The following is a 57671-nucleotide window of genomic DNA, read 5'->3' as shown; positions in this document are numbered from 1 at the left end:
TTGGAATTCAAAATTCAGGAAAACGGAAAAATTTCTAACATAAAATTTAGAAACAAAGTCAGAAGAAAAATTAGAAAGGAAATTACACGCATTCTAAAAACTTCTGAAAATTGGGAACCGTCTACGTTTGATAATTTACCTATAGATGAAAAAATTCTAATTAAATTTGAAATCTATTAAACTCAATCATTATGGACTTACAGCACCCATATTTAGCACAACTCTTGATACTTGTATTCTTACTGATTACGTTTGTCATTTCAGTAATTGAAAAATTCAGTGATTGGCAAGGAACCATTTCCTATATCTCTGAAACTTTTAAGAACTCCTTTATTAAAAATTTTATAAAACCATTGATTGCTTTTTTGGTTTTTCTTGAAGTCTTAACTGCATATTTTGTGATTATTGGAATCTATCAGCTTTATGTAAATCAAGAAAAAGAAACCGCCTTATTAGGCACAACATTTTCGTGTATTACTATTTTATATATGTTGGTGGGTCAAAGAATTGCAAAAGATTACCCTGGTGCTACTTCCTTAACCGTCTATTTTATTTTAAGTGTGTTTGGCGTTTATCTATTGAACTAAAACCAACATAAACAAAAACTATACAGCACAAACAAAACTATAAACAACATTGATCAAAAAAGAACACCATAAAAAGGGCATATATCCCACAAAAATGAATGACAACCCATTTGTCTATTAAAAGAAATCAAAACCCTTAAAAACGCTCTAAATGCATTTTAAGAGGTGTTTTAATCGACAAGTAGCTTTCAGGTTCAATTTAGACCCTTTTAAAACATTCTTTCGAATAAAAAGTGTTTGATAAAATATAAAAACACTCGTATAACTTCTAAAAATTGCATTTTTTGAAAAAGATTATGCAAAATAGATTTTTAAGATTATCGTTTCCCAAATGGCGCAAACAATAAATCAATGGGAGTATCTATATCATAGAGATAGGTGAAACTTTTCGATTCTTTTTTACAAAACGGTTCTAGAAGCGCAACCATTTCTTTAAAACCTTGGCTTGTTAAAATACAAAAGAAAGTTTCTTTGTCTTTGGTTAAAACCCCTTCATCCGATTTAAACAAACCAAAAATCAAATTACAATCATGTCTCGTTATAAAATCTACTTGCGACAAGTCTAACTTTTCTCTTTTCTCAACAATTGTTTCTTGTAGTAAATCACGCAACAAAATAGCCTCTGCCATATCGAAATTAAAAAGACGCACAATATGTTCGTCTAAGCCGTTTACATTTTCAACAAAATCTAATTCCATACTACTACAATCTTTAAAATCTAAAAATTAACCATCAAAAATCGACTTCAAATAAACCTAATTTAAGCCCTTTTCTCAAAAAAAACAACATACCACATCAAACCGCAATTAAAAACCGTTAAAACCGTCTTTAAGCCAGTTTTTTGTGTTTTTAATCACATAGATTAATGACGAGTACTCATTTGTTCTTTTCGCTTTCCGATTTGATTTCAAACCAATATAAAAAGCCTTCAAAAAATTAGTTGTTTTAGTTTTATTCTTTTCACTTAATAAAGAAACATAAAAAGAATCAAATTTCATTGGCAATGTTTTTACTACTTCCATTCCTTGAAAAAAGAACAACCTTCTAATTGCGGTTTGAGAAAAGTGCCATAAATGTCTTGGCACATCATATGCCGCCCAAAACTCTTTATAAAAACCGGCATCAAAACTTTTAAAATTTGGTACCGCTACAATTAGAACACCCTCTGGTTTTAATAATTTTTTCAGATTGAAAATCGTCTCATCTAAATTTGGAACATGTTCCAAAACGTGCCACATCGTAATTACATCAAAACCTAAAAAAACTTTTTCTTCTTTTTTCAGTTCATCGACAGATTCGAAAAACTGTCCTGCTTGTTTATGCGATTTTTCCGAGGCAATTTTTCTTGCTGAAGCATTCGGTTCCACCCCTACTACACTCCAATCATTTTCAGAACAAATTTTTAAAAAATCACCCGTACCTGCTCCAATATCCAAAATTCGTTTTCCTTCTGTATGAAAAGAGTTGATTAGTTTGAGCTTTTTCTTTAAAGTATAATTCCTTACTAATTGATATACGATATCAACAACAGATTTCTTTCCATCTGTGTGTGAAATATAAGCTTCACTTTCGTAATATTTCGCTAAATCTTTTGTTGCCGGTTTCGGATTTGTCATTAACAAATCTAAATTATCATCTAACAACAAATCGAATTTTTCACCAGTTACCAAATGGTCTTTACAACTCACATAAGTTTCAAAACTACTTCGTTTCGGAGGAATATTTACAGCTCTAGCAGACATTTATAATTTTATGTTTTTAATAAAAATGGTTTTACAAATCTAATAATTCAGACAATTCGTTCATATGATAAAAAAGATTAGCTCCTGCATCTTTCAACAAAGATTCACTTCTAGGATTGGCAAAACCAAACACATCAAACCCACCAGCAATAGCAGCTTTTACACCAACATCACTGTCTTCTATCACCACACATTCCTCAGGTGTAAACCCTAAAGTTTCGGCAGCATATAAAAACAACGCAGGATCTGGTTTAAATTTATTGATATCATATGCACTAAACATATTTGTACCAAATGCAGAATCTAAACCTACTGTTTGTAAATTCAATTTCATTTTATTCAACGGTCCGTTTGAGGCAACACAAAAAGGAACATTTAATTTTTCAATCAATTCTTTGATGCCTTCTATTGGCTGTAATTCGTTTTTAAATTTTTCGAAACTTACCGCCCTGTATTGTTTTTCAAAATCATTGGGAAACGGTTTTGTACAACGCGCTTCAATATATCTGAAACAATATTCTAACGACTTTCCTAGAAAATGAACCATAGCAAATTCAAAATCTAAAGCAGCTCCCAACTCATTTCCCATCGACACCAAAGTACCAATTGAGATGTGTTCGGTATCTACCAACACCCCATCGCAATCGAATATTACACATTTATATTTCATAGAATTTATTATGTTTTTATCGGTACTATTTTCTTAAAAACAAAAAAGTTCCACGTGGAACTTTTATTATTTTACCTACCCATATACACGAGTAGCACAGAAACATCACTAGGGGATACTCCGCTTATTCGACTCGCTTGAGAGATCGTAACTGGTTTAATTTTTGCCAACTTTTGACGTGCTTCTGTAGACAACGATTTCACCTTTTCATAATCAAAATTATCGGGGATGGAAACATTTTCTAAACGTGATAACTTATCCGCATTTCGTTTCTCCTTATCTATATAACCCGCATATTTCACATGTATTTCTGTCTGCTCAATAATTTCATCATCAATATTATTAGCATCAATAAACTCTTGAACTTTAGGAAATTTTCTAACGTCGTCAAAATCTAACTGAGGACGTGCAGCCAATTTAAACATCTTCATTGATTGATTCACTGGTGCAGAATTCTTTGCTTCTAAAATAGGGTTCACATCAACATGACTTACACTAGTATCACGTAAAAACGCAACAAACAAATCCGTTTTTTCTTGCTTTTCTTTCACACGATCCAAACGGTCTTTACCAACCATACCCAACTCAAAAGCCTTCGGTGTCAAACGCAAATCAGCATTATCTTGACGCAACAACGTTCGATATTCAGCTCGAGATGTAAACATTCTATATGGCTCCTCTGTTCCTTTTGTAATCAAATCATCAATCAAAACACCTATATAAGCTTCATGACGTTTCAATATAAACGGTTCTTTGGATTGAACTTTTAAAGCAGCATTGATACCAGCCATCAACCCTTGTGATGCAGCCTCCTCGTAACCTGTGGTTCCATTAATCTGACCAGCGAAATATAAATTTTCAACCAACTTAGTTTCTAAGGTATGTTTCAACTGTGTCGGAGGAAAATAATCATACTCTATCGCATATCCAAAACGTAAAAACTTCACGTTCTCGAAACCAGCCACTTTACGCAACGCTTTGTCCTGAACATCTTCTGGCAAAGAAGTAGAAAAACCATTCACATAAATTTCAGTAGTATCCCACCCTTCAGGTTCTACAAAAATTTGATGTTTATCCTTCGTAGCAAATCGATCTATTTTATCTTCAATCGACGGACAATATCTAGGACCGGTACTTTTTATACGGCCATTGAACATTGGGGAACGATCAAAACCTTCTCGTAATAAATCATGCACCTCTTGAGAAGTGTATGACATATAACAAGAACGCTGTTCTGTTAATTTATTTGTAGTTCGTGAATAAGAAAATTTCTCAGGTTTCGCATCACCAGGTTGTTCTATCATTTTAGAAAAATCCAAAGACTTCGCATCCACTCTAGGTGGAGTTCCTGTCTTCATACGACCAGCTTCAAAACCCTCTTTTACCAAATCTTCTGTAATACCCGTAGAAGCACTTTCACCAGCTCTACCTCCGCCAAAGGTTTTTTCGCCAATATGAATCAAACCATTTAAAAAAGTACCAGCTGTAATCACAACTGTTTTTGCCTTTATTTCAAAACCCAAACCAGTTCGAACACCTATAATTTTTTTATCTTCGATCACCAAACCAGCAATCATATCTTGATAAAAATCTAAATTCTCTGTTTGTTCCAACATTGAACGCCATTTCTCAGCAAAACGCATACGATCACTTTGCGCACGTGGACTCCACATTGCCGGACCTTTAGATTTATTCAACATTTTAAATTGAATCGCAGTTTCATCAGTAACAATACCTGAATAACCACCCAACGCATCTATCTCACGAACAATTTGTCCTTTAGCAATACCTCCCATTGCTGGATTACAACTCATTTGAGCAATATTCTGCAAACTCATTGTCACCAACAAAGTTTTTGCTCCCATATTTGCAGCAGCAGCAGCAGCTTCAGAACCAGCATGCCCACCCCCTACAACAATCACATCGTATGTTTCAGTAAAAAGACTCATAATATAGCTGTTCCACGTGGAACAAATTTTTTATATAGTTGATAATCAGTTATTTAAACAATAAAATACATTTATCTTCTTGCAAACGCATTTCTTTCTTTTGTTCAGCAGATTTATCTTTATACCCTATATAATGTAATACACCATGCACCATAACACGTTTCAACTCTTCCTTAAAGTCCAAACCTAATTCTGCAGCATTCTCTTTCACACGTTCAATAGATATAAAAATATCACCACCCACCAATTTACCCATTGTATAATCAAAACTAATGATATCCGTTAATGTATCATGTTCTAAAAATTCAACATTCAATTTCAGCAAATAGGCATCGTCACAAAAAATATAATTCAATTCCCCTAATGTAAAATTGTATGAAGCAACAACTTCTTCAATCCAATTCTCGAAAACCTCCTCATTAGAAAGTTTGAAATCAAGTTCGTAATTAAATTCTATCATTGTGAAAATTTTTGCAAAGATACCATTTAGTTTTTAGTTCTCAGTTTTTCAAATTAGCACAACCCAACAACCAAAAAACAAACATAACAAGCAGGCAAACTAAAAAGCAGAACAATACTTCTTTTTCGTACTTTTGCACTTTAAATTTTTAGAAAATGAACAACGTAAGAGTACGATTCGCACCGAGTCCAACAGGTCCACTTCACATAGGTGGAGTAAGAACCGCTTTATACAATTATCTATTTGCAAAAAAACACAACGGAATTTTTGTCTTAAGAATCGAAGACACCGATCAAACTCGCTATGTAGCAAATGCAGAAAAGTATATCGTAGATGCAATGGAATGGTGCGGAATACCCTTTGATGAAGCACCAGGTAAAAACGAAAAATTCGGTCCTTACCGACAGTCTGAACGTAAAGATATATACAAACAATATGCAGAACAACTGATTGAAAGTGGACATGCCTATTATGCTTTTGATACAGCAGAAGAATTAGATATCGAACGAAAAAAGGCAGAGGCAAATAAAGAACCCTTTATTTACAATCATACTACTAGACACAACTTAAATAATTCGCTTTCGCTTTCTGAAGAAGAAGTACAACAAAAACTAGCTTCTGGTGAAAAGTATGTAATCCGTTTCAAAATGTACGATACTGATTTCGAAAACGAGATTTTAACCACAACAGATTTGATAAGAAATGATGTGTCTTTCAAACTATTTCTTTTAGACGATAAAGTATTGTTTAAAAATGACGGAATGCCGACCTATCATTTAGCTAATATTGTCGATGACCACTTGATGGAAATTTCTCATGTAATCCGAGGAGAAGAATGGCTACCTTCACTCCCATTGCATATTGCATTATACAATGCACTTGGATGGAATGCTCCTGAATTTGCTCATTTACCATTGATATTAAAACCTGTTGGTAAAGGAAAATTAAGCAAACGTGATGGAGACAAATTAGGATTCCCTGTCTTTCCACTAGAATACACGAACGAAAAAGACGGTGAAGTTTCAAGAGGGTACCGAGAAGATGGTTATTTGCCCGATGCGTTTGTAAACATGTTAGCCATGTTAGGTTGGAACCCAGGTACTGAACAAGAAATCTTTTCTTTAGAAGAATTAGCTAAAGAGTTTTCTTTAGATAGAGTGAGTAAATCGGGAGCCAAATTTAGTCCAGAAAAAACAAATTGGTTCAATCAACAATATTTACAGCAGAAAGCAACGACGGAAGTTGCTGCATTATTTCAACCTATATTAAATGCAAAAGGAATTTCTGCAGAAGATACGTATATTGAAACTGTAATTGAATTGGTTAAAGAACGTGCAGTTTTTGTAAAAGATTTATGGGATCTAAGTGATTATTTCTTTGCGAACCCTACAGAATACGATCCAAAAGCTTCAAAAAAACAATGGAAGCCGGAAACCGGCAGTCTTATGACTGAAGTAATCGATGTATTAACCTCTATAGAAGATTTCTCTTCTGAAAATGTGGAAACCATTTTAAAACAATGGATTACTTCTAAAGAAATTGGTTTTGGTAAAGTAATGCAACCCTTACGACTTAGTTTGGTCGGTGCATTAAAAGGACCACATCTTTTTGACATTGCAGCCATGATTGGAAAAGAAGCATCTATCAAGCGAATAGAAAATGCTATTAAAATATTGGGATAAACACTGTCTCGAAGATTGTACCCTTTGACAAGCTCAAGGTACCAATAATCAGAATTAAACAATAAAAAAACCTCCAATAGTATTGGAGGTTTTTTTGTTTATTTAATCGTGTAAACTTTTATTATTCTGTTCAATTTCATCGACTTTTTCGACATCTACGACGAAATATTTAGTGTCTCCCCACCAGGCAAACGTAGCAAATCTTTCTTTGAATTTTAAACGAACATTACTACCCTGATAATCTTGCAAAAGCTTGATCACGCGTTCTTCATTATCTTCAATTGAAAATCGAAATACTTGACCGTCTGATACACCTTGGCTCAATTGGCCTTCCCAGGTTTTAAATACCAATCCTTTATAACTCACTTTTACCAATTGACCTGAACGATATCCTTCGCTGTATGTCATATAATAAACTGCTGTGAAATATAATACGATCGCTAAAACTACAATTCCTATAAATCCAAAAAGAAACTTTTTCATGATACTATCTATTTTCTTCCAAATTTAGGAATATTTAATTAGGCATAGAAATTATTTTTATCTCAAAATCCATACCTTTAAACAAATCTAAAAAATTCACTATGTTTCAAATAACCAACCTTATCCTTATTATTCCAGCAATTGCTATAATTGCCATGGGATTTTTTATCGTAAACCAACAAACTACAGCAATTGTTGAACGCTTTGGACGCTTTTTAAGTATACGACAGTCTGGACTTCAATTTAAAATTCCGTTAGTAGACAAAATTGCCGGTCGTGTTAGTCTAAAAATTCAACAATTAGATGTTATCGTCGAAACAAAAACCAAAGACGATGTTTTTGTACAATTGAAGATTTCGGTTCAATTTCAAATTTTACGTGAAAAAGTATACGATGCTTTTTACAAACTTCAAAATCCACATGATCAAATTACTGCCTATATTTTTGATACAGTAAGAGCGGAAGTACCAAAAATGAAACTTGATGATGTATTTGAAAAAAAGGATGACATAGCTCTTGCTATTCAAAGAGAATTGAAACAAGCCATGCTGAATTATGGATATGATATTGTAAAAGCATTGGTTACAGATATCGATCCTGATGCGCAGGTAAAAGAAGCTATGAACAGAATTAACGCAGCAGAACGCGAAAAACTAGCAGCGCAATTTGAAGGAGATGCGCAACGTATATTAATTGTAGAACGCGCAAAAGCCGAAGCAGAGAGCAAACGATTACAGGGTATGGGGATCGCAGATCAACGAAGAGAAATTGCCCGAGGTTTAGAAGAATCTGTTGATGTATTGAATAAAGCGGGTATCAACTCTCAAGAAGCTTCTGCATTAATTGTGATTACACAACATTATGACACCTTACAATCTATAGGATCTGATACCAATAGTAATTTGATATTATTACCAAACAACCCTAATGCGGCAAGTTCAATGCTAAATGATATGGTAACGAGTCTCGTTGCAGCCAACAAAATAAACGAGAGTTCGAATACACCTAAAGACGAATCTAAATAATTAAAAAAGCATTTCGCGAAAAAGTCCTTTTCTTAAAAGAATGGGACTTTTTTATGTATATATAAATTTTATTATTTGTTCGGTTCTAATAATTTTAATCGATCAACAACAACGCCTTTTAAGACTATTTCAGAGGTTTTTGGAATGTTCAAAGGATAACTTGTATCTTTAAAAATTACAGCAACTGAAGGCCCTGTAATTGGACTTTCATTAGAAAATTCTCCATTTGAACCAAGTGCATGATTAACGTCTAATTCGTTGCGAACAAAATTTGGTGGATAGTATAAATATTGCAATTTTTCTGGAACATATTTAAAATTCTTAAAAGACATTGAGGCTGTATCGTCTTTAGAAAAAAGACTAATGTTTTTGAAGGTCGAACTCGCATCGAAAGAACCTTTTTCTCTTCGCTTCGAATCACTCGCTACAAAACCTTCTTTTAAAAATAATGTCCAAGTACTACCTTCAGCCATCGCGACATCAACCATCACTCTACCATTCACCACAGAATGAGGTTGCAACAAAACCGCAGCTTTTCCATTTCTACTCACAACGTTTTTAATAATAATATTATAAACACCAATATCTAAATGCCTACCTGTATGCGCTTCAATTCTACACGTCATCCCTCCTTCGCAAACTAAATTTTTCAACAAAATATTTCTACCTGTATTCGTTTGTGCCAAACCATAGCCAATAGAAGCTCCTGTCATACTAACATTTGCAATGGTGACATTTTCTGGAATATAAGCTGAAGTTTCATCAATCTGAACTGGATTCATGGCTATTGCTGTTCCTTTTGTGTATTCGTCATAAATCGAAAAATTCTCTATCAACACATTTTTGATGTTTCCCATGGCAATAGCTCTTCTAAAACCGTTCGCATTATTTCTTTCTAAATATAATTTTGGTCTTTCTGAAGGGTTTCCTAAACCTTTTAGTTGTACATTCTCAATGGTAGTATCAAACCGATCTACACCAAGATTGAATAAAAACCCTTTTCCTGGTCTATTTGTATCCATATGTATTACAACACCTTCATCGAAAGTGATGTGAATATTGCTCTTTAATAGGACATTTTTAATTTTATAATTACCAGCAGGAATAAATACCTTTCCACCACCAATTTCTGACAACCCATCAATCAATGATTGTAAATTCTCTGTATCAGAAATAAGATTGTTTTTTACAAAGGTTTTGATCTTTTCAGGGGACAAATTTTCTAATTCAGTACCATTATATCCAGCACCCTCTTGGAAATACGGTTGAGCCGGATACAAACTAATATCTGAAACATCACCTTCTGGAATAATCGTTTCTTGTACCTCAATCTCATCCTCTTTTTCTATTCTTTCAGAATCTACTATCTCTGCCTCTGAAGCTGAACAAGAAACAAAACAACAACACAATATTGCTACTAGTATATTTTTCATAATCAATAATTTAAAGCAATCAAAAATAGCTTTTTACCAAATTAACTTATGAGTAATATTATCCTGTAAATCCCACAATTTTACCCAATAAAAAACCTCTGCCAAAAAATGACAGAGGTTTCTATTTAAAACAATTTTATAATTACTTGAAATGCTCTTCAGCAGAAGCTTTTTTCGCTTTTTTAGATTTCACCTTGTTAAATGTATATGTAACTCCTAACTCAACTATAGGCCCATTTCTATGATATTCTGTTTCTTGATAGAATATTTGTTGGTTTTGATTGTTAAATGCATTGGTATCTAAACCTTGTAAATTCGAACTCAACAAATCTAAACCTCTTAAACTAAAATTCCATCCTTCCCATTTTTCTGGAGCGTAATTGAAAGCAATATTCATTGCTTGAAAATAATCGTTAGAACCTTGAGAAGTAACTGTTGCAGAAGTATAATTATAATCTAAAGTAGAACTTAATTCTTTTGTAATGTCTACATTCATATTTCCTTTTAAGCTATAGTTCGTACTTTCTTGATCAACTGCATAACCAAATACATCTCCCTTAATTTTGAAGTTGTACAATGAACCACCTACCAATAATTTTGCCCAAGAGTTTACAAATAAATTAGCCGTTAGCTCCCCTCCTATTGCTGTTGAATTTCCGGCATTTGTGTACGAACGAATCAAGACATCTTCTTGTAATATTGCATGCATGTCTGGATTTTCAATTTGTGTAGTTGTAGTATTTACTCTAAAAACAGCATTTTCTGTACCTCTATAAAAACCTGTTAGGTTGATGTTTTGTTTGCCTATATTGGTTTCGTACGACAGTTCTACATTATTTAAATATTCTGACTCTAAAGTCGGGTCACCAATTACATACACCTCGAAATGACGACGGTATAAGAAAGGAGCCATTTTAGTTAATGAAGGTCTGTTGATTCGTCTACTTGCAGCCAATATATATTTTGTATGATCACTCTTTTGATAGCTAATATGCGCTGATGGAAAGAAATCTAATTTATTTTGTTCATAATTATTCTCTTCAGACAAACCGAAATCTCCCAAATACGAAGTATTCGAAATAAATGTATTTTGTTGTCCATATTCAGTTCTCAAACCAAAATTATAACTGATTTTATCACCAGAACCTGCATAATCAATGTACGCTGCTGTAACTGTTCTATCAAAATCTATAGAGTTGTTTAAATCATCGGTAACCAAATCGTTTTGAAAATAAAAATCACCTTTGATACCAACATATTGTACCTGTGCTCCTACCCCTAACGTTCTACCCGATTCTAATACTTTTTCGTAATCTACAGAACCTCGGTAACCTTGTAAAGGAGTATCATCAGACATCCCATAGGCGCTTTGGTTTTTAGCATTTGCATACTCATTTTCAATATCAGCATCAATAGCTTCTTTTGTATCATAGAAATAATTCGTGTTCGATAGCTCTCTACTCAACCCAGAGCTTTCATAAGTACCTGATAATTTTAAGTTAGAACCTTCTTCAAAATCTACGGTATAATCTACACTCGCAGTATTGTAATTCCCATATCTGTTGTCAATATTCGGATTGTAGATATATTCTTCATCTCTAGCTACTCCCCCAATCGTATTTCCAGATGCATCTGCATCAAAAGTATTGTAGATATAATAAGCCGCTCTACCATTATTTCTATTTCCATAAAAATATGAAAATGACAATTCTTTGGTAGCACTCAAATGAAAATCTACCCCAACATTGGCAGAATAATATTTATACCACTCAGGGCGTTCACCTTGTGCATTCATATGGAAATACGTGTATGGATCGGTTTGATCATCAACTAATACTCTAGCTCTACCAATACGCATTCCATTTACATTTTTTTCATTGTAATTAAACGAACCATGCAGAGAGTATTTTTCTGTATTGTACATTAAATTGATACCTCCAACAAAACGATCGTCTCTCATACTATGACCGCTATATTTATCGGTATCATTTGCCCAAGGAGCGCCACCGATTGTACCTGTAGCAGTTGCAGCAAAACCTTGGATACCACTAGATTTTGTTTTGATGTTGATAATTCCACCTTTTCCTTGTGCATCGTAACGAGCTGTTGGCACTGTGATGATATCAATTTTATCAATGTCGTTGCTTGAAATTTGATTTAATAAAGTAGTCGCATCAATATTGGTAGGTTTACCGTTAAGGTATACCATAAAATCTGAGGTTCCGCGAACGGAAACATTTCCATCAGGTTGTACAGTTACAGAAGGTAATTTACCTAATACATCAGCTGCATTACCACCCTGTGCAGTTTCAAAATCTTTTGCAGCATATGTTTTTCTATCAATTTTTGATACCTGAGTTTTGTTAACACCTGTAACTTCTACTTCACTCAAAGCTTCTGTATTTACTTGTAAAAATATTTTTCCAAGATTCACAAAATCATTGTCTTTCTTTATTTCAATATTTTCTATAACAGTATCCTCAAAACCAATATAAGATACCACAATTGTATAAGTACCTGGTGACAGTTTTTCAAAATCAAATTTACCTTTATCATCAGTACTTGTACCATCTGTTTTTGCATCAGATTGGATCACAACAGTTGCAAAAGGCACATTTTCGTTTGATTCTTTATCTATTATTTTTCCTTTAATTCTTCCATCTTGCGCCAACATTGTTACACTTCCAAAAACAAACAATCCTAGAATTGTTAAGGTAATCTGTATTAAATTTTTCATGATTTTCTTTTGATAATAAACTGCCATAATAATTATTTATTAAAGCTTTATTTTTTTGTAAAATTATAGTTTTTATTGGTTTTAAACTTAAAATACATTAATTCAAATATATCAATAATTAGCTCGTTTGTATCATTTAAAAGTATATAGAAACACGCATAAATAAGACTATAATAATTAAACTATTCTATTCTAAAATTTAAATAATAGCGATGTACATCACCATTATTTTTAGTAATAAAACAAAATTATATAAATTATAAATGCTAAAATGGTCTTTTTGAAATTATTGTGGTACACTTTGTTGATTCATTCTAAAAATTTTCGGTGTCACCCCTACGCTACGTTTGAAAAATTTACTGAAATGAGAATTATCTTTAAACGGCAAGGTATAAGCAATTTCTTGAATACTAAGATTGGAATACCATAACAATCTTTTTGCTTCACTAATTATAAACTCAGAAAGTAAAGTTGAGGCCGAAACATTGGATTCTTTTTTACATATGGTATTCAAATTTTGCGGTGTTGTATTTAATAAAACAGCATAGTCTTCTACTTTAGAAGATGTTATTTTATATGAAGTTAATAAATCTACAAATTTGTGATATAAACTTTCTCTTGTGTTTTCTTTTCGGGTCTCTGACTGCAATAATTTAGCCAACAAAACTTTAAACAACCCCTCTAATACTACATCATTATCTGCTTCATTAGCGTTGTATTCTTTTAACAACATAGCAAACAAAGCGCACACGGTTTCTGTATCTTTAGGAAAAAAATAAGGGTATTTACTCAAATCAAAAAGCAATCTTTTTAGTTCTTTATCTAAAGCATTTTCAATAAAATCTTTTTTCAATAAAATCACATAACCTGAAGGTTCTGATTGCAAATCCCAGAAATGCACCTGTTCTTTTCTAATGATGTTTACAATAAAAGGCGCTATTTCTATTTCATTATTATCTATGGTATGAGTTCCACTGCCTTCTTTAAAGAAAACAATCTCAATATATTTATGATGTTTATGCGGTTTGGTTTTTCGAATATCCTTTTTAAACTCAGCTATTTTAAAAAAATTTTCTGATTCTATTTTATTGTGAATTTTAATCGGTGGCATTGTTACATATTGAAATCAGGGTTATTAATTTCTTACGAAACAATAGTTATGCCAAAAAAAATCGAAGCCGTACAAAACAACTTCGATTTATATAATTAAAAAAACAATTCTCTTAAGCTTTATCGTCTTTTTCTATTTCTTTTGGATCATCTTCTTTAGAGGCTTTTTTGAATTCTTTGATTCCCCCTCCTAGACCTTTCATTAGTTCTGGAATTTTACGACCTCCAAAAAGTAATAAAACAACTACAACAATTAATATTACTTGTGGTGGACCTATCATCCCTAAAAAGATACTATATACATTCATTTTGATAAATTTTGATACGCAAAGATACTAACTTTGATTTACATATGATAGTTGTTTTAAAAAATCAAAACCGGCTACACTTACGACTCTTTACTCGTTGCATTTTCTTTTGGCAATTCTGTCGAAGAAGAAGTCGCTTTTGTTACTTTACCTCCGAGTGATTCTTCAGTAGCAACTGATTTAGGTCTTCCAATATAGGTAACATTTCCTCCAAATTTAGCCTTTGCATCTAATACTTCGGTTACCTGAATGCTACTAATAGCACCTGTAGAAACATAGACAATAGCTTGTTCGGATTGTAAATTTAACCCATTGTAAATAGCTCCAGATACCAAATTGATGTTTTGAGATTTTACAACTCCTTCAAGGTACATAATTCCCCCAGTCAATCCTTTGATTTTTAAATAATCTACAGCTAAATCAAGTTTAAAAATACCACCATCTTGGGCACTTAAAATCAATTGCTTTTGTTTAAAAGTTTGATCAGAAGTAATTGTAGCACCTTGATTTACATCAAATTCTGGAATGATACTGTTGTAATATAAGTTGATTGTTACTTTATTGGAATCGAAAGAACTTCCTAAATTTAAACTTATTTTCAAAGTTCCGTTTTTGTTTTTAAAGGTTACATCTGCTGCTTTTTCACCTAAAATTTCAAGTTTTTGTTCTTCAGATTTGATCAAATTTACCGTTAAACCTTTGTAAACTTTTAATTCTTCTATCTTTTCTAATTGTACTACAACTTCGTTTTGTGCTTTCGCTATAAAGGCAACAAAACATACAATCAAAATCGCTACTTTTTTCATTTCAACTAATTTTATATTTCTGTATTTTTTTACAAAAGTAATGCCAGAATCAATTTTTATGACTTGGATATTTATGAATTTTGCACAATGTTAAAATCTAAATGTTTTCTATCTAGATCGGTATTTTTCACAGTAACAGTAACTTCATCTCCTAATTGATACATTTTACCTGTAGACTGACCTACCATGGCATATTGTTTTTCATCGAAAATATAATAGTCATCTCGCAAATCACGAGTTCTGACCATTCCTTCACATTTATTTTCAATAATTTCTACATAAATACCCCAATCTGTTACTCCCGAAATAACACCTAAAAACTCCTGATCTTCATGATCTTGCATGTATTTAATTTGCATGTATTTGATAGAATCTCTTTCGGCTTTTGTTGCCAAATATTCCATTTCAGAAGAATGTTTGCATTTTTCTTCAAATTCTTCTTGTTTCGGAGAAGGTTTGCCATCCAAATAATTTTGCAACAAACGATGCGCCATTACATCAGGATACCTACGAATAGGTGATGTAAAATGCGAATAATGATCGAAGGCCAATCCATAATGACCAATATTTTCCGTGGTATATTCTGCTTTACTCATCGAACGAATTGCAAGAGTTTCAATCATGTTTGACTCGCCTTTACCATGTACATCTTCTAACAACTGGTTCAAACTATCTGAAGTCGATTTTCTAGATTTTAAATCAATATTGTATCCAAATTTATGAATGATGCCCTGCAAAGCAGTCAACTTATCAATATTCGGTTCGTCGTGTACACGGTATACGAATGTGTTTTTTGTAGGCTTTCCTTTTTTTCTACTTACAAACTCTGATACCTTTCTGTTTGCCAATAACATAAACTCTTCAATAAGTTTGTTCGCATCTTTAGATTCTTTAAAAAATACGCCTAAAGGAACTGCATTTTCATCTAAATTGAATTTCACCTCAACCTTATCAAAAGTAATAGCGCCTTCTTTTAAGCGTTTTTTACGCATTATTTTTGCTAGCGTGTCTAGTTTTAATACTGCATTAACAACATCCTCAGAAACCTCGTATGAACCTTCTCTAATCGAAATATCTTCAGGTATTGTAGTCTTTACATCTTCTTTTCCTTCTTCGATGATTACCTGTGCTTCTTCATACGCAAATCGCTCATCTGAATAAGTAACCGTTCGCCCGTACCATTCGTTTATCAATTGCGCTTTGTCATTTAGTTCAAACACAGCTGAAAAGGTCAATTTCTCTTCATGAGGTCGCAACGAACAAACTCCATTTGATAATTTTTCTGGAAGCATTGGTACTACTCTATCTACCAAATACACCGATGTTGCTCTATCATAAGCTTCGTTATCCATTTCAGAGTTTTCTTCTAAATAATGCGATACATCTGCAATATGGATTCCTACTTCATAATTTCCATTCTCTAAAACTGTAAAAGACAAAGCATCGTCAAAATCTTTAGCGTCTTTCGGATCAATCGTAAAGGTTAAATCTTTACGCATATCTCTACGTTTAGCTATTTCTTCTTCGGTAATAGTTGTATCTAAGTCTTCGGCTTGTTTTTCTACATGTGCCGGAAATTCATACGGCAATCCATATTCTGCCAAAATACTGTGTATTTCAGTATTATGTTCGCCTGGTAAGCCTAAAATTTGGGTTATTTTTCCGAATGGATTTTTAGATTTTTCTGGCCAATCTATAATTTCTGCAATCACTTTTTCACCATCTACTGCCCCATTCAATTTGTCTTTCGCAATAAAAATATCTGCATACATTTTATTGTTATCTGGTACTACAAATCCAAAGTTTTTACTGACCTGTAACACTCCGACAAACTCAGTTTTAGCACGTTCGATAATCTCAACTACATCTCCTTCTTTTTTAGAACTACGACGTTTGTTGTACACATATACTTTTACAGTGTCTTTGTCTAAACCTCTATTGATATTGATCGATGGAATAAACACATCGTCTTCGAAATCATCACAAATAAAATAAGCATTTCCATTAGACGTAAGATCTAAGGTACCTATATGATAATTTTTATTTTGATTTAAAATATACTTACCCCTATCTACTTCTTCTAATTTTCCTTGACCTTTTAAATCTTCTAATTTTTTTATTACCTGATTTCTACCATTGGCATCGCTAATCGTTAATTTGGCACATACTTGTTTGTAATTCAGAATTTTATTTCCTTCTTTACTAAACACACTCATAATATTTCGAGTCAAGTGCCTGATAACATTTCCTTTTTTCTTATATATTTTTTTCTTTTTTCCTTTTGACATTCTGTTTTTTGTTTGTTTAAAAATACGAATTAAGTTGTCGTATTTGTCGTTCCTGTAGTTTAATAAAAGTGAAAATTTTACAGGAATTGTATAAGCCAGTGTAATTAGGTTTTCCCTTTTTTATAAGTGGACACACTGCTTTAAATAAATTTAACTGTTTGCAAAGCTACACTATTTTAAAATAACAAGTAGATTTTAGTCGTTAAGGTATTCATAATAACTACAAAACTATTTATATTATAGCTTTTAATACAAATAGAAACTTAAGGTATTTTACTAAATACAATTGTTATAAACATATAGTAATATATATATAGTTTTATTTAAAATTTAAAAAAAAGAATAATGGACTATGATTGCTTGTTAATAGCCCTAATAACTTTTTTTCTTTTTTATTGTATTATTCAAAAATGGTAGTTTTTAATGTAGTTATTAGAACGTTATAAACAGTCTAAAATATTGTTAATCATAAAAATTAGATAGTTTATTAACAAGAATATTTGAAATGCAAATAAGTATAAATTGTAAATATATATTTCTATTTTTAATGCTCATAACTCAATTTTTTTATGTTGATAACTACACGTTATTTTTATGAAAATAAATTTGCATAATTACCTAGGTGTCCTGTATTGTTTTTTAGCATTTAAAAAGCAAATTTTTTTATAGATTTTTACCTATTATTTGTTAACATTTGAATAACATTGTTAACTCCTTTAGTATTAGTGCTTTTTGAAAAAGTTATTAGAACACCTGTTAATAGCTGGGCTTAATGAATGTTTTAATCTACTATTTAATGTTAATTTAAAGTTATATAATTGAAAATAAGTATATTAACTTATGTTAATTGTTGATATGTTTCGAAACGAATTCTTTTAGATTTATGGGGCTACTTTTGATTCCTTTTTTCATTTATTGTATTTTTGTAGGATTAATTATTTATACATAAAAAATGACAATAGCAATTGGGAATGATCATGCTGGACCAGATTACAAATCAGCAATCGTAGAATTATTAGAAAATAAGGGAATTACTGTAACTAATTATGGTACTGATAGTTTTGACAGTGTTGATTATCCAGACTTTGCTCATAAAGTAGCTGCAGCGGTTGATACAAAAGCTGTTGATTTAGGAATATTGATTTGCGGTAGTGCAAACGGAGTTGCTATGACGGCTAATAAATACGCGAATGTTAGAGCTGGATTGTGTTGGACAAAAGAAATAGTTGAGTTAATAAAACAACATAACAATGCAAATGTATTGTGTATTCCTGCTAGATTTACTTCTATTCCTCAAGCGTTGGCAATGGTTGAAACTTTTTTAAATACTGAGTTTGAAGGAGGACGTCATCAAAACAGAGTTGATAAAATTTCTTGTAGTTAAAAAAAAAATAACAGAAATAAAAAAGCGTAGATCAATTCTACGTTTTTTTTATTTTATAAAGTTACCGTTTGATTATTTTTATAAACTGCGGTGTTTTTGTATTTAGTTTTGTAAAATAAATTCCTGATTTATAGTTTTTTAAATCAATTGTTAGTTCATGATTTACAATGGTATAGATTTTAGAAGCAACTATTTTTGAATGTAAATCGAATATTTCTATTTGGATTTTTCCTTCTTCAATAGGTAATTTTATATGTACGAAATCAGCTGTTGGATTGGGATAAATAGAAGTAATAGTACTCAAATCTATTTTTTCTATAATTTTTCCTTCACATTCTTTACTTGATGTTACAGAAACGATATCGCCCTCATTGATCTTTAAACTAAAATTTGGAATAGAAACTTCTTTTACTTCAATATCATTGATAGCAATACTATAGGGTGCAGTACCATTTTCCATAGAAAAAGAAATCTCATTATTTTTTATTGAAGTATTACTTTTTAATAAAGGTGCATTGTCAATACGAAGTTCAAAACATTGAGATTCGCTTGTATTTGAGGCTAATGAAATACATAGATCGTATGTATTCGGAGAAATATTTTCAATGATTATGTTTTTTGTAAAGTTTAAATTTTCACCGTTAAATGAAAGAATATAGTCTTCATAAAAATCTGCATCAATACTAATTTTACCGTTGTTTTTATTGGAACAATTTTCGGCATACGTTTTAATAGTAAATTTAGTATCGTAGATAGACCAATCCAATCCTTCACCAGTATCTTCTATTGCATCAATTCCTGCAGTCCATCGCGTACCACCTAATTCATATGCCCCTATATCAGGAGAAGCACCTTTGTAAGGCTTGTCAAATCCATTAATAGTAGGTGCTTTGTCTACTACAGCACTTCCTGATTTAGGATAAAAATTTTGATTTTCAGCATCTTCAAAAGGAGAATTCGCATCGATTAGATTATTTTTTATATCAAATTCAGTTCCGTTTTCACCTGCAAACCAATCGGGGTGACTAGAGTAATTATTGTATATTTTATTGTTTTCTTGAGAGAAGCCATTTACCCAAGATGCCATAGCTTCATCTGGATTCCAAATCGTATTGTGGAAAAAATCTAAATTGGTATTGTTCCAATTCACTTGATAACCTGTCCAAGAAACATTCCAAACTACATTGTGATGTACAGTAAATCCTTTGCTATCGTTGTCTAAATAAATACCTGCTGCTTTTCCTGCTTTACTAGGATCATGTGAATATGCTGGTGCGGTTGCATCATGAAACCAATTATGATGAATTTCAGCATTTCTTAAATTACTGTTTCCAACCGTATAAAATATTCCTGAATCACTATTTATTTTTTGTGAATACGAAACATCATTATAGGCTACTTCAAAATTAAGACTTGTAACATACATTCCATCTCTACCTGCATTTTGAATGTAGTTTTTTAATACTTTCGAATTGCTAGCACTACAACGAATAGGGGATGCATGAATACCTAAATAATCTGTATTTAAAATGGTGTTTTTTTCTATAAGACAATTAGAAGCAGCCCATCCAGCAAGTACAATTCCACTAACATTAGAATGGTTTATGGTACAGCCTGTGATTACTGTATTATCTCCTAAAACCTCTAAAGCAGCTTCTCCAACTTGTGCAGAGGTATTGTTTAAAGCATCGTGTCCTTCACTACCATGAAGAATGGTACAGTTTTCTATAGTGTTGTTGTCTGCATTGTTATGAATTTTGACACTACCACCAAAAACATGGATGTCTTTCAGTGTGATGTAATCTCCTTTTAATTCTACAGAATATTTAGTAACAGCAAAAGAAACACTATTTTCAGCTGGTATGGTACCATTTTCAGTTTGAAAGTATAAAATTTTGTTTGTTTGATCGTAATACCATTCTCTGCCTGTGTCTAATGCTTCTAATTTATTAAATAAGTAAACCTGTCCTCTTTTGTTATCAGGACTCCCTTCTATCCAAGTTGGATTGTGATTAGAAAAAGGCCATTTTGTAATATCTACTCCATCGTAATTAATTCTTGTATTGGTATTGCTAGTAATGGTACGTGTCCAACTAGTTCCAGAATGTGCTCCTAAATAATACACCATTCCACCTGTCCAATCAATATCTTGAATACCACCTCCGATTAAAAAATGTGAACCGTCACCACCTGTAACAGGTGTACAATCTATGGTCCATCTATTCGCATCAGAATCATTTGGCCATCTAGCAATATTCATCAATTCATCTTGATGGTATACAACTCTAAAACGACTATCAATGTTCATATCTACTGAGGTTTTGTAAATAGCTCCTGTATGCTGTTGCCATCCATTGATATAATTGGTTGCTCTTATTTCTACACGTTCTCCAGGAGCAGCTTTAAAGGTTAAATTATTTGCAGCAGTTCCGTTTTTATTCACAATCAAAGTTTGTTCGTAAACACCTTCTTTAATGATGCATGTAGCACCGGATGACATAACAGAAACCGCTTTTGAAAAAGTTTTATAAGGATGGTTTTCGGATCCATCATTGTTGTCATTTCCATCTAAAGAGACGTAAATAGTCTGTGCAAAAGAGGTGTTCGATACAAAGAAAAGTAATAGAATAAATATAGAATGTTTCACAATTTTCATAAGGATTGGTGTTCTGTTTAGAAAACCAAAACTATTGAGAATATATAAGTGTAAAGGATACTAAAGGTTTTTTCAAGGATATAAATAGATTCTGTTTTTTTGTAAAAAAACGACTAGAATAGTTTTTTAATAAATTTAACTCAACTAAAACTAGACAAAGTAAAAAAAACCGCTTGCAACGAAGCAAACGGTTTAATTTAATTAATCATCCAACAAAAATTAATTAACCTAAAAATTATATAAAATCTAGCTTAGAAAACGATTTGTTTAAAATCTTTTCATCGTCTGTTTCCATCCATTTATCCAGAATTGTGGCATATACTTCTCTAAAATCCACAGAGTACTTTAAATCACCGTTAGAATCCAAATCAGCAAGGTTTGGTAGTTCGTTATAGAAACCTTGTTTTTTTAGATTTTTACCAATCAAGAAAATATTGTTAGCAGTACCGTGATCTGTACCTTTTGATCCATTTTCTTTTACGCGTCTTCCAAATTCTGAAAAAGTAAGAATTAATGTATCTTTAAACGTGTCGTTTTTTTCAAGATCTTTTACAAAAACCTCCATAGCATTGCTATAAATACTTAATAATTGATTTTGTTTTCGGTCTTGGTCAAAATGGGTATCAAAACCACCCATCGAAACATAATATACTTTTGAATCTAAACCAGAATTGATCAATTCTGCAGTAGTTTTTAATTGTTTTCCAAAAGGGTTGTTAGGATATTCTTGTTTTGATTGAAACGTTTTCGAGGTTTCATAAATATGTTTTGCAGACGAATTTGCTTCAATCATTGTTTTGTACAAATACCCAAGATTGTGTTCGCTTAAATGAGCATCATTTTGCTGATTTACTATTTTTTTGAAATAAGGTGTTTGTGTGTTGTTGAATAAAATACGAGGATTTTGTGTTGCAATTCCGTTTACAGATTCACCTTTCATAATTAAAGACAAACTATCGTCAACTTCAATACCCATAGATGGTAATTTACCTTGGCTATCAATAAACCTGCCTAACCAACCGGTTTGTAAATATTCGTCTGAAGCACTTGCAGAATGCCAAATATCTGTGGATCTAAAATGAGATCTATTTGGGTTTGGATATCCTACATTGTTGATAATCGAAAGGTAGCCTTGGTCGTATAAATTTTTTAAAGGAGCCATGTTTTTATGAAAACCTAAATCACCATTGATACGGATAACTTCGTCTTTTTTAATTGACAAACGAGGTCTTTCACGGTAATAAATATCATTGGTATATGGCACAATTGTATTCAGTCCATCATTTCCTCCGGCCAGTTGTATGATTACTAATTTTTTATATCCCAAACTGTTTTTTGCAACCTGTTCAAAAGCTTTGACGAAGCTTGGTACCATAAACAAACTACTTGCTAAGGCACTATTTTTTATAAATTCTCTTCTTTTCATAAATAAATGGTTTTAGCAAAGTTGGTATTCAGGAATTGACATTAATTGTACGCAAAAATCTCTATTTGATGTTACTTTTAAATTGTTGATAAAAGCGGCTGTTTGCGGGTTAAACGGACCAATAATTAAGCTTTCTTTCAGTTCTTCCGCTGTTAATTTTTGATAATTTTTTTCAAATTCGTTCCACGATACAGAGGTTTTAAAATATCCTTTTCTATTTTTCTTTTTAGCGTAAAATTCTTTAAAATCAGCTTCAATATCTCCTTTTTCTTCTAAGTTGATTACTGCATTATTTAAAATAACAGAAGGTACTTTTAAGCGAAACATTAGGGTATTCGAATCTATCCAACTTTTTCCTCCTTTCCAGCCGGCAACATTTACCGGATTCAATAAAATTTGACCCATCATTTTTTGAAAATAGATTTGATGTTTTACCTTTTCAAAACGCACGGGTACTACTTTGTTGATACCTACCAGCAATTCTATAGGTGATTTTATTTTTACACCGATATTTTCTTCATCATAAAACCAATCGGCTGTAAAAATATATTGCATCAGGTTTTCTATGTTGTAATCTTTATAAAAAATGGTAGTTAACTCTTCTAAGTGTGCTTCGTTTACAACAGGGTTTACGAAGTATTTGTATATTTTTTCAGATATAAATCGAGCACATTGTTTTTGTTCTAAAATGATATCAATAATATCGTTTCCATCAAAATTACCCGTTTTACCAAAGAAAGTTTTATTTCCAAAATCATGAAATTTCTTCTGAAAAATAAAATTCCCCTTTTTATCAGTATTCCAACCGGTAAACGCTCTAGCAGATTCTTTGATATCATTTTCTGTATAGTTTCCTGCACCTAGTGTGAATAACTCCATCAATTCTCTTGCAAAATTTTCATTGGGTTTGCCTTTTCTATTTTGTTTGTTGTTCAAGTATCGAATCATAGACGCTTCATGCGAAATGGCTTTTGTAAAATCGCCAAAATTTCCCAATGCATTTTTTCTAAGTACGTTGTTATAGTGTTGTATATCGAAGGTATTATTGTCTTTACAAACAAAAACATTCGCCCAAAAAAGCGTCATTTTTTCACGAAGAATTTCATTGTTAGAACCTAATCTATCGATCCAAGCGGCGTTTAATTCAACACCTTTTTTTCTGGAAAGTTTGACAAGATTTCTTTGAAAGTCAGGCCCTTTTTCTTTTTTTATCTGTTTGTAGTTTTTATCTCGAATTATTGCCAATTCAGACAAGTCAACTTCTAAAGGAGTGTAGTTTTTTGAGTTTTTAAACAGCGCTTTTACAACTTTATTTGTCGATTTCTTTTTTAAAGAAGCCATTTCGTTTGGTGTAATTCCAAATCCGGCTCTCCAATACAAATGTTGAATATGTGCTGATTTCATAATTAGGGGGTCTTGAATTCTTATCCTATGACTTAATTTTTATTCAATGGTTTAATATTGAACACAAAAAGATAAGGAATATTGTAAACAGTTGATTTACTTTTGAATAAAATAAATCACCCCTTGTATTATCAGATTAGTTTAATTGCTGCAAAAAAGTAAAATATTGCGCGTTATTAGGAAATAATTGTACCAACTGCAATGCGATATTTTTTGCCTTTTGTTTTTCTCCATTATTTGCATAATGATAGGCCAATAAATAAAGCAAGTTTTCGTTTTTTGGTAATTTTTTTAAACCTCTTAAAATTGATTTTTCAGCATTTTTAGCATCTTTAATACCACTATACAACAAACTTAAATTGTAGTATACTCTTTCGTTATCTGGCATGTATTTGGTTGCTAATTCTAATTGCTGAATAGCATCTTTAGTACGTTGTAATTCAGCCAAAAGCAAACCATAAGAATAATAAGTAGCACCGTATTCTGGCTCTTGCTCAATAATGGTCTTAAAGGCTTTTTCAGCTTTTTTATATTGTTTATTTTGGTAATATAGATTGGCTAAATTCGTTCGAGCCATATTGTTTAAATTGTCTATGGCTAAAGCACTTTCATAATGTTTAATAGCACCTAGTAAATCTCCTTTTTTAAGCGTATAGTTGGCTCTGTTAATTCTTCCTCCTGTAAAGTCAGAAATACCATCTAGATAAATGAAATATTCCTTCTTTACTTTATTGTAAACAGATTTATAGTTTTGAGGAACTTGTTGCTCATCCAAAATTGCCAGTGCAGAAAAAGCTTTGATACGAACCGCACGTTTTTCGTCATTTAACAATGGTAACAAGTAAGAAACATTGTTAATATCAGAAATATCATTCAATGCATCAGTAGAACTTGCTCGTACCAATGGTGATGGATCATTTAAAAATTCAAGTAATTGCTTCCTAACAATAGCTTGATTGCGATAATTGGGTAATTCAACTATGGCAGAAGCTCTCGCAATTTCAGGGTATGAAGCGTCTTTGGCCAATTGTAACAACGGTTTGTATGCTTCAGGAGTTTTACTCAATCCTGGTACTAATAAATCAGAAAAATGGTTTTCTTTCGGAGCGCCTTTTCTCTTTACAATTTCGTCTGCGGCCCATTGGTCGGTTTTGTCTTTGTGACAACCCACACAGGCATTAGGAGTATTATATTTTACAGATAAATCTGGCCGAGGTATTCTAAAACTATGATCACGTCTAAAATCGTTCCCCATATAAAACCTTCCTGGCATATGACAGTTGATACACAAAGCACCCTCTGTTCCTAGCTTATGGAACGAATGCTCTTCAGTATCATATTTTTCTGGCAAATGACACTGAGCACATAATTTATTCCCTTCAAATTTACGTTCAAGTGTATGTGCATCATGACAATTGGTACACGTAACGTTTTCGTGATACATTTTACTTTGCACAAAAGACCCATACACGTAATCTTCATCTAAAATTTGACCATCGGCGTAGTATGTAGGTTCTGTAATCAATTGAGGATAGTAATGGTCTAACATTGTACCTTCGAAATTGAACCGATCCGTTAGCATTTCTCTTCGCATATGACAACGCGCACATTGATCTACTAATTCTTTAGGTTTTGTGTCCAATGTCATTTGCATCGTTCCCGTATTTCTATAAGAACCACCTTGCGTTTTTACATCTTCTACATGTTGTTTACCAGGTCCATGACAAGCTTCGCAACTTACGTTTATCAATGCAAATTTCGTATCGTAACTATGGTCTTCTTGCGTATAATTTTTACGAACATTGGTAGAATGACAATCGGCACACATATTGTTCCAATTCAATCCACCTCTCGACCAATGCAACCATTCAGAATGTACTACTTTAAAATCAGGATATAAGTCAAACCATTTATTTTTTACACTATCCCAAGCAGTGCGCAAACATTGGTAATGACCGTTCGGAAACTGAACGATGTATTGCTGCAATGGAGTTACGCCAAAAACATATACAATTTTGTAATCGTGGTTTTTTCCATCAGGCCCTTCGGTGTTGGCATAAAAATTACCATTCTTCTGAAAAAAACGATTCGTTACTCCTTGACTTTTAAAAACCTCTCCGTTAAAATCCGCTAAAACGGTTTGTTTTGTGGCCACATCCATTGACTTGTCGTGATGTGAGCCTTGCCATTTTTCAAACTGATTTTGATGGCATTCTTTACAGGTTTTATCCCCTAAAAAATGTGCGTCTGGAATCGAATCTGTTGAAGCAAATACTGATTTCTTCTTTTCAGTTGCTACTTTTTTATAGGTTTCTTTTTTTTCTTCACCACAAGATAAAACTAAGACACAGACACTCAGTAATAAACAAAACTGTAAAACGAATTTGGAAAATTTCTGTTTATTCTGATACATTTTATAAGTGTGTTTGAGGTTTTAGAGTTTTATTTACGATCATGAAAAAAGATTATTTGGCACATCGAAACCCAGTGTTGAATAACGAAGTATCGATTGAGTTTTTGGCTCTAAAGCTCGTAGTAAAACTTTTTTCTAAGGCTTGGTCGTACATAAACGATCCACCACGAGTTGTTCTTACTTTAGGGTCTTTTGGAGTTTGGTTTGGGTTTCCTGGATATGCAGCATAAATAGAAGCTGTCCATTGCCAAACGTTACCAACCATATCGGTTAATCCAGCTGGCGACTCTCCAAAATGACCAATAGGAGAAGTCAATAAAAATCCATCTTTTGCGTCGGTATCTTGTACCGATGCGCCTTGCCAAAAATTGGCCATATATTTTCCCTCTTTTTGAACCGAATTACCCCATGGATATACTGAGTTTCCACCGTTTTTAGCGGCAAATTCATATTCAAATTCTGTTGGTAAACGTTTGCCAGCCCAACTTGCATACGCTTGAGCATCGTTCCAACTTACATGTGTTACAGGATGATTGTCTAATGATTTTGGTTTGGTTTCTCCAAGAGGATATTCCCAGTTAGCTCCTTTTAACAAAGTCCATTGTCCTTGCTCAAATAAAAACACGCCAGAATCACCATACTTATCGGCTTCTGTTTTGTAGTTCGTTGCTTCAATGAATTTTCTAAAATCTGCCACCGAAACTAAATTTTTATCCAAATAAAATGGTGCAATTTCTGTTTCAAAAGTAGGTTGTTCATCAGCCGTTCCAGTTTCCGAACCGATTTGAATAGTACCTCCTTTAAAATATACCATGTTGCTCGTATCAGCTTCTGGTTTTATGGTGGTTTCTTGAACCGGAATTTCTTTGTTTGAATTCGTTTTTTCTGAAGCTTTTTTGTTGTTTTCTATACAAGAAATAACGACAAATAAGAGGCTTAAAAATGGGATACTTAATTTCATAAAGAGTCAATACTTTTATATTGTATTGCAATATTAATTTATTTATTTCAGATGTCCGTATTTTAGCGTAATTATCTAGTTGATTTAAACAATAAGTAGATAAATTTTAAGTTGTTTACATTTGAACAAAAATAATACCATGAATGACTTTTTATTTTATTTAGAATTAGGATGCACACACGTGTTAGATTTTAATGCCTATGATCATATTTTATTTTTGATCGTTCTTGTAGTTTCTTATTCTTTTAAACAATGGAAAAATATGCTGTGGTTGGTGTCGTTATTTACGCTAGGACACACAATTAGTTTGGCATTGTCTGCTTATAGAATTGTAAACGTAAATGCAGATTTGGTGGAGTTTTTAATTCCGCTTACCATATTTTTAACGGCACTAAAAAATCTATTTTCTGGTACAAGCTCAAATGCCAATTCAAAAGTATTGTTGTTTTTTTCTTTTTGTTTTGGTTGGATACACGGACTGGGATTTTCTAATTATTTCAAAATGTTGATGTCTGGATTGGATTCAAAATTAGTACCATTGATAGAATTTTCTTTGGGTATAGAAGTAGCTCAAGTGATTATTGTTATTGGTATCGTTACTGTTTACCATCTTTGTTCGGCATTTTTTAAAGTAGCCAAACGTGATTGGATTTTGGTAATGTCAGCCGTTGTAATCGGAATTACCATTCCTATGCTGATAGAACGTTATGATGGGTTTATCAGACAGTTGTTATAAGTCTTTGGTTTTTTGGCGTTTTCGGTAAGATTCACGACTTTTGTTTTTCTTAGCGAATCATTTCATTTTTTGAAAATTTCGAGCAGCTAATTCTAATCATATTATGACAAAAAAAAAGCAATTAAAATACGATAAAGCCTATATCAACATGGCTTTTGAATGGGGAAAATTATCTCATTGTAAAAGAAAACAAGTAGGTGCGTTAATTGTAAAAGGAAGAATGATTATTTCTGACGGGTTTAATGGTGCACCCACAGGTTTTGATAATTGCTGTGAAGATGATAACGGAGATACGAAATGGATGGTATTGCATGCTGAGGCAAACGCTATATTAAAAGTGGCCGCTTCAACACAATCTTCTAAAGGAGCTACTTTGTATATTACTTTATCGCCTTGTAAAGATTGTAGTAAATTAATTTTACAAGCTGGTATTACTCGTGTGGTGTATGCAAATGCGTACAAAGACTTATCAGGTGTCGATTTTTTAAAGCAAGCAGGAATTCAAGTTGAACATATAGCCGGTTATGAGGAATAAAAACAATTTTCCACTTTTTTTAGGTATCGCCATTGCTTTTGGTATTTTCGTTGGTTCTACCTTAAATTTTCCTTCTGAATCTGGTTTGTTTTCTGCCAATAAAAGTGAACAAAAAATAAAAAAACTCTTGCAATTTATCGAGCAAGATTATGTCGATCAGGTAAATACAGATGAGATTTTAGACGATGTAATTGCCGATATTATTTCTAGCTTAGATCCTCATTCTGTTTATTTTCCAAAAGACATTTATGCAGCTAGCCACGAAAATTTGAAAGGGAATTTTGAAGGAATAGGAGTCCAGTTTTTAATGCACAACGATTCTTTGGTTGTTACACATGTGATTGAAGGAGGACCGAGTGAAGCTGCAGGTATTCTCGCTGGAGATAGAATATTAATAGCGAATAATGATACCTTGGTTAATAAAAACATTACCAGTCGTGATGTGGTAAAAGTTTTAAAAGGCCCTGCAAACACGAATGTTGATTTACAAGTCTATAGAAAAGATATCGATAGTATATTGCCAATTGCAATCAAAAGAAATAAAGTACCGATTCTTAGTGCAGAAGTAGCGTACATGCTTAACGATAGTTTAGGGTATTTAAAATTAGATCGATTTGCAGCAACCTCGTATCATGAAGTGAGTTCAAAATTATTTGAATTAAAAGAAAAAGGAGCTAAAAACCTAGTATTTGATCTGCGTCAGAACGGAGGTGGATTTATTCATGTTGCCAATGCTATTATCGATGAGTTTTTAGAAGACGGAAAACTCATTGTGTTTACCAAAAACAATAAAAACAAAAAAGAGGAATTTTTCGCTACCGAAGAAGGTATTTTCGAAAAAGGAAAAGTATATGTTTTGATTGATGAAGGTTCGGCCTCTGCAAGTGAAATTTTTGCAGGAGCATTGCAAGACAATGACAAAGGAGTAATTATTGGTCGACGTTCGTTCGGAAAAGGATTGGTACAACAAGAAATGAAGTTAGGTGACGGTTCTGCCGTTCGCTTGACCATAGCACGCTATTATACGCCTACCGGAAGATCTATTCAAAAACCGTACAAGCTCAATGACGGAGAGAATTATGCACATGATTATCAAGATAGAATTTTAAGTGGTGAGCTACTTTCAAAAGACAGTATTAAAGTTGCAGATTCGTTAAAATATACCACTCCAAAAGGAAAAGTCGTTTATGGTGGAGGAGGTATTATACCTGATGTATTTGTTCCTATCGACACGACAACCTATATAGAAAATGTTTATTTTTCTCAATTAAATTCTTTTACTTTCGAGTATGGAGACGCGCATAGAAAAGAGATTTTAGAGAACGGCTTTGAAAATTTTGAAAATAATTTTGATGAAGATGATGTCATTGTAAATGCTTTCTTAAAAGAAGTTCGTTTCGAAAGATCTGTTGATGCCAAAAAGAAAACAATACTCAAACATTATTTAAGAGCATTCATTGCAAGACAAGTTTTTGATGAAACTGCTTTTTATGAGTTGTATCAAAAAAGAGACCCGATGATTCAAAAAGTAATGGTTCTAGAAAGCCAGAATAAATAAATATTTTAAGCAGAAAGTATTCCTATCTTTGTTTTACTAAACCTTATGAATTTGACCTCTAATAAAAAAATATATTTTGCTTCAGATCAGCATTTTGGTGCTCCGACTCCTGAAAAAAGTAAACTACGAGAACAAAAGTTTGTACAGTGGTTAGACGTGGTAAAACAAGACGCTGAGGTTATATTTTTATTAGGTGATTTATTTGATTTTTGGTTTGAATACAAAACAGTTGTTCCTAAAGGTTTTGTAAGAGTTCTAGGAAAACTTGCTGAAATTAGAGACAGTGGCATACCGATTCATTTTTTTGTAGGAAACCATGATTTATGGATGGAAGATTATTTTGAAAAAGAATTGAATATTCCGGTCTATCACGAACCCAAAGAATTTACATTTAACAATACTACTTTTTTAATAGGTCATGGTGATGGTTTAGGACCGGGGGATTTTGGTTACAAAAGAATGAAAAAAGTATTTACAAACCCTTTGTGTAAATGGCTTTTTAGATGGTTGCATCCTGATATAGGAGTTGGATTGGCGACGTATCTTTCAGTAAAAAACAAATTGATTTCTGGTGATGAGGACGTCGTGTATTTAGGGGAAGAAAACGAATGGCTGGTACAATATTGCAAAGAGGTATTAAAAACAAAACACTTTAATTATTTTGTGTTTGGCCACCGTCACTTGCCTATGACATTAGAGGTCGGAGAAAATGCAACATATGTAAATCTTGGTGACTGGATTTCGTATTTTACCTATGGCGTTTTTGATGGTGAGAAAATGGTTGTTGAGAAATTTGAGAATTAAAAATTAGCGTCTTCAAAATTTTCATAGGTTTTTTGTGCTTTTTGAAAACCTAAAGCAATCATTTCAGAAGCTTTATCAAATTCTAAAGTACCACATGCGTTTCTTGCTATTTCTATTTCAATATCGGGTGGATATGCGGCTATTTTTTGTCTTGCTAGAGTACTTTGCATCGTGTCAAAAGCCCTATCAGCAACCTCATACATACTCAAACTTTTTGAAGGGTCACTAGCTGTGGTGATATTGTTGCTTTCTAAGAAATTCTTGATTTGGTCTTGAATTTTAGAAATATTAGAATTCGGTTCTGTTTTATAAGTCGTCTTTTGGTTTGATTTTTGAGGAATACCACCAAGGTTAACAGCAACAGTAATATCGGTATCATTATTAAAAGTGGGAGCAATCGGAACAGGATTTAGTACACCTCCATCAATAAGTATAGCATCACCATTTGGAACAGGTGTAAAAAATAACGGCAATGATATAGATGCCCTGATTGCTTCAAACAGAGAACCAGAATTAATCCAGACTTCTTTTTCTGTAATGAGATCAGTAGCAACAGCCGTAAACGGAATACTTAATTGTTCTATTTGAATATCTTCTAAAAAGCCGATCAGTGTATTGATTATTTTGTCTCCTTTAAAAATACCACCGCTATTTCCCCAAGAAAAATCTAATAGAGAAGCAATATCTGTTTTATTCAAGGCTAGCATCCATTCAGTAAGCTGTTCTAGCTTTCCGGCAGCATATACACCTCCGATTAAAGAACCGATAGAACACCCCGAAATAGATGTTATTTCAAAATCGTTTTTTTCTAACCACTGGATAACACCAATATGTGCTAAACCTCTGGCACCTCCACTTCCTAAAATCAAGGAAACAGTTTTTTTACGTTGTTCACTCATGAAGAACAATTTAATGTTTTTATTGATAAAAATAGAGAATGGAAATAAAATAACAGAATAGAAAACCTGCGAAAACACAGCTATATTACTGTGTTTTTAACACCTAAAAACAAAAAAAGGAGACTGTGACAGCCTCCTTTCTCATGTTAGTTTGGTTTAGTTATTTTTTGTTGGTTGCTACAAATATTGCGAAATATTATGAAACTACAAAGAAAATGATAACATTTTTTTAACACAACTTATTCGTTACTAGGAAGTTTGTTTGTTGCTTGATATTTAAGAAGGCTAGTATTTACGGGGTTCTTTAACCAAATTTTAACAATAACATTGCAATAATATATTAGTTTTGTCAAACTCAGTAATAAATCAAACAATCTAAATAATAGTAGCTATCCATGGAAGATCAAAATACGAGTGTAGATATTAGAGCTATCAATGAAAAAATAGAAAAAGAAAGTGCTTTTATAGATTTGTTAAAATCTGAAATGAACAAAGTGATTGTCGGTCAAAAACACATGATCGATCGTTTGTTGATTGGGCTTTTAGGAAATGGACATATATTGTTAGAAGGGGTGCCGGGATTGGCAAAAACTCTTGCGATAAATACCTTGTCGAAAGCAGTTGATGGTGGTTTTAGTAGAATTCAATTTACCCCAGATTTGTTACCTGCCGATGTGGTAGGTACCATGATATATAACATGCAAGAAAACAAGTTCGAAATTAAAAAAGGACCTATTTTCGCAAATTTTGTACTGGCAGATGAGATCAACAGAGCACCGGCAAAAGTGCAATCTGCTTTGTTAGAGGCCATGCAAGAACGTCAAGTAACCATTGGTGATGATACTTTTGAGTTACAAGAGCCATTTTTGGTTATGGCTACGCAAAACCCTGTTGAGCAAGAAGGAACGTATACTTTACCTGAAGCACAGGTCGATCGTTTTATGTTAAAGGTGGTTATCGACTATCCAAAATTAGAAGACGAGCAATTGATCATGCGTCAGAATTTAACGGGTGGTTTTGCAAAGGTAAATCCGGTGGTTTCATTAGAACAAATTATCAAAGCGAGAGCTTCTGTGAATGAAGTTTATATGGACGAAAAAATTGAGAAATACATTCTCGATATTATTTTCGCTACACGTTACCCAGAAAAATACAATTTAGCAGATTTAAAACCTTTGATTGGTTTCGGAGCATCTCCTCGTGGAAGTATCAGTTTGGCAAAAGCTGCAAAATGTTATGCTTTTATCAAAAGAAGAGGTTATGTAATTCCTGAAGATGTTCGAGCTGTTGTATACGATATCTTGCGCCATAGAATAGGAATTACGTATGAAGCCGAAGCAGAAAATGTTACTTCTGTTGATATCATCAACAAAATTGTAAATGAAATTGAAGTACCATAGAATTTTGAACACTATTCTCTGTTAGTCTCGTTTGAAATTAACGCTAGAGTAGCTACAAAAAAAGGAAACAATTTATCATTTAAACCATCTCATATCTAACTAGTGGAAACTAAAGAAATTCTAAAAAAAGTCCGCAAGATTGAAATCAAAACGCGCAGGCTTTCAGATCATATCTTTTCAGGAGAATATCACAGTTCTTTTAAAGGGCGTGGTATGACTTTTAGTGAGGTGCGTGAGTACCAGTTTGGTGATGATATTAGAAATATTGATTGGAATGTTACCGCTAGGTACAATCAGCCTTATATAAAAGTATTTGAAGAAGAACGCGAACTAACCATGATGTTAGTGGTAGACGTTTCTGGTTCTCAGTTTTTTGGTACAACTTCACAGTTTAAAAAGGATACGATTACTGAAATTGCAGCAACTTTAGCTTTTTCTGCAATCCAAAATAATGACAAAGTTGGATTGATTTTGTTTTCTGATGAGGTAGAATTATTTATTCCGCCTAAAAAAGGAAAAAGTCACGTATTGAGGATTATTCGCGAGTTGATCGAATTCCAACCACAAAGTAAAAAAACCAATATCAACGAGGCTTTAAAGTATTTGTCGAATGTAATGACAAAAAAAGCCATTGTTTTTGTGTTGTCAGATTTTATGGATGATTCGTACGATCAGACCTTAAAAATTGTAGGTAAAAAACACGATGTAACGGGAGTTCGTGTGTATGACAAACACGACGCAGAAATTCCGAATTTAGGATTGGTACCGATGCTTGATGCAGAATCTGGAGAAACCGTTATGGTAAACACAGGTTCTAAAAGTGTTCGAAATGCATACAAATCGAATTATTTGGCAATGACAAATTTTTACGAAACTAGCTTCAAAAAAAGTGGATCGGGTACGATAAGTACACAAGTAGATGAAAGCTATGTAAAGAAGTTGTTGGGGTATTTTAAACAAAAAGGAAAATAAACGGTAGAGATAGATACGATTATCATGAAAAAACGACTTATATATTTATTTTTATTTAGTGTTTTTCTAGGGTTCTCACAGCAAGAACCTAAGATTTTTGTGGCTGTTGATACCACACAAATTAGAATAGGAGAACAAGTTCAATACCAGATAAGTGTCGATAAAAAATCAGATGTAATTTTTCCTCAGTTGCAAAAATTAGGTTTGTTAGAAGTTGTATCTGACGAGAAAATAGACACCTTAAAAAATCAATTGGTAAAAAAATATGTGCTTACTGGTTTCGATAGTGGAAGCTTCTACATTCCAAAACAACAGATTTTTATAAAAGACAAAACATATTTTACAGACTCTTTATTGATACAGGTTGCTACAGTACCTGTAGATACGATAAAGCAAAAAGCTTTCGGAGTCAAGCCTATTGCAGAAGAACCTTATGTTTTTGACGATTTCAAACCTTATTTCAATTGGATGTATTTGATATTGGGTATATTGATTTTATTGATAAGCTTGTATTTCTTGTTCAAGAAAAAAGGAAAGAAACAAAAAGTCAAAGCAAAAGAGATTCCTGCTTATCAAGAAGCAATAGAAAAATTTACTTCGTTAGATCAAAAAGAATTGCTCGAAAACAATCAGATCAAAGAATACTATGTAGAACTTACCGAAATTATTCGAGTGTACATTGGTAAAGAAGTAAATGTTCATACGTTAGAAGCTACTACAGATGAATTGATTGAATTAATTAAAAATCAAAACAGTGCCAAAAATATTGGAATTACCAAAGAAGCTATTCAAAAATTACATGCGTTTTTACAGCATGCAGATTTCGTGAAATTTGCCAAGTTAAGACCTGAATTGGGTGAAATAAAGAACGACAGGTCTGTTGCTTCTTCTATTATCGATGAGATGCAACCGCTACTTGAAAAATATGTGTTAGCTCAAAAATTAATAGAAGAAACAAAAGAAAAAGAAGAGAAACCAAAAGAGAAATTTTCATTCAAAAAAATGAGTAAGCGATCGAAAATTATCGTTGCGATTATAGTTTTTGCTTTATTTATCGTGAGCTTTTTTGGTTATGAAATTTATCAAACGGCTCAGATTAAAAAAGGAGCTACTGCTGTTGAAAGTACCGCTACCGATTCTGAAAATAGTGGCTGGAGTGTACAATCTTTTGGTTCGCCAGCATTGACACTAACCGCACCAGGTTCGATTGATTTAAAATCAGATCAGGTGCCGCCACAAGCGCAAAGTGTTTTATCAGACCTTAAAATTTACAGTTATGTAAATGCTACCGATGACTCTGAAATATCTGTAACTGCTTTGGTTTATGTATCAGGTATCAATCCAGATGTTGAGCAAGTAGTTCAAAGTACGATTGCCAATTTAGAGCAAACTCAAAAACTAGAAGACTTAGAATTTGAAAGACAACCAGCTTCTTTTGGAGATGAAATTCACGGAGTCTTTTTAAAAGGAAGTTACACTACTGACGGAATAAAAAAAGGGTTTAATTTGCTAGGTTTTTCTAAAGAAAATAAAGTTTGGCAGGTGTTTACCAATGGTAGTTTTGATGATACAGATGTGCAAACTACGATGGATACGGTAGTTCAATCAATAAAATTTGAAAAGGAATAGTTATGAGAAACTGGACAAATTTTGAGTTTGAGTCGCCTTTATTTTTATATGGCTTGTTGTTGATACCGATTTTGGCAGTTTGGTTTTACATCAGTCATAAGAAAAGTACTCCTGCTTTACGAGTAACAACAGTAGCAGGTTTTAAATTAAAAAAATCTGTTTTGGCACAATTAAAACCATTGCTATATGTGTTAAAGTTGGCCGCTGTTGCTTTGCTAATTGTTGCCTTGGCAAGACCTAGAAATGTGGCCGTTAGTAAAAAAACAAAATCAAACAAAGGTATTGACATTGTCATGGCGATTGATGTTTCGGGTAGTATGTTGGCGAAAGACTTACAACCAAATAGATTAGAAGCGCTGAAAGATGTTGCGAAAGATTTTGTATCGAAGAGACCTAATGATAGAATTGGTATCGTGGTGTATGCTGGTGAAAGTTTTACACAAACACCTATTACAAGTGATAAAGGAATTGTTACAAGAACAATTTCTGATATTGAATATGGTCAAATAGAAGATGGTACGGCTATAGGTATGGGATTAGGTTCGGCTATCAATCGATTGAAAGACAGTAAAGCCAAAAGTAAGGTGATTATTTTGCTAACAGATGGTGTAAATACAGCAGGGTTTATCGATCCGAGAACCGCAACTGAATTAGCAAAAGAATTAAACATAAAAGTATATACGATTGGAATTGGTACCAACGGTATGGCGCCGTTCCCATATGCTAAAGACCGTTTCGGAAGGTTGCAATATCGTAGACAAAAGGTTGAGATTGACGAAGATCTGTTAAAACATATTGCATCAGAAACTTCGGGACAATATTTTAGAGCGACGAATAACTCTAAATTACAATCGATTTACGATGAAATTAACAAATTAGAAAAAACAAAAATAGAAGAATTTAAATATTACAATTACCAAGAAGAGTATCGATTGTATGTATTGATAGCCTTGGGGTTATTATTGTTAGAGTATGTATTGAGAAATACCTTGTTTAAAAGTTTTATTTAATAAATCACAGCATAAGAAATGTACAAATTAGAAGAACCTATATATTTTTACCTTTTTGCCATATTGCCTTTGGTTGTATTGCTGTTTGTAGGTGTGCTTTGGTGGAAAAAAAGAACGCAGAAAAAATTTGCTTCTTTAGAGCTTTTTGAGAAAATCGCACCGAATTATTCTTTTTTCAAGGCTACTTTAAAATTAATTTTTTTACTGCTTGGTCTTTCATTTTTAATCATTGCTTTGGTAAACCCAAAAATGGGTATCAAACTAAAAACAGTGAAGCGAGAAGGAGTTGATATTGTCTTTGCTTTGGATGTATCAAAAAGTATGTTGGCAGAAGATATTGCGCCAAACAGATTAGAAAAGTCAAAACAAATTATTTCTAAAACTATTGAAAAATTAGGAAGCGATAGAGTAGGGGTTATTGTGTACGCTGGAAATGCTTATCCGTTATTACCAATCACTACCGACCATGCTTCAGCAAATATGTTTTTACAAAATGCGAATCCAGATATGGTATCAAGTCAAGGTACCGCTATCAATGAGGCATTGGATTTGGCAAAAACATATTATAATAATGACGAACAAACCAATAAGTTTTTGGTGATTATTTCGGATGGTGAAGACCATGAAAAAAACACGATTTCAATTGCTGAAGATTTGGCGAATGAGGGTATCAAAGTATATACAGTTGGTGTGGGAACAGAAAAAGGAGGACCTATTCCTCTTCGAAATTCTGGTACCTTGATTGGGTATAAGAAAGACAGAAAAGGAGAAGTGGTAATTACACAGCGTCAACCAGATGTATTGAAACAAATAGCCGAAAAAGCAGATGGAGTTTATGTAGATGGTAATAGAACAAAAAAACCAGTAGACACCTTGATAGATGTTGTTTCAAATGCCCAAAAGCATGAGTTTGAAACCAAACAATTTTCTGACTATAAAGATCAATTTCAGTGGTTTGTAGGTATTGCGTTGTTGTTTTTAGTTTTTGATATGTCCTTTTTGGAGAAAAAGACAAAATGGCTTCAGAAAGTAGATTTGTTTAAAGAAAAAGAGTTTAAAAAATAAGATATGAGAGTTTTTCAATTGATTATTTTATGCCTGTGTTGCTTTTCTATGAAAGCACAACAAGATTCTATTGTGAAGCAAAGATTGGCGAGAAACTTTGTGCGAGAAGGAAACGAGTTATATGCTTCAGAAAAGTATGCTGATGCGGCTATTTCTTATAAAAAAGCTTCGGTACAGGCTAGTACGTATTTTAAAAGTGCCTACAATTTAGGAAGTGCCTTGTTTGCGCAAAAAAATTACAAAGAAGCGATTCCACAATTCGAATTGGCAGCGACAAACACGAAAAACAAATTAGAAAAATCAATGGCGTATCACAATGTTGGTAATGCGCATTTACAAGAAAAAGAATACAGTAAAGCAATAGAGGCATACAAAAAAAGTTTGCGTAACAATCCAAGTGACGATGAAACACGTTACAATTTGGCCTTTGCTCGAGAGAAGTTAAAACAGCAACAAGAAGACGATAAAAAGAACAATCCGCCACCGCCGTCTGATTATGCGAAGAGAATGAAAAAACAAGCAGATAAGCTTATTGAGTCGTATCAGTTTGAAAAAGCTTTGAATCTATTAGATACAGCCTTAGAAAAAGATCCTACGGTTGCAAATTATAAAGATTTTATGAAAAAGATTGAGTCGGTAATTGAAATAGATAAAAAGTAATGAAAGCAATTGTACTAAGTATATTTTTGATGTTGGGAGTATCTCTTGCCGCTCAAACGAGTGCAGAAGGCTATTTTAATTCAGGAGCCAAAGATTTTATTCATAGCGAAATTGAAAAAGCTACCGCTACGATTGATGAAGGCTTGAAAAAATATCCAAACGACGAAAAGTTGAATAGTTTGAAACGCAAGTTGATCGAAGAAAAGAAAAAGAAAGACCAACAGAAAAAAGACGACCAGAATAAAAAAGATCAAGAAAATAAGGATAGAAAGAAAGATCAGGATCAAAAAAATAACGATCAAAATAAAGACAAAAAAGACGATCAAAACAAGAAAGATCAAGAGAAGAACAAGCAAGATAATAAAGAGAATCAAAAACCTGAGCAACCTCAACCTCAACCTCAAGTGGGTCAAATGACACCTGAACAAGTGAAGCAGCTGTTAGAAACGATGAACAACGAAGAAGCTAAAACACAGAAAAAGGTAAATGCTCAAAAAGTAAAAGGTAAAAAAGTACAACAAGAGAAAGATTGGTAAATACATGAAGTTGAAATTAACATACATATTTATTTTTATTCTTACGAATAGCTTGTTGGCTCAAATCGAGCTGACAACGAAAGTGAGCAAGAATAAATTAGGAGTCAACCAACGTTTGCGTGTAGAGTTTACTGTAAATAAACAAGGTGCAGACCATTTTTCTCCACCTAGTTTTAATGGTTTTGAAGTGGTAGGTGGGCCCAGTCAATCTGTAAATCAATCTTGGATTAACGGAAAGGTTACGTATTCGCAATCGTATAGTTATATCATTGCTCCGAAAAGAAAAGGGAGTTTAACTATTTCGGGAGCAACTATAGAATATAGAGGGCAAATTATCAAGTCAAACCCTGTTACGGTTGCCGTAGTAGATGCTATTGAATTGCCAAAAGACCCAAACGATCCTGATTATATTGCCAACCAAAACGTGCATCTAGAGGTAATGGTTTCCAATACGAATCCCTATTTAGGTGAAGGTATTTATGTTGAGTACAGACTGTATTTTAGTAATAATGTAGCAATTAGTGATTTTGATATCAAAGAGTTGCCAAAATTCGAAGGGTTTTGGAATCAAGACATAAAAATCGAAGAAATAGTTGTTAAAAATGGAAAATTTCAAGGCGAAGATTACCGTTACTTTACGATAAGAAAAGCGGTTTTGATTCCTCAAAAATCTGGAAAATTAGCGTTAGAACCTCTCAGCTCTGATTTAATTATTGGAGTTCCTACGGGAAGGGGTGACTTCTTTGGTAATCCGATTACCAGAAACATCAGAAAGAACTTTAAGACCTTTAAAAAAACAATTCGTGTAAAGCCGTTACCTCTAGAAGGAAAACCGGCCGACTTTAATGGAGCTGTAGGAGATTTTGATATGAAGTTAACTACGAGTAAAGAACAGTTAAAAGCAAACGAATCTACTCAGTTAAAAATCGTTGTTTCTGGAAAAGGTAATTTAAAATTATTTGAAATACCAAAAGTCGTTACACCACAAGAATTAGAGGTATATACACCAGAACATAAAGAAAACCTAAAAATTTCTTTATCGGGCACCAAAGGTTTAAGAGGCGAGGTCTTTGATTCTTATACAGTAGTTCCTCAGTTTAAAGGGAAATACAAAATACCACCGGTTTCTTTTTCGTATTTCAACCCTAAAGACAAAAAATACCATTCCATAGTTTCAGACAATGTATTTGTTAATGTTACTGAAGGGAAAGAATTGGTGACTAATTCTGACGCAGATCAATACCAACAAGCAACTGATGGAGTCAATAAAAAAGTGGTTACGTCGAACAAATCTTTTAGATACATTCAAAGCACTACACAACTAAACTCTTTAGATGTCGAAGACTTTTACAAATCTAATTTGTTTTATGTATTGCTGTTTTTACCATTTTTAGCTATTCCGGTCGCGATTGTCATAGGTAAAAAACAAAAAGAGCGTGCGAATGATTTGATTGGGAATCGAACGAGAAAAGCTGATAAACTGGCTAGAAAATATTTGTCACAAGCTAAAAAACTATTGGGTAATAAAGAAGCATTTTATATTGCCCTAGAAAAAGCGTTGCACAATTATTTAAAAGCGAAACTGCAGATAGAAACATCAGAAATAAGCAAAGAACGCATAACTGAATTACTTTCAAGTAAGGGAGTCGACAAAGAGGTAAGCAATAAATTTATCGCTGTTCTTGACGATTGTGATTTTGCAAGATATGCTCCTGTAACTGATGTTATGATGGAAGAAGAGTACCATAAAGCGAAAGAAGTAATCACCAAAATAGATAAACAATTATAAGGTATGAGTAGTTTATTGAAACATTGGAAGGATACCAAAGCAACTTTACAGAAGTATGCTTGGCCGATAGTGGGCTTGAAGATCATCAAAATTATGTTGCTCATTTTTTTTACGTTCGATGGCTTCTCACAGTCAAATGAAAGCTTGTTTGATCAAGCAAACGAATTGTATAGAAACGAAAAATATGTTGAGGCAATTGGCCTTTACGAAAAAATTGAGGCAAGCGGAAAGGTGTCTTCAGAACTGTATTACAACCTCGGTAATGCCTATTATAAAATAAACAAAGTAGCTCCGAGTATTTACAACTTAGAGAAAGCATTGTTACTCAATCCACAAAATAAAGACGCTGCCAATAATTTGATTTTTGCAAATAGAATGGCGCTAGATGCCATTGAAGAGTTGCCTAAATCATTTATGCAAGAATTAGAAATTAACATTATTCAACAGTTGTCATACAACCAATGGGCTTATTTGGCGGTTTGTTTTTCAATTGTGAGTTGTTTGTTTTTCTTGTTTTTTTATTTTTCTTACATCCCTTCGAGAAAAAGAGCCTATTTTGTTGTGAGCTGTTTGACCTTTATTTTTTTAGTGACTTCAGTGATCTTTACATTAAAACAATACGATACAAGTTCATCTACAATCGAAGCTATCGTTTTTGATGAAAAAGTAAGTGTAAAAGACGCTCCTTTAACTTCTGGGCAAGAGGTATTTGAAATACACGAAGGTCTCAAAGTTTTCGTGTTGGATGAGGTAGATATTTGGAAAAAAATTAAGTTGAAAGACGGTAAAACAGGCTGGATTAAAGAAGACAGCTTAAAGATTCTTTAAAAAGTAATTAATAGTTACTTTGATTTTAAACTCAATTTTTTGTTATATTCGTATTAGTTATTAACTAATATTTAACAAACATGAAAAAATTACTAAGAATCGCCTTATTTTGTGTCTTTACTTTTGGAGCTGCTTCAGCTGTTTCAGCTCAAGAATCTTATGGTAAAGCCTTAAACTTATTTGCTACTTTCGGGAACAACTCGTCAGTTACAGGTAACTATGAAATTGCATTAGCAAAAAACTGGACAATTTCTCCTGAAGCTACAGTTCCTTTTGACTTTGATTATATTAGAGCAGGAGCAAGAGTAGATTACTATTTCGACTCTTTATTAAAATTAAATGAGCCTTGGGATATCTGGGGAGGTGCTGGTGCTGGTTTTAACATTGGTCTAGCTAGTGATTACAACAGTGACTTAAGCTGGAATTTACACATAGGTGGTGAATATAAATTCAACCAAACATGGGGTATTATTCTTGAAGCTGGTAACAGTGGAGGTAGTTTAGGTGTGGGTATTCATATGTAAAATATCAACATATAACACAAAAAAGCCTTACTCTTAGAGTAAGGCTTTTTTTATTTGAATCATTTACATTTACACGATCTATTAACTTTTGTGCACATGTACATCCATTTGAGGATAAGGAATATTCAATCCTTCTTTGTTGAATGTGTTGTATACATTTTCGTTCATATCGAAAAATACTCCCCAATAATCTTCTGCATTTACCCAAACGCGTACTACAAAATCAACAGAACTATCACCTAATCCGGAAACAGCTACGAAAGGATCGTGTGCTCCTCCAGAAAGAATTCTTTTGTCAGCGGCAATCAATCCGTTTAATACCTCTTTTGTTTTTGTTGTACTATCGCCATATCCTACTCCAAAAGTAAAATCTACACGTCTGTATTTCTCAACAGAATAGTTGGTCATAGATGAAGTTGACAATCCACCATTTGGAATGATGATAACTTTGTTGTCTAAAGTTTTTAAAATAGTATTAAAAATCTGAATCTCTGATACAACTCCTTGATAACCTTGGGCATCGATAAAATCACCTACCTTATAAGGCTTAAAAACAAGAATCATTACACCACCAGCAAAGTTTTGCAAGGTTCCAGAAAGTGCCATACCAACAGCCAAACCTGCCGCCCCTAAAATAGCAACAAAAGAGGTCATTTCAATACCCAGCATGGTCAACACAGTGATAACCAATAAAACTTTTAAAATAACTCCGACAATGCTCTTTAGAAATGGCTTCAACGAAGCATCTGTTTTAGATTTATCCATGACTTTTCCGAAACCGTTTGTCATCGATTTTACAATCATAGAACCTATAATCCAAACAGCTATAGCTCCTAATAACTTTAAACCATACTCGCTAACAAGCGTTACGATTTGATTTTTGATGTTTTCAATATCCATAATTAATTTTTTAGTTGAATCACAAATATAAAAGATTAATTGTTGTTACATCCTAACAAATATTTACAGTTGAAAGAGTTTCTTATTTTTACAGTATGAATAAAAGAATACTACTTACGGGAGGAACTGGCTTAATTGGTAGAAAGTTGATGGACGTACTTCTAGAAATGGGGTACGAAATAGCAATTTTAACAAGAACCTTGAGAAAAAACACACCTAAAGTACGCTATTACCAATGGGATATAGACAAACAGTTTGTAGATGTAAATTGCCTGGAAGGTGTTGTTGCTATTATTCATTTGGTGGGAGAAAATGTTGCTTCAGGTAGGTGGACAGAAAAAAGAAAGCAAAAAATACTGGAGAGCAGAACTCAATCAACCCGGTTGTTGTCTTCGGCTTTAAAAGAGAACAAACACAATGTAGAAAGTTTTGTTTCTGCATCGGCAACGGGTATTTATGGAGCCAAAACAACGGATATAAACTTTGTTGAAGATGCTGAGTTGGGAAAAGATTTTTTAGCAAATGTGTGTATAAAATGGGAGAACGAAGTGGATCAGATAGTGAAATTAGGTATTCGTGTGGTTAAGTTGCGTACGGGTATTGTTTTGAGTAAAGAAGGGGGGGCTTTGAAAAAAATGGTAGTGCCTTTTCAATTTGGTTTGGGAGCTGCTTTAGGTAGCGGACAACAATACGTTCCTTGGATTCATATCGAAGATCTATGTAAGATGTATGTTTTTAGTATAGAAAATAAAAATATAACTGGAGCTTACAATGCTATAGTTGACAATACAACGAACTTAGACCTGTCAAAAAAAATAGCAACAACTTTGAAAAGACCATTTTTTATGCCGAATATTCCGGCGTTTGTCTTAAGAGCTGTTTTCGGGGATATGGCTGTAATATTGCTAGGGGGAAGCCAAGTATCTCCAGAGAAAATTAAGAAAGAAGGCTTTGTATTTGATCAAGGAAATCTTTCTTTAGCTTTGAAGCAATTGCTGAACTAGATTTAAGGGAGAATGTGATTGTCGTATGCGAAACTAATCAAATGTGTCAAACTTTTTACCTTAAACCGTTTGTACATTGGAATGATTCTCTTTTCAATCGCTGACTGAGAAACACCAAGTTTGTCTGCAATTTCTTTAAAAGCAAAACCTTTTGAAGCGAGTTGTAGTGCTTCTTTTTCTTTTCTAGAAATAGCAAAATGATGAAAAATATCTTTGTTTAAACTCTCTTCGAATTCTTCTTTTTCTGGACCATAAGTTGCAAATTGCATTACTTTTCCGAACTTTAGAGAAGGTACAATCTGAGAAATTCCAATTACCTGCTCTATTTCACCATTTACCGATTTATAGACTCCGACACGAGAAAATATTGGAACGGCATGACCTTCTTTATGAAAACGCTGAATTTCGAAAGTGAAACTGTACTCTTCTAGTCGTTCTTTTTTTGTGCTTAAAAAATACCAAGCTTTGTTGTTGAGTTCGTTTAAAGATTGTGCGTATTCTGGCACTGCAGAATTTACCATTAGAAGCATATTCACCTCTGTATCTTCATACCCCAATACTTCTTTCCAGCCACAGGCATAGACCATTCTTTTTTCTTTAAAAGAATAAATATAGACAGCTTGATTTGGAAATTTTGGAATTATTTTTTCGTAATGTTGGTATTCATCACTGTGAATATCAATAGGTTTTTCTGTTACTACAGATTGTATCTTTGGGGCATTTTGTATATCCATAAAACAAAAAATTGCGAAATAACACAGTTGTCAATTAATTAGAATCTATTTAATTTTATACTGTTTTCATTCGTTAATCGAATATAAGAAATATCCGTTTAAATAATTCGTTTTAGGGGTAAAATTGTAGAGTATTGAGGATGATCTTATATTATGTTGATTATACAAATGTAAAATTGCTATGAAAGAGAAAGCGACTCATTTTGAGTCGCTTTTTTAATTTTTAAAGACCTCTAGCATTTTCATCAAATCTGAGTGCTTAAAGGAATATTCTAATTTAGTTTTTAGTTTTTCGTTCGAGATAATTTTATAACTAAAGTCTTTGTTTTCTGAGAATTTTGGTGGCGTTTTACCCAAATTTCGAATAGCAGTTGTGTAAAATTCTTTTCTTGTAGGGTGTGTGTCTGAAGAGGCATTGAAGATTTGGTTCGGAAAATTTTTGTCACAAAGTTTCTGAAGAATCTGAATACAATCATCTAAATGAATCAGGTTTATTGGGGCTAAGCCATTCTCTACCGTAGATTTGTTCTTAAAAAAATTACCTGGATTTCGAGAGCCACCAATCAAACCAGAAAAACGGATGATCGTTGTATCAAAACCAGGGTGATTTATAAAGATGTTTTCTAAATCAACAAGTTTTTGTTTTGGTGGGTTTACATCCATTGAAGCATCTTCAGTTACTAGATCGTTTGTATCAGCATATACAGAAGTCGAACTAATGAAAATTACTTTTTGGATGCTTGATTTTTCTATATAAGAGGCAAGTTTTTTGTAAGCTGTAAGATTCTCTTTTTGTTTGCTAAACGGAATACTGATAATCAAAACATCACTCTCTAAAAAACGAAAAGTATCTCCGACTATTTGATTGTTATCGATATACAAATGATAAGGCTCTATTGAAGCTTCAGAGAAAATCGCTAGTTTCTTTATAGAAGTAGTTGATCCTTTAACTAGATGGTTTTGTTGTACTAAATGTTGGGCGAAAGGAAAACCTAACCAACCACAACCAAAGATGCTATATTTCATTTGAGATAATTTCTTCTATGCTAGGTGTTGTCGCTTCGTCAAAATAATCGGGTAACAGCATTGGCGCAATATTTTTTATAGGTTCGGCTAAAATAGAAGCTTTCATTTGTTCTTTGCTTACAAATGGTATGGTATTGTTCATTTTGATAAAAAAGGAAAGAATCACACTTAAAATCAAAGCGATTTTTAAAAACCCAAATATTCCTCCTAAAATTCTGTTTAAGATGCCTAGCGCAGCAAAATTTGCAATTTTAGTTAACAATTTTCCAGCCAAAGAGACTACTACAACAATTCCAATAAATGTTATTGCAAAAGAAGCAAGTGAAATATAATGTTCGTCCCAATCTAGCTGTTCACTCAAAAAATCACTCGCATAAAACGAAAAATGCATGGCGCCGTAAACACCACCAATTAAAGCAACCAAGGAAGCTATTTCAACAAATAGCCCTTTGAAAATACCTCGAATAAACCCGAAGGCTAACAAGGTCGCTATGATGACATCAAAAGTATTCATAGAATTTTTTAATTCAAGATTAATTTTTTCAAAGATAACTTAAACTTTTTAGGTTTTTAGAAGATTGTAGGCAAACCTAAATTTAGGCAATTGATGTATCTTTGCGACAAAAATAGAAGAATATGTCTAGAGATATTGAGTTGAAAGAAGCATGGGAGTCGGTTGTAAAATTTCTTTCAGACAAATTTGCAGATGGTGATACGCTTGATTTGGATGCAATTATTTATTTGATTGGTGTTCAAGAGCTAGGGAAAGGAGTACAAGAATTTAAAAAGGATGAAAAAGTAAACTTGATGCATATTGCAATTTGCAGATTACTTGTGCCTTATGGGTATTACGAGTTTGACTTTGTAGACCCTGATGGCTGGCCGCACTTTAAGGCTTTAGAAACACTACCTACACTAAAACCAGGAGAACAAACTATATTAATGAAAGAGGCCATCGTAAAATATTTTTCTTCTGAGGAAGAATAGCTTTGGTGCAATTTTTGAACATTGAATGTTATGATGAAAAAACTTACAGTATTTATTCTTTTACTAATTTGTAGTGTTTCCTTTGCTCAATACACGATAAACGGAACCATTGAACCTTTTGCTAAGGACATAAAGTGGGTAATGCTGTACCAAATAAAAGAAGGTCGGCAACATTATGTAAAAAACTCAAAAATTGAAAACAAAAAATTTCGATTCGAATTACCGAAAGATGCGCCTTATGGAATGTATCGAATTGTATACAGGTTAAAAGGAACGGGGTTTTTAGATTTTATTTTTAACAAAGAAAATATTGATTTTAAGTTTCATCCAGATTACCCTGAGGAAACAGTTGTTTTTTCGAAATCAGACGAAAATAATATCTACCAGCAATATTTGGGAAATATTCTTTTAGGTCAGCAATATTTAGATTCTATTCAACTTGCATATTTTAATAATCCAAGTCCAGTTTCAGCAACAAATTATCAAGAAGCCTATTTCGAATTGAAAGATATTCAAAAAGAGTTTGAGTATGACGCTAGAAACTTATTGGCGTTAGATTTTATCGAGGCTACCGAGCGGTATAATGCGGCTAAAGTTGTTGAAAATCCACAGGTGTATCTAGAGAACATAAAGAAAAACTTTTTTAAGCATATAGATTTCAATAACAAAACGTTAATAAACTCATCATTTTTGGTAGATCGCGTAATCGACTATGTGTTTAATTTGAACTATAGTAAAGACCCAAAAATTTCAGAGAAGTTATACAAAGAGTCTATTCAAAATGTAATGGCCATTCAAAAAGCGAATACTTTACAAAAAGATTTGATACAGATCATCATCTCAGAATTTGTGAATGAAGAAAACGTGACGATGGTAAACCATATGTTCGATAACTATTACGACCGCTTGCCGAAAGAATTGCAAAGCAAAACCTACAAAGAAGAAACGTTAGCACAGTTACAAATAATTTTGGGAGCTTTGGCTCCAGATTTTTTAGTGAAAGCTGATACACAACTTTCACAATTAAATACGCACAAATATTATGTTTTGGTTTTTTGGAGCACAGGGTGTTCACATTGCACTAGTCAGTTACCTAAATTGTATGAGAAATTAAACGGAGATAAAAATATTCAAGTAGTTGCTGTAGCTCTAGAAAAAGAAGATAACAACTGGAAAAAAATCTCTTCAAATTTTAAAGGATGGGAACATGTTTTGGCACTGGGAAAATGGAAAAATACAATTGCCAGATCATACAATATTGAGTCTACACCAACTTATATAGTGTTGAATGCAAACAAGAGAATTATTGCGTTGCCCGATAACGATAAAGAGTTGAACGAAGTTTTACCGAAGCTACAATAACTTATTCAAGATTTAAAAAGACAGTGCAGCGAAACATCAAATCGTTATTAGGTTTTGGTATTGTTTCGGGTCTATCGTAAGTTGTAAATATGATATTCGGAGTTATCAATAAATAATCTGTAAGAGGTATTTCGAGCCCTGTAACAAACATGGTAGCTTTTGTAGTTGGATCGAATGGAATGTATGAAATGTTATTCCCATTAGGGCTAGGTTCCATAATACGATCGATTCTACCTACGGCAGCTATTTTTTTATAAATACGTTGTGTTATAAAACCAGAAAAAAGCTCTAATGCCGGGTCTTCTTGCCTGAATTGATGTGAGTATTGCAAACCCCATCGCAGATTTTCTGATTTATAACCTGAGAATAATTGAAAAGTCGATCGATCTTTTTCGCCAGGAATTGTTTCGTAATCAACATATACATCAAAATAATAATTGTGTTTCGTTTTGTAAGTAATACCGAGCATGGTTTTCGGTCCATCACCGGTCTCATTACCAAAATCTTGCCCAGCACCAATCATAAATCGATAAAAAAAACGGTTTTTTTGATCGATGGCCCCGTCGATAGAGATACCAAAATCTCTACTCGCAACTCCTTGTAAATCCATAGGAGTACGCATCAAATAACGCATTCCCCAAATCCCTTCGATTAGATCATATGTTTTGGTAGGAGAGAGTCCTAAAATAAATTTATGCTTTCCTGATTTGTAACCGACAAACAAATCTTTTACGTCTGTTTCATATGCATACACCCCAAATTCCCCTGCTTGATTGGTTTCGGTTCTGACTCTTGCAAACCATTTTTTTTTGATTTTCGCATCGAAAGTTATGTAAGCTCTTCTCAATACAGCTTCTGTACGACCAACTTCGTTTTCAAGATGGTGTTGAGATATATGGTATACATCTCCAAAAAGCAAGCCTCCTAATTTAAACTGGTTGTCTTTTTCTTGTGCATAAAGCTGCTTTTGAAAAAACAGACAGGCCAAAAAGCTAAAAAATAGAAAAGTTTTAGAGAAATAAAAATTCATCACAATTCAGATTAAGTTGGGTTTGAAAATTACATTAATTTTTTTTTGATGCGAGATTCTACTTTAATTTTTTCTAAAATTTCTACGATCGTTGCACGAGTGTTTTTTAAGTCCTGAATGAGTTTTGCTTTTCTGCGAATTAAATATAAATATTTTAAGGTACCTCGAACTAGGTAGTAATTTTTGATATAATTAATGGTAAATAACCCAAAAGGGTACAAGTTGGCAACAATTAGAAATGCCCAAAAATAAGTTGTGTAGTTAGCCAAAAGAACGAACTCGATGCTATAACAAATTAGAAAAATAAACATTCCCAAACCTAGTTTCATAGAACCGATAAAGTCAGCTCTAACGAGAATTTTTTTAGCTAAAATTTCTGCAATTTTGAAAGGAATAAAGTTTCCGATAAATCCAAAAATAAATAGTGGAAATCCAAGAATGAAGAATAGGTATTCAGAAAATTTGTTTAGAGATAAATTATCATTTCTAATTTGTGTATCTCTAATTCCTAAGCGTTTTAAGTTGTATAAATAGGCTGTTAAATCTTCTTCTAGGGCACCGAGTCTTTCAGGGTATTTTTCTTTGAAATACGTTACAGCATCAACAATAACTTTCGACAAATAAAAATCTGCAGGTGCTTTTTCTTGTATGCTATGCATTTCACGAAGTTTACTTCTATATAAAATTTCTATTTGTTGAATTACTCTTTCTAATGAGTTGTTTTCGATAACTATCGTGAGTGCTTCTAGTTTTGATTTTATGGAATCCGTAAGTTGAAGTACCGTTTCTTTCTTTTGAAGTTCGTATGCCTCTTTGTAGTTTTTCATAGAAATAGGTACTCCAAATTTCACAAAAACATCGCTTTTAAAATGGTGTGGGTTTGAGTAATTGATTCCGATAGGGATAATTACAGTACCCAGATCAAAATTATTTCTAGCTTCTGCTCCCAATGCAATACGAGAGACTCCTGTTTTTATTGGGCGCAATCTTTTTTCGGTTTTACTGATCCCTTCAGGGAAAATCATGATAGTGCGTCCGTTTTCTAGATGTTCAAAACAGGTCGTAAATACTTCTTTGTTTTTATGTGTGTCGTTCGGAAATAAGTCTGGTCGATACACCGGAATCATGTGTAATTTTGGAAACAGCCACTTAGCAAAAGCAGATTTGAAGGCATCTCCTCGAGACAAGAAAAAGAGTTCACGTTTCATGATGGTTCCTAATAGTATAGGATCCATAAAAGCACTGGTGTGGTTGACAACAAAAATTACAGGGCCTTTTTCAGGAACTATATTTTTGTTTTCAACATAAAGTGTTCTAAAATATGCCTTCGTAGTATAATAAAATAGAAATTTAAAAATCTTATATAGCATACCGTGTTGCGTTAACTGTAACCTGTGATTTTGTAAAAATAGATAGTACTAAAAATACAAAAAAGCATCTTTAATATGTTCGATTTGAAATGTTTGAGATTTTTTTAGAACAGCTATAATATCAAATCTGACTTCAAAGTCTAAATGATTTCTGAGAACATAGGCATCAGCAGCACTTACCAACAAGTTTATTTTTTTAGGAGAAACAAAATCTTGTGGATTTCCGTAATAATCAGAACTGCGTGTTTTTACTTCTGCAATAACTAAGGTACTATCTTTTTGAGCAATGATATCTATTTCTGCTTTTTGATACCGCCAATTTTTTTCAACAATTTTATAGTTGTTTTCGAGCAGATATTCTAGTGCCAGCAATTCACCTTTTTTCCCAAAATCGTTGTGACTAGCCATTTTTTATTTCAAGATACAAAAAAAGTAGTTGAAAATTGGAATGGTGAGTTTTGTTGTTTTATCGAAGAACCAGTTGCGAGGAAGAATTCTTACAATTGATAGCCAAACATTAGCCCGAATGATTTAAATTTTGAAACTTTGGTTGCATATGATTTAAATAGGTCGGGTTTCAATGAGTATCTTAATTCAAGACTCATTTTACCGTTTAATTTATATCCTGCTCCAAAAGTAAATAGACTACTATAAGAATCAAATTCGTGTGTTTTGTTTATATCAGTACCAATTACATCGACATAGTCGACAGACAAGTTTGAGTTGCTTATTGATATGTCAAAACCTACTTGTGCATTTACGAATAACCCTTTTTGCTCAATCGACTTAAAATAATAACGAATACCAATAGGGATTTCTATAGAGGTGTAATTGACATTGTAATTTGCTGGGATATCATAATTGAAATAAATACCTTCGATTAATGTTGAATTTGAGTTGGTGTATTGCTGAATTGTTGGCTCAAGTATTAATGCAATGTTTTTCATTCTATTCAATACTAACGACAATTCTACTCCAAATCTATAATTTGGTTTTCCAGTAAAATTTCCTGGCTCATTTGGAGATTCAGAAATAGTATAACTTTGGTTCACTAAACTTAAACCAGGTCTTAAGCTTAAATATATTAGTTTGCTTTTTTCTTTATTTTTAAAGATAGTTGCAGAGCTGTTAAAACAAGTGTTGTAAGTTTCAAATAGCTTTACGATGCTGTTGTGTCTGTATTTAGTTTTTACGATGTCGTTTTTAGTAACATTTTCACAATCAAAAGTATTGAGCAAGTGCTGTTTGTACGCTTGATTAGTGATAATATCTGAGTTCTGTATGTATTTTTTATAAACCAATTGTTGCGTTGCACTGTCATCGGTTTTGTAAAAATATCTTGTAAAGCTTTGGTTTTTGTATTCAAACAAAGTTATTTTACCAAAAACTAATACTTTTAAGAATACAGTTTCTTCTTTAAAATCGGGGTGCTTACTTGTTGTTAATTCTGAGGTCTTATTGCTTGATTGATCAATATCGATAGTATGTTTTACATACCATAGAGCGTTGTCAATTCTAAATTCTTTGGTGTTTTCTATTTTTCGAAGTAATTCTTGACCTTCTTCAGAATTTTTGTAGGTGAATTCTGATGGACAGAAATCCCAATATTCATTTTTTATAAGACACTCCTTTTTCTCACCTTTTTCAGTGACAAAATATCCTTGTTGAAATTCTATTTGCGCAATTGATTTTATCGTAATAAAAAATAACGATATAACTAACAGTAGTTTTTTCATCTTTTTTTTTGCAAGTTTACTAAGCTGTGGTTTTCAAGACTAGCACAAAAATATCTTTTATTGATGCTATTTATTCGAAAGCAATCGTTGAGGTGGTTGTATCTACCTGCATCGTGATATTTCTTCCTAAAATTAAAGCGCGGTTCTCTGGGTCATGACCTGCTGGGAAATCAAAAATTATAGGAATATTTTTTTTCGAAACCACCTCTAAAATCAGTTCTTCAATTGTTTGACCATAGGCGGGGCTATTTTTTTTAATATGACTCATGCCTCCAACAATAACCCCAACACAATTGTCGAAATATCCATTTCTTTTGAGTCCTTGAAGTAATCTGTCTATATGGTATTTGTATTCCCCAATTTCTTCAAAAAACAAGATTTTACCTGAGGTGCTGATAGAAGATTTGGTTCCTAGTAAATTCTCAAGAATTGTTAAGTTTCCTCCAACAAGCTGCCCAGATGCTGTTCCTTTCTGATTGTAAGTAGCGCTAGGAATAGTATATGTGAGTGTTTCTCCAGAAATCGCTTTCAAGAATGTTTGTTCACTTAGTTTTCTTTCTTCCTTAGAAAACTCTGTATTTACAGGCATCATAGCATGTAATGTTTCCACACCTAAATTATGGATATGGTTGTGAAGTACTGTTATGTCTGAATAACCTATGATCCATTTAGGTTTTTTTAGAAATGTTGAAAAATCTAAATCATCTACGATTCGTACCGTTCCATATCCACCTCTAGCACACCAAATCGCTTTTATTTTTGGGTTGTCAAGGGCAATTTGTAAATCTTTGAGTCTGTGTTCATCTGTTGCAGAAAAATGATGGAAATTTTCAAAAACATGTTCCCCAATCACTACTTCATAGCCCCATTGTTTTGCTAGGTCTACTGCGTCAAGAATGCTTTGTTTGTTTTTTATGATTCCAGCGGGAGCTACAATTGTAATGGTATCTCCTTTCGTTAATAAAGCAGGTTTTTTCATAGTTGATTTTTGAGCATACATAAGTTGAAAACTGCAAATTAATAGTAGGAATGTTCTCAATAGGTTTCGCTTTAGATTTCTTACAATATTACAATTTATTTAGCACAACGTTATATCCACCAGACATGCCAATACGTAGTTTTTTTTTTCTGTTTATAATAAATCACTTAGTTTTGTGCCTTGAAAATCAAACGGTCGTATACTTTACGATAAAAAATAACTAAAATAGAAATCATGAAGAAAAAAGGAATGTTGCTCTTGGCAACGTTAATTGGAGGGTCGGCTTTTGCTGCAACCGAAGCAAATCAAATCGACACAGGAGACACTGCATGGATGTTAATGTCTACAGCGTTAGTAATGATGATGACACCTGCAGGATTGGCGTTGTTTTACTCTGGATTAACTCAAAACAAATCGGTATTGAATACAATCGGAATGTCGTTTGTTTCATTTTGTACAGGAATTATTGCATGGGTTATTGTGGGATATAGTTTTGCATTCTCAGAAGGAAATGCATTTATTGGAGGTTTCGATTATTTATTACTACACGGAATCAAACCAACTGACGGAGAAGGAATTCCTTTATTGTTAGATGTAATGTTCCAAGGAACATTTGCTGCAATTGCCGTTGCAATCGTATCGGGTTCTATCATCGAAAGAGTAAAATTTTCTACATGGACAATATTTTCTTTTTTATGGGTGATTGTAGTATACGCACCAATCTGTCACTGGGTTTGGGGTTCTGATGGATTCTTACATGGAGACTTAGATTTTGCCGGAGGTACAGTAATTCACGTAAATGCTGGGGTTGCCGGATTGGTTTTGTCTTTATTACTAGGAAAGAGATTACACTTAGATGAAGAGCGTAAACCATCATCTATTAAATTGATGATTTTAGGAGCTGCTTTATTGTGGTTCGGATGGCATGGATTCAACGGAGGTTCTGCTTATGGTGCCAACGGTATTGCCGCTAACGCGATCTTAACTACTAACGTTGCCGCTTGTTTTGGTGGTTTGGTATGGTTGATTATCGAGTGGAAAATTGTTAAAAAACCTACGTTGATCGGAATCGCTTCAGGTGCTGTATCTGGATTGGTTGCTATTACACCTGCTGCAGGTTTTGTTGATGTTACAGGTGCTTTGGTAATTGGAGGTATTGGTAGTATTGTTGGATACTGGGGTGTAGTAAAATTCAAATCATTTACAGGTCATGATGATACTTTAGATGCTTTTGGTATGCACGGTTTAGTTGGTATTGTTGGCGCAATTTTAACAGGTGTGTTTGCAACTTCTGTTGTGAATCCTGATGGAGCTGGATTGATTGATGGAAATCCTTGGCAAGTATTATTACAGTTAAAATCTGTAGGTGCAACGATCATTTATTCAGCGGTTGCTACTTATGTTGTTTTTGTCGTTGTTGCTAAGATTACTGGAGGAGCAAGAATCCATGAAAAACATGAATTAGAAGGAATGGATATCAGTTACCATGGTGAGTCTCAAATAAACATTGACAAACATGTGATTGACGATTTAGAAGACTAATAAGTTCTCTTATTTCAAGATACAAAAGTACCCTGAGCTTGTCTTAAGGGTACTTTTTTTATTTCACCATTTGACCTGTATTTGTAAAATATTTTTCTAAAACGAGTAGAGAGATTAAGTCTTCCCTTTTTTTGTTTTGAAACTGTTTTACATAGGCATTTGCATTCGCAATGATTTTTTCAGATGCTTCAATGTTTTTAGAATAATATTCGATTTTTTCATTCAAATCAGAGAAGTCGTCTTTGATTTCTACATAATGTACCCCTCCAATTAACGTACCTTCCATAAACCAAGTTTCGTATATAGGTTTGGTGCAAATGGCTAATGAATTCGAAGACATTACATATTTTAAATTTGTTGCGACGTCATTCCCCTCCCAACACAAAATAAACTTATATTGAAGTTGTTTGTGTATCGACACAAAATCTATTTTCCATTGATTATTTCTAAAGTCATTCGTATGACCAATATCGCACAACGGGTTATTAAAATGCATTTCTAAAAAACGTACGCGAAGCGCTTTTTGATCGTTTACCATCCCGATACCAATCAACTTGTCTTTTTTATCAGAAAATTTTCTTTTGTCTTTTATAAAAAGAAAATGACGGTGTTTATCCAGATTTAAAATTATTGAGTTTGTATTGTTTTCTATCGGTCTGCTTTTTACTAAAGTTGGGGTGTTTGGTGTGTGAATTACGTCTCCAAAAAGAACATTCACACTATTGTTTTTGTTGAAAAACTGAAGGTATTCCATTGAATCAAAATAATAGGTACCTCTATAGTCTTTTCTCGATAATTTTTGAATATCGACGCTGTTTGTCCCTAAATCAGTGTTTTTATCGATCTTATTGTAATATGAAACACGTTCTCGAATAAGGAATGTATCATAATCTGAAGTAAATTTAGTTTCTAGCTGTTTTTTATACCAACGAAGGCACCACTCAGGTCGTAATAGATTTAAGTTGGTGTTGAGGTAGTAAAAAATCTTTATTTTTTTATAGCCTAAAAGGAGGTCAATGAGTTTATCCATTCAAAAAATATGAAAGCTTTCAAGCAAAAATAGCGAGAAATTAATAAAAAAAGGTATCCGCTTTTGGTTGAATGATACAGCAAGGTATATAGTGGTACAAATCAACATTAATATGTAACTTTGCAGCCATTAAAATATTACGATGAACGATCCAAAGAGAATTACCATTACAGCAGCCTTACCTTATACAAACGGACCTGTCCATATTGGGCATTTAGCGGGGGTATATGTACCTGCTGATATCTACGCACGTTATTTAAGAGGAAAAGGAAAAGATGTAGCTTTTGTTTGTGGTTCAGATGAGCACGGTGTGCCTATTACCATTACAGCAAAAAAAGAAGGGGTTACACCTCAAGATGTAGTAGATAAGTACAATGGAATCATAAAAAAATCGTTTCAAGATTTCGGGATCACATTTGATAATTATTCTCGAACTTCAGCTGAAATTCATCACGAAACAGCTTCTGAGTTTTTTAAAGATTTAGATGCAAAAGGAGAGTTTGTTGAAAAAGTTGAAGAACAGTTATACGATGCTGAAGCAAAACAATTTTTAGCAGATCGATTTGTAATCGGTACTTGTCCTAAATGTGGAAACGAAGAAAGCTATGGAGATCAATGCGAGAAGTGTGGAACATCACATAATGCTACTGATCTAATCAACCCTAAATCTGCAATTACGGGTAATGTACCGGCTTTAAAAGAAACCAAACACTGGTTTTTGCCTTTAGACAAACACGAAGCATTTTTAAAAGAATGGATTTTAGAAGGTCATAAAAGTGATTGGAAGTCTAATGTATATGGTCAAGTAAAATCTTGGATTGATGATGGATTACGTCCTCGTGCTGTAACACGAGATTTAGATTGGGGAATTCCAGTACCTGCAGAAGGAGGAGAAGGAAAAGTATTGTATGTTTGGTTTGATGCACCTATCGGGTATATATCCTCTACCAAAGAATGGGCCGCGAGAGAAGGAAAAGATTGGGAGCCATATTGGAAAGATAAGGATACCAAACTGGTACACTTTATTGGAAAAGACAATATCGTATTTCACTGTATTATTTTTCCAGCAATGTTAAAAGCGCATGGAGATTATATATTACCGGATAATGTTCCAGCAAATGAATTCTTGAATTTAGAAGGAAATAAATTGTCTACCTCTAAAAACTGGGCAGTTTGGTTGCATGAATATTTAGAAGAATTTCCAGATAAACAAGATGTATTGCGTTATGTATTAACGGCAAGTGCTCCGGAAACGAAAGACAACGATTTTACTTGGAAAGATTTTCAAGCTCGAAATAACAACGAGTTGGTAGCAATTTTCGGAAACTTTATCAATCGTGTAGTTGTATTAACGAACAAATATTACGAAGGTGAAATTCCTACTCCAAATGAATTTTCTTCGATTGATGAAGAAACGCTAGAGCAGTTAAAAGCCTACCCTCAAATTATTTCAAAATCTTTAGAAAGATACCGATTTAGAGAAGCTTTAAGCGAATTGATGA

Annotated in this window: 52 protein-coding genes (2 of these 52 only partly in view); 24 read left to right on the top strand and 28 right to left on the bottom strand. The window is 33.0% G+C overall.

Annotated features, from left to right (window positions below):
* On the top strand, positions 1 to 180 hold the final stretch of the coding sequence (locus tag F6P99_RS03975) for a carboxypeptidase-like regulatory domain-containing protein (RefSeq protein ID WP_152286131.1). 1059 nt of this gene lie to the left of the window's left edge; 180 of the gene's 1239 nt are visible here — the last part of the coding sequence; the start codon falls outside the window, past its left edge; it ends in the stop codon at positions 178 to 180.
* Between the two features lie 11 nt (positions 181 to 191).
* A complete protein-coding gene (locus F6P99_RS03970) occupies positions 192 to 587 on the top strand; it encodes a DoxX family protein (protein ID WP_152286130.1) in 396 nt (131 codons plus the stop codon).
* Positions 588 to 904: 317 nt separating this feature from the next.
* Here F6P99_RS03970 and F6P99_RS03965 read toward each other — a convergent pair whose 3' ends face one another.
* From F6P99_RS03965 to ybeY, 5 genes are all read right to left on the bottom strand, one after another.
* Positions 905 to 1285, bottom strand: a complete 381-nt coding sequence (locus F6P99_RS03965) for a hypothetical protein (RefSeq protein WP_152286129.1) — start codon at positions 1283 to 1285, stop codon at positions 905 to 907.
* A 108-nt stretch (positions 1286 to 1393) separates the two neighbouring features.
* Positions 1394 to 2329: a class I SAM-dependent methyltransferase gene (locus F6P99_RS03960; protein WP_152286128.1), complete on the bottom strand. Its 936-nt coding sequence runs from the start codon at positions 2327 to 2329 to the stop codon at positions 1394 to 1396.
* 31 nt (positions 2330 to 2360) lie between these two features.
* Positions 2361 to 2999: an HAD family hydrolase gene (locus F6P99_RS03955; RefSeq protein WP_152286127.1), complete on the bottom strand. Its 639-nt coding sequence runs from the start codon at positions 2997 to 2999 to the stop codon at positions 2361 to 2363.
* A 71-nt stretch (positions 3000 to 3070) separates the two neighbouring features.
* Entirely contained in the window at positions 3071 to 4948 is a 1878-nt protein-coding gene (gene mnmG / locus F6P99_RS03950; protein WP_152286126.1) for a tRNA uridine-5-carboxymethylaminomethyl(34) synthesis enzyme MnmG, read from the bottom strand.
* Positions 4949 to 4997: 49 nt separating this feature from the next.
* Positions 4998 to 5408 (bottom strand): rRNA maturation RNase YbeY, encoded by a 411-nt coding sequence (gene ybeY / locus F6P99_RS03945; protein WP_152286125.1) that lies wholly within the window; start codon positions 5406 to 5408, stop codon positions 4998 to 5000.
* 155 nt (positions 5409 to 5563) lie between these two features.
* Between ybeY and gltX the strand changes: the two genes are divergently transcribed.
* A complete protein-coding gene (gltX, locus tag F6P99_RS03940; RefSeq protein WP_152286124.1) occupies positions 5564 to 7090 on the top strand; it encodes a glutamate--tRNA ligase in 1527 nt (508 codons plus the stop codon).
* A gap of 102 nt (positions 7091 to 7192) precedes the next feature.
* Here gltX and F6P99_RS03935 read toward each other — a convergent pair whose 3' ends face one another.
* Positions 7193 to 7573 (bottom strand): 6-phosphogluconate dehydrogenase, encoded by a 381-nt coding sequence (locus F6P99_RS03935; protein WP_152286123.1) that lies wholly within the window; start codon positions 7571 to 7573, stop codon positions 7193 to 7195.
* A 101-nt stretch (positions 7574 to 7674) separates the two neighbouring features.
* Between F6P99_RS03935 and F6P99_RS03930 the strand changes: the two genes are divergently transcribed.
* Positions 7675 to 8598, top strand: coding sequence for an SPFH domain-containing protein (locus F6P99_RS03930; protein WP_152286122.1), 924 nt, complete (start codon positions 7675 to 7677; stop codon positions 8596 to 8598).
* A 71-nt stretch (positions 8599 to 8669) separates the two neighbouring features.
* On the opposite strand, the gene F6P99_RS03925 is transcribed toward F6P99_RS03930, so the two are convergent.
* The 6 genes from F6P99_RS03925 to rnr form a co-directional block, all read right to left on the bottom strand.
* Positions 8670 to 10031 (bottom strand): glycoside hydrolase family protein, encoded by a 1362-nt coding sequence (locus F6P99_RS03925; RefSeq protein ID WP_152286121.1) that lies wholly within the window; start codon positions 10029 to 10031, stop codon positions 8670 to 8672.
* Between the two features lie 142 nt (positions 10032 to 10173).
* Positions 10174 to 12768, bottom strand: a complete 2595-nt coding sequence (locus F6P99_RS03920; RefSeq protein WP_193315985.1) for a TonB-dependent receptor — start codon at positions 12766 to 12768, stop codon at positions 10174 to 10176.
* A gap of 286 nt (positions 12769 to 13054) precedes the next feature.
* Positions 13055 to 13879: an AraC family transcriptional regulator gene (locus F6P99_RS03915; RefSeq protein WP_152286119.1), complete on the bottom strand. Its 825-nt coding sequence runs from the start codon at positions 13877 to 13879 to the stop codon at positions 13055 to 13057.
* A gap of 112 nt (positions 13880 to 13991) precedes the next feature.
* Positions 13992 to 14186: a twin-arginine translocase TatA/TatE family subunit gene (tatA, locus tag F6P99_RS03910; RefSeq protein ID WP_152286118.1), complete on the bottom strand. Its 195-nt coding sequence runs from the start codon at positions 14184 to 14186 to the stop codon at positions 13992 to 13994.
* A gap of 80 nt (positions 14187 to 14266) precedes the next feature.
* Positions 14267 to 14992 carry a GIN domain-containing protein gene (locus F6P99_RS03905; RefSeq protein WP_152286117.1) on the bottom strand — a complete coding sequence of 242 codons (726 nt, stop codon included), beginning with the start codon at positions 14990 to 14992 and terminating at the stop codon, positions 14267 to 14269.
* A gap of 71 nt (positions 14993 to 15063) precedes the next feature.
* The gene (gene rnr / locus F6P99_RS03900; RefSeq protein WP_152286116.1) at positions 15064 to 17280 is read right to left on the bottom strand and encodes a ribonuclease R; all 2217 of its coding nucleotides are present in this window, start codon (positions 17278 to 17280) and stop codon (positions 15064 to 15066) included.
* Between the two features lie 952 nt (positions 17281 to 18232).
* Between rnr and rpiB the strand changes: the two genes are divergently transcribed.
* Entirely contained in the window at positions 18233 to 18664 is a 432-nt protein-coding gene (gene rpiB / locus F6P99_RS03895) for a ribose 5-phosphate isomerase B (protein ID WP_152286115.1), read from the top strand.
* A gap of 61 nt (positions 18665 to 18725) precedes the next feature.
* Here rpiB and F6P99_RS03890 read toward each other — a convergent pair whose 3' ends face one another.
* From F6P99_RS03890 to F6P99_RS03870, 5 genes are all read right to left on the bottom strand, one after another.
* Entirely contained in the window at positions 18726 to 21320 is a 2595-nt protein-coding gene (locus tag F6P99_RS03890; RefSeq protein WP_152286114.1) for a T9SS type A sorting domain-containing protein, read from the bottom strand.
* Between the two features lie 235 nt (positions 21321 to 21555).
* The gene (locus F6P99_RS03885; RefSeq protein ID WP_152286113.1) at positions 21556 to 22746 is read right to left on the bottom strand and encodes a DUF1501 domain-containing protein; all 1191 of its coding nucleotides are present in this window, start codon (positions 22744 to 22746) and stop codon (positions 21556 to 21558) included.
* A gap of 12 nt (positions 22747 to 22758) precedes the next feature.
* The gene (locus F6P99_RS03880) at positions 22759 to 24150 is read right to left on the bottom strand and encodes a DUF1800 domain-containing protein (protein WP_152286112.1); all 1392 of its coding nucleotides are present in this window, start codon (positions 24148 to 24150) and stop codon (positions 22759 to 22761) included.
* Between the two features lie 136 nt (positions 24151 to 24286).
* Positions 24287 to 26563 carry a tetratricopeptide repeat protein gene (locus F6P99_RS03875; protein WP_152286111.1) on the bottom strand — a complete coding sequence of 759 codons (2277 nt, stop codon included), beginning with the start codon at positions 26561 to 26563 and terminating at the stop codon, positions 24287 to 24289.
* Between the two features lie 52 nt (positions 26564 to 26615).
* Positions 26616 to 27524: a formylglycine-generating enzyme family protein gene (locus F6P99_RS03870; RefSeq protein ID WP_152286110.1), complete on the bottom strand. Its 909-nt coding sequence runs from the start codon at positions 27522 to 27524 to the stop codon at positions 26616 to 26618.
* Between the two features lie 139 nt (positions 27525 to 27663).
* Here F6P99_RS03870 and F6P99_RS03865 point away from each other — a divergent pair, with 139 nt between their 5' ends.
* The 4 genes from F6P99_RS03865 (at position 27664) to F6P99_RS03850 (ending at position 31157) form a co-directional block, all read left to right on the top strand.
* On the top strand, positions 27664 to 28260 hold the full coding sequence (locus tag F6P99_RS03865; RefSeq protein WP_152286109.1) for a HupE/UreJ family protein: 597 nt from the start codon (positions 27664 to 27666) through the stop codon (positions 28258 to 28260).
* Between the two features lie 103 nt (positions 28261 to 28363).
* Positions 28364 to 28795, top strand: coding sequence for a deoxycytidylate deaminase (locus F6P99_RS03860; RefSeq protein WP_152286108.1), 432 nt, complete (start codon positions 28364 to 28366; stop codon positions 28793 to 28795).
* Positions 28785 to 30353 (top strand): S41 family peptidase, encoded by a 1569-nt coding sequence (locus F6P99_RS03855; RefSeq protein WP_152286107.1) that lies wholly within the window; start codon positions 28785 to 28787, stop codon positions 30351 to 30353. Before F6P99_RS03860 ends, F6P99_RS03855 begins: the two co-directional genes overlap by 11 nt.
* 45 nt (positions 30354 to 30398) lie before the next feature.
* Entirely contained in the window at positions 30399 to 31157 is a 759-nt protein-coding gene (locus tag F6P99_RS03850) for a UDP-2,3-diacylglucosamine diphosphatase (RefSeq protein ID WP_152286106.1), read from the top strand.
* Here the strand turns inward: F6P99_RS03850 and F6P99_RS03845 are convergent.
* Complete coding sequence (locus F6P99_RS03845; protein ID WP_152286105.1) at positions 31154 to 32056, bottom strand: patatin-like phospholipase family protein; 903 nt, start codon at positions 32054 to 32056, stop codon at positions 31154 to 31156. The two genes, F6P99_RS03850 and F6P99_RS03845, sit on opposite strands and share 4 nt — an antisense overlap.
* Before the next feature lie 395 nt (positions 32057 to 32451).
* Between F6P99_RS03845 and F6P99_RS03840 the strand changes: the two genes are divergently transcribed.
* From F6P99_RS03840 to F6P99_RS03795, 10 genes are all read left to right on the top strand, one after another.
* Entirely contained in the window at positions 32452 to 33456 is a 1005-nt protein-coding gene (locus F6P99_RS03840) for an AAA family ATPase (RefSeq protein ID WP_152286104.1), read from the top strand.
* Positions 33457 to 33558: 102 nt separating this feature from the next.
* Positions 33559 to 34428, top strand: a complete 870-nt coding sequence (locus F6P99_RS03835; protein WP_152286103.1) for a DUF58 domain-containing protein — start codon at positions 33559 to 33561, stop codon at positions 34426 to 34428.
* Positions 34429 to 34452: 24 nt separating this feature from the next.
* A complete protein-coding gene (locus F6P99_RS13370) occupies positions 34453 to 36057 on the top strand; it encodes a hypothetical protein (RefSeq protein ID WP_193315984.1) in 1605 nt (534 codons plus the stop codon).
* A 2-nt stretch (positions 36058 to 36059) separates the two neighbouring features.
* Positions 36060 to 37067 (top strand): vWA domain-containing protein, encoded by a 1008-nt coding sequence (locus F6P99_RS03825; RefSeq protein ID WP_152286102.1) that lies wholly within the window; start codon positions 36060 to 36062, stop codon positions 37065 to 37067.
* Between the two features lie 18 nt (positions 37068 to 37085).
* On the top strand, positions 37086 to 38132 hold the full coding sequence (locus F6P99_RS03820) for a VWA domain-containing protein (protein ID WP_152286101.1): 1047 nt from the start codon (positions 37086 to 37088) through the stop codon (positions 38130 to 38132).
* 3 nt (positions 38133 to 38135) lie between these two features.
* Entirely contained in the window at positions 38136 to 38792 is a 657-nt protein-coding gene (locus tag F6P99_RS03815) for a tetratricopeptide repeat protein (protein ID WP_152286100.1), read from the top strand.
* Complete coding sequence (locus F6P99_RS03810) at positions 38792 to 39328, top strand: hypothetical protein (RefSeq protein WP_152286099.1); 537 nt, start codon at positions 38792 to 38794, stop codon at positions 39326 to 39328. Before F6P99_RS03815 ends, F6P99_RS03810 begins: the two co-directional genes overlap by 1 nt.
* Before the next feature lie 4 nt (positions 39329 to 39332).
* Positions 39333 to 41117 carry a BatD family protein gene (locus F6P99_RS03805; RefSeq protein WP_152286098.1) on the top strand — a complete coding sequence of 595 codons (1785 nt, stop codon included), beginning with the start codon at positions 39333 to 39335 and terminating at the stop codon, positions 41115 to 41117.
* A gap of 3 nt (positions 41118 to 41120) precedes the next feature.
* Positions 41121 to 41945 (top strand): tetratricopeptide repeat protein, encoded by an 825-nt coding sequence (locus F6P99_RS03800; protein ID WP_226913005.1) that lies wholly within the window; start codon positions 41121 to 41123, stop codon positions 41943 to 41945.
* A gap of 80 nt (positions 41946 to 42025) precedes the next feature.
* Positions 42026 to 42469, top strand: a complete 444-nt coding sequence (locus tag F6P99_RS03795) for a hypothetical protein (protein WP_152286097.1) — start codon at positions 42026 to 42028, stop codon at positions 42467 to 42469.
* Between the two features lie 81 nt (positions 42470 to 42550).
* On the opposite strand, the gene F6P99_RS03790 is transcribed toward F6P99_RS03795, so the two are convergent.
* Complete coding sequence (locus F6P99_RS03790) at positions 42551 to 43369, bottom strand: mechanosensitive ion channel family protein (protein ID WP_152286096.1); 819 nt, start codon at positions 43367 to 43369, stop codon at positions 42551 to 42553.
* Positions 43370 to 43464: 95 nt separating this feature from the next.
* Between F6P99_RS03790 and F6P99_RS03785 the strand changes: the two genes are divergently transcribed.
* Entirely contained in the window at positions 43465 to 44373 is a 909-nt protein-coding gene (locus F6P99_RS03785) for a TIGR01777 family oxidoreductase (RefSeq protein WP_152286095.1), read from the top strand.
* A gap of 2 nt (positions 44374 to 44375) precedes the next feature.
* On the opposite strand, the gene F6P99_RS03780 is transcribed toward F6P99_RS03785, so the two are convergent.
* The 3 genes from F6P99_RS03780 to F6P99_RS03770 form a co-directional block, all read right to left on the bottom strand.
* A complete protein-coding gene (locus F6P99_RS03780) occupies positions 44376 to 45107 on the bottom strand; it encodes a response regulator transcription factor (protein ID WP_152286094.1) in 732 nt (243 codons plus the stop codon).
* 216 nt (positions 45108 to 45323) lie between these two features.
* A complete protein-coding gene (locus tag F6P99_RS03775; RefSeq protein WP_152286093.1) occupies positions 45324 to 46133 on the bottom strand; it encodes an SDR family oxidoreductase in 810 nt (269 codons plus the stop codon).
* Complete coding sequence (locus tag F6P99_RS03770; RefSeq protein ID WP_152286092.1) at positions 46123 to 46647, bottom strand: CvpA family protein; 525 nt, start codon at positions 46645 to 46647, stop codon at positions 46123 to 46125. The genes F6P99_RS03775 and F6P99_RS03770 overlap by 11 nt, the downstream gene beginning before the upstream one ends.
* A gap of 122 nt (positions 46648 to 46769) precedes the next feature.
* On the opposite strand from F6P99_RS03770, the gene F6P99_RS03765 reads away from it, so the two are divergent.
* The gene (locus tag F6P99_RS03765; RefSeq protein ID WP_152286091.1) at positions 46770 to 47120 is read left to right on the top strand and encodes a hypothetical protein; all 351 of its coding nucleotides are present in this window, start codon (positions 46770 to 46772) and stop codon (positions 47118 to 47120) included.
* A 30-nt stretch (positions 47121 to 47150) separates the two neighbouring features.
* Positions 47151 to 48482: a thioredoxin-like domain-containing protein gene (locus tag F6P99_RS03760; RefSeq protein ID WP_152286090.1), complete on the top strand. Its 1332-nt coding sequence runs from the start codon at positions 47151 to 47153 to the stop codon at positions 48480 to 48482.
* 1 nt (position 48483) lies between these two features.
* Here F6P99_RS03760 and F6P99_RS03755 read toward each other — a convergent pair whose 3' ends face one another.
* The 5 genes from F6P99_RS03755 to F6P99_RS03735 form a co-directional block, all read right to left on the bottom strand.
* Positions 48484 to 49512, bottom strand: coding sequence for a hypothetical protein (locus F6P99_RS03755; protein ID WP_152286089.1), 1029 nt, complete (start codon positions 49510 to 49512; stop codon positions 48484 to 48486).
* Between the two features lie 29 nt (positions 49513 to 49541).
* Positions 49542 to 50882, bottom strand: a complete 1341-nt coding sequence (locus F6P99_RS03750) for a lysophospholipid acyltransferase family protein (RefSeq protein ID WP_152286088.1) — start codon at positions 50880 to 50882, stop codon at positions 49542 to 49544.
* A 48-nt stretch (positions 50883 to 50930) separates the two neighbouring features.
* Complete coding sequence (locus F6P99_RS03745; protein ID WP_152286087.1) at positions 50931 to 51290, bottom strand: YraN family protein; 360 nt, start codon at positions 51288 to 51290, stop codon at positions 50931 to 50933.
* An 89-nt stretch (positions 51291 to 51379) separates the two neighbouring features.
* A complete protein-coding gene (locus F6P99_RS03740; RefSeq protein WP_152286086.1) occupies positions 51380 to 52618 on the bottom strand; it encodes an outer membrane beta-barrel protein in 1239 nt (412 codons plus the stop codon).
* A 70-nt stretch (positions 52619 to 52688) separates the two neighbouring features.
* Positions 52689 to 53597, bottom strand: coding sequence for a S66 peptidase family protein (locus tag F6P99_RS03735; protein ID WP_226913004.1), 909 nt, complete (start codon positions 53595 to 53597; stop codon positions 52689 to 52691).
* A 234-nt stretch (positions 53598 to 53831) separates the two neighbouring features.
* Here F6P99_RS03735 and F6P99_RS03730 point away from each other — a divergent pair, with 234 nt between their 5' ends.
* Complete coding sequence (locus tag F6P99_RS03730) at positions 53832 to 55139, top strand: ammonium transporter (RefSeq protein WP_152286084.1); 1308 nt, start codon at positions 53832 to 53834, stop codon at positions 55137 to 55139.
* 58 nt (positions 55140 to 55197) lie between these two features.
* Here the strand turns inward: F6P99_RS03730 and F6P99_RS03725 are convergent, their stop codons facing one another.
* A complete protein-coding gene (locus F6P99_RS03725) occupies positions 55198 to 56169 on the bottom strand; it encodes a glycosyl transferase family 90 (protein ID WP_152286083.1) in 972 nt (323 codons plus the stop codon).
* Between the two features lie 142 nt (positions 56170 to 56311).
* Between F6P99_RS03725 and metG the strand changes: the two genes are divergently transcribed.
* Positions 56312 to 57671: the 5' portion of a methionine--tRNA ligase gene (gene metG / locus F6P99_RS03720; protein ID WP_152286082.1), read on the top strand. 701 nt of this gene lie beyond the right edge of the window; only the first 1360 of its 2061 coding nucleotides appear in the window; it begins with the start codon at positions 56312 to 56314; the stop codon falls past the right edge of the window.

Origin of the sequence: Flavicella marina, assembly GCF_009193215.1 — a bacterium.
In the GTDB taxonomy this organism is placed as follows: domain Bacteria; phylum Bacteroidota; class Bacteroidia; order Flavobacteriales; family Flavobacteriaceae; genus Flavicella; species Flavicella marina.
The sequence above is the reverse complement of the archived record's forward strand: the minus strand, read 5'-3'. Positions and strand labels throughout refer to the sequence as shown.

What these genes read in the sequence shown, in the direction of transcription:
- F6P99_RS03970 (WP_152286130.1), top strand. Translation starts at nt 192, where the DNA reads ATGGACTTACAGCACCCATATTTAGCACAACTCTTGATACTTGTATTC.
- F6P99_RS03965 (WP_152286129.1), bottom strand. Translation starts at nt 1,285, where the DNA reads ATGGAATTAGATTTTGTTGAAAATGTAAACGGCTTAGACGAACATATT.
- F6P99_RS03960 (WP_152286128.1), bottom strand. Translation starts at nt 2,329, where the DNA reads ATGTCTGCTAGAGCTGTAAATATTCCTCCGAAACGAAGTAGTTTTGAA.
- F6P99_RS03955 (WP_152286127.1), bottom strand. Translation starts at nt 2,999, where the DNA reads ATGAAATATAAATGTGTAATATTCGATTGCGATGGGGTGTTGGTAGAT.
- mnmG (WP_152286126.1), bottom strand. Translation starts at nt 4,948, where the DNA reads ATGAGTCTTTTTACTGAAACATACGATGTGATTGTTGTAGGGGGTGGG.
- ybeY (WP_152286125.1), bottom strand. Translation starts at nt 5,408, where the DNA reads ATGATAGAATTTAATTACGAACTTGATTTCAAACTTTCTAATGAGGAG.
- gltX (WP_152286124.1), top strand. Translation starts at nt 5,564, where the DNA reads ATGAACAACGTAAGAGTACGATTCGCACCGAGTCCAACAGGTCCACTT.
- F6P99_RS03935 (WP_152286123.1), bottom strand. Translation starts at nt 7,573, where the DNA reads ATGAAAAAGTTTCTTTTTGGATTTATAGGAATTGTAGTTTTAGCGATC.
- F6P99_RS03930 (WP_152286122.1), top strand. Translation starts at nt 7,675, where the DNA reads ATGTTTCAAATAACCAACCTTATCCTTATTATTCCAGCAATTGCTATA.
- F6P99_RS03925 (WP_152286121.1), bottom strand. Translation starts at nt 10,031, where the DNA reads ATGAAAAATATACTAGTAGCAATATTGTGTTGTTGTTTTGTTTCTTGT.
- F6P99_RS03920 (WP_193315985.1), bottom strand. Translation starts at nt 12,768, where the DNA reads ATGAAAAATTTAATACAGATTACCTTAACAATTCTAGGATTGTTTGTT.
- F6P99_RS03915 (WP_152286119.1), bottom strand. Translation starts at nt 13,879, where the DNA reads ATGCCACCGATTAAAATTCACAATAAAATAGAATCAGAAAATTTTTTT.
- tatA (WP_152286118.1), bottom strand. Translation starts at nt 14,186, where the DNA reads ATGAATGTATATAGTATCTTTTTAGGGATGATAGGTCCACCACAAGTA.
- F6P99_RS03905 (WP_152286117.1), bottom strand. Translation starts at nt 14,992, where the DNA reads ATGAAAAAAGTAGCGATTTTGATTGTATGTTTTGTTGCCTTTATAGCG.
- rnr (WP_152286116.1), bottom strand. Translation starts at nt 17,280, where the DNA reads ATGTCAAAAGGAAAAAAGAAAAAAATATATAAGAAAAAAGGAAATGTT.
- rpiB (WP_152286115.1), top strand. Translation starts at nt 18,233, where the DNA reads ATGACAATAGCAATTGGGAATGATCATGCTGGACCAGATTACAAATCA.
- F6P99_RS03890 (WP_152286114.1), bottom strand. Translation starts at nt 21,320, where the DNA reads ATGAAAATTGTGAAACATTCTATATTTATTCTATTACTTTTCTTTGTA.
- F6P99_RS03885 (WP_152286113.1), bottom strand. Translation starts at nt 22,746, where the DNA reads ATGAAAAGAAGAGAATTTATAAAAAATAGTGCCTTAGCAAGTAGTTTG.
- F6P99_RS03880 (WP_152286112.1), bottom strand. Translation starts at nt 24,150, where the DNA reads ATGAAATCAGCACATATTCAACATTTGTATTGGAGAGCCGGATTTGGA.
- F6P99_RS03875 (WP_152286111.1), bottom strand. Translation starts at nt 26,563, where the DNA reads ATGTATCAGAATAAACAGAAATTTTCCAAATTCGTTTTACAGTTTTGT.
- F6P99_RS03870 (WP_152286110.1), bottom strand. Translation starts at nt 27,524, where the DNA reads ATGAAATTAAGTATCCCATTTTTAAGCCTCTTATTTGTCGTTATTTCT.
- F6P99_RS03865 (WP_152286109.1), top strand. Translation starts at nt 27,664, where the DNA reads ATGAATGACTTTTTATTTTATTTAGAATTAGGATGCACACACGTGTTA.
- F6P99_RS03860 (WP_152286108.1), top strand. Translation starts at nt 28,364, where the DNA reads ATGACAAAAAAAAAGCAATTAAAATACGATAAAGCCTATATCAACATG.
- F6P99_RS03855 (WP_152286107.1), top strand. Translation starts at nt 28,785, where the DNA reads ATGAGGAATAAAAACAATTTTCCACTTTTTTTAGGTATCGCCATTGCT.
- F6P99_RS03850 (WP_152286106.1), top strand. Translation starts at nt 30,399, where the DNA reads ATGAATTTGACCTCTAATAAAAAAATATATTTTGCTTCAGATCAGCAT.
- F6P99_RS03845 (WP_152286105.1), bottom strand. Translation starts at nt 32,056, where the DNA reads ATGAGTGAACAACGTAAAAAAACTGTTTCCTTGATTTTAGGAAGTGGA.
- F6P99_RS03840 (WP_152286104.1), top strand. Translation starts at nt 32,452, where the DNA reads ATGGAAGATCAAAATACGAGTGTAGATATTAGAGCTATCAATGAAAAA.
- F6P99_RS13370 (WP_193315984.1), top strand. Translation starts at nt 34,453, where the DNA reads ATGAAAAAACGACTTATATATTTATTTTTATTTAGTGTTTTTCTAGGG.
- F6P99_RS03825 (WP_152286102.1), top strand. Translation starts at nt 36,060, where the DNA reads ATGAGAAACTGGACAAATTTTGAGTTTGAGTCGCCTTTATTTTTATAT.
- F6P99_RS03820 (WP_152286101.1), top strand. Translation starts at nt 37,086, where the DNA reads ATGTACAAATTAGAAGAACCTATATATTTTTACCTTTTTGCCATATTG.
- F6P99_RS03815 (WP_152286100.1), top strand. Translation starts at nt 38,136, where the DNA reads ATGAGAGTTTTTCAATTGATTATTTTATGCCTGTGTTGCTTTTCTATG.
- F6P99_RS03810 (WP_152286099.1), top strand. Translation starts at nt 38,792, where the DNA reads ATGAAAGCAATTGTACTAAGTATATTTTTGATGTTGGGAGTATCTCTT.
- F6P99_RS03805 (WP_152286098.1), top strand. Translation starts at nt 39,333, where the DNA reads ATGAAGTTGAAATTAACATACATATTTATTTTTATTCTTACGAATAGC.
- F6P99_RS03800 (WP_226913005.1), top strand. Translation starts at nt 41,121, where the DNA reads ATGAGTAGTTTATTGAAACATTGGAAGGATACCAAAGCAACTTTACAG.
- F6P99_RS03795 (WP_152286097.1), top strand. Translation starts at nt 42,026, where the DNA reads ATGAAAAAATTACTAAGAATCGCCTTATTTTGTGTCTTTACTTTTGGA.
- F6P99_RS03790 (WP_152286096.1), bottom strand. Translation starts at nt 43,369, where the DNA reads ATGGATATTGAAAACATCAAAAATCAAATCGTAACGCTTGTTAGCGAG.
- F6P99_RS03785 (WP_152286095.1), top strand. Translation starts at nt 43,465, where the DNA reads ATGAATAAAAGAATACTACTTACGGGAGGAACTGGCTTAATTGGTAGA.
- F6P99_RS03780 (WP_152286094.1), bottom strand. Translation starts at nt 45,107, where the DNA reads ATGGATATACAAAATGCCCCAAAGATACAATCTGTAGTAACAGAAAAA.
- F6P99_RS03775 (WP_152286093.1), bottom strand. Translation starts at nt 46,133, where the DNA reads ATGAAATATAGCATCTTTGGTTGTGGTTGGTTAGGTTTTCCTTTCGCC.
- F6P99_RS03770 (WP_152286092.1), bottom strand. Translation starts at nt 46,647, where the DNA reads ATGAATACTTTTGATGTCATCATAGCGACCTTGTTAGCCTTCGGGTTT.
- F6P99_RS03765 (WP_152286091.1), top strand. Translation starts at nt 46,770, where the DNA reads ATGTCTAGAGATATTGAGTTGAAAGAAGCATGGGAGTCGGTTGTAAAA.
- F6P99_RS03760 (WP_152286090.1), top strand. Translation starts at nt 47,151, where the DNA reads ATGATGAAAAAACTTACAGTATTTATTCTTTTACTAATTTGTAGTGTT.
- F6P99_RS03755 (WP_152286089.1), bottom strand. Translation starts at nt 49,512, where the DNA reads ATGAATTTTTATTTCTCTAAAACTTTTCTATTTTTTAGCTTTTTGGCC.
- F6P99_RS03750 (WP_152286088.1), bottom strand. Translation starts at nt 50,882, where the DNA reads ATGCTATATAAGATTTTTAAATTTCTATTTTATTATACTACGAAGGCA.
- F6P99_RS03745 (WP_152286087.1), bottom strand. Translation starts at nt 51,290, where the DNA reads ATGGCTAGTCACAACGATTTTGGGAAAAAAGGTGAATTGCTGGCACTA.
- F6P99_RS03740 (WP_152286086.1), bottom strand. Translation starts at nt 52,618, where the DNA reads ATGAAAAAACTACTGTTAGTTATATCGTTATTTTTTATTACGATAAAA.
- F6P99_RS03735 (WP_226913004.1), bottom strand. Translation starts at nt 53,597, where the DNA reads ATGAAAAAACCTGCTTTATTAACGAAAGGAGATACCATTACAATTGTA.
- F6P99_RS03730 (WP_152286084.1), top strand. Translation starts at nt 53,832, where the DNA reads ATGAAGAAAAAAGGAATGTTGCTCTTGGCAACGTTAATTGGAGGGTCG.
- F6P99_RS03725 (WP_152286083.1), bottom strand. Translation starts at nt 56,169, where the DNA reads ATGGATAAACTCATTGACCTCCTTTTAGGCTATAAAAAAATAAAGATT.